Origin of the sequence: Streptomyces sp. NPDC058683 (assembly GCF_042716195.1) — a bacterium.
Lineage (GTDB): Bacteria > Actinomycetota > Actinomycetes > Streptomycetales > Streptomycetaceae > Streptomyces.
Genome location: NZ_JBHXSK010000002.1, coordinates 227,361 through 283,923 on the forward strand (window position 1 = coordinate 227,361; position 56,563 = coordinate 283,923).

Below are 56,563 nucleotides of genomic sequence, written 5' to 3' on the forward strand. Positions count from 1 at the left end.
GGGAAATCTCGCCTCGCGCTTCTGCGATGAACCACCGTTTTCCGAATACGTTCCGGACGGAGTCCCTGGGCGTCAGCGAGGCGTGCAGACCGGTGGAACAGCAGACGATGGGTCCGTTCACCTTGTTCCATTGTCCGACCTGCCAGGACATGTTTCCGTTCGCCGAGGTGAGGTCGTCCTCGACGAATCGATAGCAGAGAAGGGTCTCCATCTTCTTTTCCTTCCGTGACAGCCGCAAGCACACAGTGGCGGTGCGCAAACCCGGACGGCGCTTCGGGGCCTCGCGGAGGGCACGGTTGGGTCATGGGCAACGGTCCGAAGCAGCCGGCGAAGCTCTCGCGGCACGGACGATACACCGTATCGGCTCTCGATACGGTGTATCGCGCACACGGACCGCGTCTCGCTACACTTCGGTTCGTGCCGACACCTCCGCTGCCCTCCCCCGACGACCGCCTGCCCGAGGGCCACAGCCGGCCGTTCTGGATTCGCGAGGCCGAGCAAGAGTCGAAGCCCCAGCCGCTGACCCGCGAGCGGATCGTCCGAGCGGCGATCGCGGTTGCCGACAGCGAGGGCCTCGACGCCGTCTCCATCCGCAGGATCGCCGGCGAACTGAAGGCCCGCCCGATGAGTCTCTACTCGCATTTCGGCAGCAAGGACGACCTCCTCGACCTCATGCACGACGCGGTGGTCGAGGAGACACTCGTGGGTGATGTGCCCGGCGACTGGCGGGAGGCGCTGCGCCTGATCGCCAGATACAACCGGGCTGCAGTCCTGCGCCACCCCTGGTTGGTTGCGACGCGTGACACCGGCTGCCCGATCGGCCCCGCCTCACTCAAGCGCATGGACGAGTCCGCCGCCGCGGTTCGCGAACTCGATGCCGACAACGCCGTTCGCCGGGCGCTCATCCTCATGGTCGACACCTTCACGCTCGGCCACGTCACGGCCGAACTGTCGGGCGGGATCCGTCGCCGCGCCACAGCCGAAGCACATACCGCGCGCCGCGACGCCACCACTGAATTCGTCCAGGCACAGATCGACGCCGGCCACCTGCCTCACCTGGCCGACACGGGTTTCACCGAGTTGCTGTACAACGACGACCCGGAAGCGAGTTTCGAGCTTGGCCTCGACTGGCTACTGACCGGCGCCGCCACGTCGCTCGGGCGCCGGCAGACCCGCCCTGTGTGACCGGCACGCGCCCCCCGGCGCCCGTGCGGACCACGGTCTTCACGGCGTTCTGCCCGGTCCTGCCGCAGAGACGACTCCGTCCCGGTCCTTGCGGCCTACGGCCGGGCGTCGCACACGGAAATCCGTGCCGTCGACGATCCCGGTCCGACCGCCGGCACTCGGGCACTCGATGACCTCGGCGAGGGTGCCCAGCCGGCTTCCCGGCGCGCCAGCGCAGCCCACTCCGCCGTGCCCCGGTGAATCGGCGTCGCCGAGCCGGTCAGCGGCGTGCCCGTCCCGCCCCGCCGCATCGCGACGATCTCCGCCGCGATGGACAGTGCCGTCTCCTCGGGCGTGCGGGCGCCGAGGTCGAGGCCGATGGGCGACCGGAGACGGGCCAACTCCGCATCCTCCAGGCCGACTTCGCGCAGCCTGCGCTCCCGGTCGGCGTGCGTTCGACGGGAGCCCATCGCGCCGACGTAGGCGACCGGCATCCGCAGGGCCGCCTCCAGCAGGGGTACGTCGAACTTGGCGTCGTGGGTCAGCACGCACAGGACCGTGCGTGCGTCGGTCTCCGTACTCCGGAGGTAGCGGTCCGGCCAGTCGACCACGACCTCGTCCGCGTCGGGGAAACGGGCCCGGGTGGTGAAGACGGGGCGGGCGTCGCACACGGTCACGTGGTAGCCGAGGAGCTTTCCGGCGCGCACGAGTGCGGCGGCGAAGTCGATCGCACCGAAGACGATCATGCGGGGTGGCGGGACACGGGTCTCGATGAACAGGGTGAGGCCGCCGGGGCAGTGGGAGCCGTCCTCCGAGACTTCGAGGGTGCGGGTGCCTCCGGCGGTCAGCATGGCCAGGGCCTCGGCGGTGATGCGATCCACGGGGAAGGTCGCGGATGCGGTGCGGGTCCGTGGTGGGTTGTCACGCCCGGGCGGCGGAGCCGCACAGGTCACCGCCCCGCGCCCCTGGGTGGGCGCGTGCACAGGTGTGCCGAGAAGTCCGGCCGGTCCACGGATCACCCTGGCCAGTGCCGTCGGCTCCCCCCGAGCCGCCGACGCCAGCGCCGCCTCGTACAGCTCTCTGTCCGGTGCGTCCCCCGTCACCGCGGTGACCAGGATCTGGATCGTTCCACCGCACGTCAGACCCACCGCGAAAGCGTCCTCGTCGCTGTAGCCGAATGTCTCAAGGACCGGCTCGCCGCTGTCGAGGACCTGGACGCACAGGTCGTACACCGCCCCTTCCACGCATCCGCCGGAGACCGAGCCGATCGCCGTGCCCGCGCTGTCGACCGCGAGGGCGGCGCCGGGAGGGCGCGGCGCGCTGCCGCCGACGGACACCACCGTGGCGACGGCGAAGTCGCGGCCCTCCGCGGCCCACTCGCTCAACTCCGCGGCGAGGTCAAGCATCTCGGCCTGCCTGCAGGACGCGGTCGGGGCGGATGGGCAGGCTGCGATGGCGTACGCCGGTCGCGTGCCAGACCGCGTTGCCGACCGCCGCCGCGGCCCCCACGATGCCGATCTCGCCGATGCCCTTGATGACGAGGGGGTCGTCCTCGTCCGGGTCCTCGGGCAGCCAGTCCGCCTCGACGAGCGGGACGTCGGCGTTGGCCGCGAAGTGGTAGCCCGCGAGGTCGGCGCCGACGTGGGCACCCGAAGCCCCATCCCGGACCGCCTCCTCGTGCAGGGCCATGGAGATGCCCCAGATCATGCCGCCGACGAACTGGTTGCGGGCGGTCAGCGGGTTGATGATCCGGCCCGCCGCGAAAATGCCGAGCATCCGGCGGACCCGTACCTCGCCGGTCGTGACGTCGACGGCGACCTCGGCGAAGTGGGCGCCGTAGGAGTGCCGTTCCTTCTGCGGGAGTGCCGCGATGGCCGCCGCGGTGTTCGAGCGGACGGTGACGCCCTCCGGAGGGATGCCGCCGCCCAGGGCGAGTCGCTCGCGCAGTTCCTCCGCCGCCGCGGTGACCGCCCAGGACCAGGAGCTGGTGCCCATCGAGCCGCCCGCGATCATGGCCGGGCCGAAGTCGCTGTCCCCGATCAGCACCCGGACGCGGTCCGGCGCCACCTCCAGCGCGTCGGCGGCGATCAGGGTGAGGGCCGTACGCGCGCCGGTGCCGATGTCCGCCGCGGAGATACGGACGGTGAAGCCGCCGTCGGCCTCCGCGGTCACCGCCGCCGTGGACGGCACGGCTGCGGCGTGGAACGAGGCCGCCGCCGTTCCGGTGCCGAGCAGCCAGCGGCCGTCGCGGCGCAGGCCGGGACGCGGATCGCGGTCGGCCCAGCCGAACCGCCGGGCGCCCTCCCGGAAGCAGGCGATCAGATCGCGGCCGACGAAGGGCAGCCCGGACACCGGCCCGGTCTCGGGCTCGTTGCGGGCGCGCAGCTCGATCGGGTCGACGCCGCACTTCTCGGCCAGTTCGTCGAGCGCCGACTCCAGCGCGAACGACCCCGGCGCCTCGCCCGGCGCGCGCATCCAGGTCGGGGTCGGCACGTCGAGCCGTACGATCCGGTGGGCGGTGTGGTGGGCCGGGGCGTCGTAGAGCACCCGGGCCGGCATGGCGGCGGGCTCCAGGAACTCGTGCACCGTCGAGGAGAGGTTCAGCGACCGGTGCTCCAGCGCGCGCAGCCGCCCGTCGGGGTCGGCGCCGAGCCTGACACGCTGTGCGGTGGGGCTGCGGTAGCCGACCAGGGAGAACATCTGACGGCGGGTCAGTACGACGCGCACGGGGCGGCGCAGGAGGGTCGCGGCCATGACGGCGGCCACCTGGTGGGCGCGGACGCCCTTGGAGCCGAAGCCGCCGCCGATGTGTTCGGAGCGTACGCGCACGGAGGCCGGGTCGAGCGAGAACAGGTTCGCGAGTTCGCCCTTGACCCAGATGGCGCCCTGGTTGGAGTCGACGACCTCGAGGCGGCCGCCGTCCCAGTGGGCGGTCGCCGCGTGGGGCTCCATCGGGTTGTGGTGTTCCTCGGGCGTGGTGTACTCGGCGTCCACGACGAGCGCGGACCGGGCGAGTTCGGCCTCCAGGTCGCCCTTCGCGGTCACGGCCGCGGCGTGCGGAACGTCCGCCACGGTGTACGCGTCCGGACGCCCGTCGGCGAACGCGATGTCGTGCGGCTCCCGCTCGTAGTGCACCACGAGCGTCTCGGCGGCCTCCCTGGCCTGCTCGGAGGTCTCGGCGACGACCAGCGCCACGGGCCAGCCCGCGTGCGGCACCCGGTCGTGCTGGAAGAGCGCGATGGACGGGTCGGGCCTGTTCCCCATGAGCCCGTCGTAGTCGGTCTCCAGGTGCGGGGCGTTCCCGTGGTGCAGGACGGCGAGGACGCCGGGCATGGCCAGGACGGCGTCGGCTTCCACGGCCCGGATGCGGCCGCGGGCGATCGTGGACAACACCAGCCAGCCATGGGCGAGTTCGGCGAAGGGGATCTCTCCCGCGTACCGGGCGGCGCCGGTGACCTTGTCACGTCCCTCCACGCGGGTGTGCGCCGTGCCGACGGAGCCCTTCAGGGGGGTGACGGTGGTCATCGGGCTGCCTCCTCGGCGAGTTCGGTCAGCACGGCCACCACGAGGTTGCGCATCAGGGTCACCTTGTATCCGTTGTGCGGCAGGGGCCGGGCCGCGGCCAGTTCGGCGTCCGCGGCGGCGGCGAAGGTACGGGCATCGGCGGGGGCGCCCTTGAGCACCCGCTCGGCCTCCAGGGCTCGCCAAGGCCGCGACGCGACCGCTCCGAGCGCGAGCCGCACCTCGCGGACGGCCCCCGCCTCCACGTCGAGCGCGGCGGCGACGGACCCGATCGCGAACGCGTACGAGGCCCGCTCCCGCACCTTCCGGTAGCGCGAGGTGGCGGCGACCGGCGCGGGCGGCAGGGTGACGCCGGTGATCAGCGCACCCTGCGGCAGGGCGGTCTCCCGGTGCGGGGTGTCACCGACCGGCAGATAGAACTCGGCGAGCGGCAACTCGCCGGACCCGGCGGCCGTTTCGTACGACACGACGGCGTCGAAGGCGGTGAGCGCCACGCCCATGTCCGAGGGGTGTACGGCCACACAGTGGTCGGAGGCGCCGAGGATCGCGGCGTTGTGGTGCTCGCCCGCGACGGCGGGGCAACCGCTGCCGGGGGTGCGCTTGTTGCACGGCTGGGCCACGTCGGCGAAGTAGCCGCAGCGGGTGCGCTGGAGCAGGTTCCCGCCGACCGTGGCCATGTTGCGCAGCTGCCCGGAGGCGCCGGCCAGCACCGCCTGCGTCAACGCCGGGTAGCGGCGCCGCACTTCGGGGTGGGCGGCGAGGTCGCTGTTGGTGACGGTGGCGCCGATCCGCAGGCCGCCGTCGGGCGTCGACTCGATGCGGTCCAGCGGGAGTTCACGTACGTCGACGAGCCGGCCGGGCCGCTCGACGCCCGTCTTCATGAGGTCGACGAGGTTGGTGCCGCCGCCGAGGAACCTCGCGTCCGGATCGGCGTCGAGCAGCGCGACCGCGCCGGAGACGTCGAATGCACGCTGATAGCCGAACTCCCTCATGCCGCCGCCTCCGTGGTCTCCGTCTGGGCCGCTGCCGCCTGGGCGACCGCCTGAACGATCGACACGTACGCGCCGCAGCGGCACAGGTTGCCGCTCATCCGCTCGCGGATCTCCTCGGCGGTCAGCGGCGGCGGTCCCGCCTCGGGCCGTACGTCGCCGGTGACGGCGCTCGGCCAGCCGGCCGCGTGCTCCTCGATCACCGCGACGGCCGAACAGATCTGGCCAGGTGTGCAGTAACCGCACTGGTAGCCGTCGAGGTCGAGGAAGGCCTGCTGCACCGGGTGCAGTCGTTCGCCGTCGGCCAGGCCTTCGACGGTGGTGATCTCCCGCCCCTCGGCGGCCACCGCCAGTTGCAGACAGGCCACGGTCCGGCGGCCGTCGACCAGAACCGTGCAGGCCCCGCACTGCCCCTGGTCGCAGCCCTTCTTGGTACCGGTGAGCGCGAGCCGCTCGCGCAGGGCGTCCAGGAGGGTGGTGCGGTGATCGACGGACAGGGAGTGTTTCTCGCCGTTGATGTTCAGGGTGATGGCGCTGTGCGTCGACGGACCGGCCAAAACCATGATCAGCCTTCTTTCGCAGGTCCGGAACGCGCCGAGAAGGCGGTCCGGCACGCAGGCGTATTGGAAAATCGGGTGCACCAGGAGACAAAGAGGCAGCTCAGTACGTGGCTGGATCAGCTCGGCCAGGGCTATGATGCAACCAACCGGACAACTGTCCGCTACCAGGGAACGTACCGGACAGCTGTCCGCTTAGCAAGGCCGGGCCCCTCCGCGAGCCCGCGAGGAGGGCACGAGTGCCGGAGAAGAAGGACGCACCGTTGCGCTCCGACGCGCAGCGCAACCGCGAACGCATCCTGGAAGTGGCCCTGGCCGAACTGACCCGCTCCGCCGACACCCCGCTGAGCGCGATCGCCAAGAAGGCGGGCGTCGGCCAGGGCACGTTCTACCGCAACTTCCCCAACCGCGAGGCGCTCGTCCTGGAGATCTACCGCCACGAGATGCAGCAGGTCGCCGACTACGCGACCCACCTTCTCGAGACCCGGGAACCCGACCGGGCGCTGCGCGAGTGGATGGACCGACTCGCCCGGTTCGCCATGGCCAAGGCCGGTCTGGCCGACGCGATCCGACAGGCCACGGGCACGGCGGCGAAGCCCGAGTACACCCCGGTGACCGCCGCGTCCGAACTCCTGCTCCGCGCCGCCGAGAAGGCCGGCACCATCCGCCCCGGCGTCACCGCGGACGACTTCTTCCTCGCCATCGTCGGCCTGTTCACGATCGATCCGCAGGGCGACTGGGAAGCACGAGCCGCCCGCCTCTTCGACCTGGTCATGGACGGACTGCGGATGGGAGCACCCGGGACAAAGGCCGACTGAACAGGACGCCCGGGCCGCCGCGGCGACGTTCGATCACGGGCATCAGGCAGGCGCGCCGGTCGCGCCTGGTCACGACCTCAGTCGAGGTGCTCGCCCATCGCTTCGAACTGCCTCGCCATGGCCGACAGCGACCGACGGTCGAGATGGTCCATGACCCGCTTCCGGGCGCTCGCCAGGTGTATCGGGTATGCCGCCTGAAGCCGCTTCAGCCCTTCCGGGGTGAGGGTCGCGACATTTCCCCGGGCGTCACCTTCGTAGCGCCGTTTGACGACCTGGCCGCGGCTCTGCAGAGCATCCACGACACGGGTGATACGGCTCGCGGACAGCGCGGTCGCCGAGGCGATATCCGTCATGCGGAGTTCCTGCTTCTCGGCCTCGGAGAGGTTCATGAGCACGAGGTACTCGGTGAGCGTCAGCCCCGCGGAGCGCAGCAGATCGTCGTCGAGCGAGCGCGGCAGCGCGACGACGACGCGCATCAGGGCGCGCCAGAAGTGTTCTTCCTGAGCACCCAGGGGACCTTCGACGGTCATCTGTACATATTAGCGTGCTCAAGCAAAGAACATCAACCTGCACCGCCTCACCCGCCGCGAGGCCCGCTCGACGATCTCGGCGATGATGCCGAACGGACACCTCCTGAACAGCCAGCCATCTCCGCACTGCCGGACCGTTCCCGTCAGCTGGGGCCCCGAGTTGACAGCCCAGATCCCATGACTGAAAGTTCATTCACCTGGTGCCGACTGCGGCTGGGCGATACATCCTCTTTGCTTCCGTGGAGTTCAAATGCGGTTCACCGCACCGAAGTTCGACTACGTGATCGTGGGGGCCGGCAGCGCGGGATGCGTACTCGCGGCAAGGCTGTCGGAGGAGGAAGGCGCACGAGTCCTCCTCCTGGAAGCGGGGGCGGAACCGCCGCCCGAGTCTGCGATTCCCGCCGCATGGCCCATGCTGCTCGCCGGCGGGACGAGCTGGCCCGACGCGACCGTGGTGCAGCAGGCGCTCGGTGTGTCGCTGCCCTGGCCGCACGGCCGGGCCGTCGGAGGGTCGTCGGCGATCAACGCGATGCTGCACCTTCGGGGACACCGCTCGGGGTACGACGCCTGGTCGGCGGCCGGTGCCAAGGGGTGGGGGTTCGACGAGCTGCTGCCCTACTTCCGCCGCACGGAGTCGGCACCTCACCGGGACGCCGTGCTCCGCGGCACGTCCGGCCCGCTGGAGGTCTCCCCCGCGGCCACGCCGAGCCCGCTCGCGGTCTCCGTACTCGAAGCGGCCCAGCAGGCCGGATACGCACGGGCGGACGACGTCAGCGGCGGGCTGGAGGAGGGGTTCGGTTTTCCCGACCTCGCCATCGTGGACGGACGTCGTCTGAGTGCGGCCGACGCCTATCTCACCCCTGCGCGGCAGCGACCGAACCTGCGGGTGGTGACGGGGGCCCTCGTCCACCGGGTGCTGGTGCGCGGTGACCGTTGCGTCGGCGTCGAGTACTCCGTCGGCTCGGAGCTCGTCACGGTGTCGTGCGAACGGGAGGTCGTGCTGTGCGCGGGTGCCGTGGGCACACCGCAGGTGCTGCTGCGGTCGGGCATCGGACCGGCGTCCCAGCTCTCCGGCCTCGGCATCGATCCCGTGGCGGACCTTCCCGGGGTCGGGGAGAACCTGCACGACCACGCCACCGCCGGCGTCACCTACGCGACCGCCGAGCCGCCGCCCGACAGCATCAACCACAGCGAGCTGGTCGGTCTCGTACGCAGTCACCCCGACGTGGCCGTACCGGATCTCCAGGTCTTCCTGATCAGCGTGCCGCTCAACGCTCCGACGCTCCCGCTCCCCGAACGGGGCTACTCCATCGGGGCCGCCCTGATGACGCCCCACAGCCGTGGCACGCTGCGCCTGAGCAGCGCCGATCCGAGCAGCCCGGCGCTGATCGACCCGGGCTATCTCCGCGACCCACGCGACCGGGACGTGCTCGAAGCGGGCCTGCGCATCGTCCGGAGCATCGGCCGTGCGCCCGCGATGGCCCGCTGGCAGGGGGAAGAGGTCCTGCCGGGTCCGGGCGTCCCCGACGCGTCCCTCGCCGACCATCTGCGGGTGGGCGTGGCGACGTACTTCCACTACGCCGGCACCTGCCGCCTGGGCACGGACGAACTCGCCGTGGTCGACACGGAGTTGCGGGTCCACGGGATCACCGGCCTCCGCGCGGCGGACGCCTCTGTCATTCCGGCCGTACCCACGGCCAACACCCAGGCCACCGTCCTCGCCATCGCGGAACGCGCGGCAGCACTTGTCCGGGAGCAGCGCGCCTGACGGTGTGACCGATCATCCGCTGCACCCACCGCTCCCCCAGGAAGAGACCGAACTCCCCATGCCCCAACGTCTGCTGACGCATCTGCGCCATGTCGACCTCGCCGTACCCGACTTCGCCAGGCAACTCGACTTCTACGCCGGTGTGTGGGGGCTGACCGAGGTCGACGAGGACGACGGCGTCTCCTTCCTGGCCGCCGAGGGATCTCCCGAGCGGTACGTGGTCCGCCTGCGCAGGGCCGCGGAGAAGCGCCTCGACCTCGTCTCCTACGGTGCGGCGACGCCCGCGGACGTGGACACGCTGGCCGAGCGCCTCATCGCCGGCGGGGTCCAACTGGTTGGCGAACCGGGCACGTTGCAGACACCGGGCGGCGGATACGGCTTCCGGTTCTTCGACGTCGACGGCCGCACCATCGAGGTGTCGGCGGACGTCGCGGTGCGCGTCCACCGGCGCATCGAGGAGAAGGAGTCCATCCCGGTCCGGCTCTCGCACGTCGTGATCAACTCGCCCGATGTCGCCACCACCCGCCAGTGGTACGAGCGGCACCTCGGCTTCGCGCTGTCGGACGCGATCGTCCACCCGCAGGCCGGGGACCTCCTCAACTTCATGCGGATCAGCCCGCAGCACCACAGTCTGGGCATCGCCGCCGGGCCGCACGCCTCGGTCCACCACGTCTCCTTCGAGCTGCGCGGACTCGACGAGTTCATGCGCGGAACCGGACGGCTGCTCCGCTCCGGGACCCGCCTGGCATGGGGCCCCGGTCGTCATCTGGCCGGTGACAACCCGTTCTCCTACTTCGTCGACCCGCACGGCAACACGGTCGAATACACCACGGAGATGGAGGAGTTGGACGAGGACGCCTGGCACCCGCACCACTACTCGGTCCAGGACGAGGAGGTGACCGACCAGTGGGGAACCGCCAATCCCCTGACCGAACCGATCCTCAAGGAATTGCAGAACGACGTGGACCACGGCCTGTTCACGGCACCGCCCATATGACCGTTGTCCGTTTCGTACAGAGCACGGGGTGAGCGACGGCACCATCGCGCCCGGCCACTACGGACCGGTGGTGCAGGGCCCTACCGGTTGGCGTAGGGCCCCGAGCCCCCTTCTCCCGGCCGCACGCGGTGCTGCGACCCCGTAGCCGGGAGGTTGCGGGCCGCCCTCTGTGTCCGCCGTGGTCACGGACAACCCGAACACCCGCTGAGGCAATGTGCGTTCAGTCCTGGCGGCGGACCTCTACGAGGAGTGCCTGCGCAGGGTTGAGGGTGGGCATCGGCAGGCCGGCGGTGGCCAGGACGGCGCCGGGCAGGGTGAGCCAGTCCTCCAGGGCTGCCGTCAGCCACTGGGGTGGTGCCACCTGGTGGAACGAGGGCAGGCCGAGCTCGGTGCGTACGCGGAGCTGGTAGCGGGCGCCGGGGTCCAGGCCGGGGAAGGTAGTGCGGCCGGACTGGCCTTCGGGGGAAGTGGCGACGCGCGCCCAGGAGTACAGGGCCCTCGATCCGTCCTGGGCCACCACTCCGTGCAGTAGGCGGGACTCGTCCTCCAGGTCGGCGCGGACCGTGCGACCGGTGTGCAGCAGGGGGCGCAGCTCCCGGTACAGCGCGCTCCAGGCGGTCAGCCTGGTCAGCTCCTGTGCCGAGCACTCGTTCAGGTCCTGCTCGATGCCCGCGTGCCCGAACAACGCGGTGACCAGCCGGAACGTGTCGGAGGTGATGCGGTCCGTCGTGTGGCTGCGCGCGGCTCCGACGTGGGAGCCGACCAGTTCGGGCGGGAGGAGTTGGCCGGTCCAGTTCTGGATCGCCTGGCGTTCCACGGGGTCGTTGCAGTCCGAGGGCCACACCCGGTCGGTGCGGGCGAGTACGCCCAGGTCGACCCGGCCGCCGCCACTGGCGCAGCTCTCGATCTCCAGGCCGGGATGCTGCTGCTTGACCGCGTCCAGCAGCCGGTACAGCGCCTCGACCTGGGCGTGGGCCGCGGGCCGGTCGCCGGGGGCGTGGACGGCTTCGTGGAGTTCCCGGTTGTGGTCCCACTTCAGGTAGGCGATGCCGTAGCTCCCGACCAGTGTGTCCAGCGACTTCAGCAGATAGTCGAAGACCTCGGGGCGGGAGAGGTCCAGGACGTACTGATGGCGTGCGGACGGGCCGAGGCCGGCGGCGGGGCCCAGGATCCAGTCGGGGTGGGTGCGGGCCAGATGGGAGTCGAGGTTCACCATCTCCGGCTCGACCCAGAGTCCGAAGTCCATGCCCAGCGCCCGGACATGGTCGGCGAGGGGGTTGAGCCCCTCGGGCCAGACGGTCGGGTCGGCGAGCCAGTCGCCGAGGCCCGCGGTGTCGGCGCGGCGGCCGCTGAACCAGCCGTCGTCGAGCACGAAGCGCTCGACCCCGACCGCGGCGGCACGCTCGGCCAGGGCCTTGAGCCGGCCGAGGTCGTGGTCGAAGTAGACCCCTTCCCAGCTGTTGAGGACGAGGGGCCGGGGGCCGCGCGGGTGCTGGGGGCGTGCTCGCAGGTGGCGGTGGAAGCGGTCGGCGATGCCGTCCAGACCGTCCGCCGACCATACGAAGTGGCAGCGGGGGGTGCGGTACGAGTCGCCGGGCGCCAGGCGGATCTCGCCCGCCCGCAGGAGCTCGCCACCACCGAGCGCCGAGGCGTGTACGCCTGCTCCTTCGGGGAGTTGCTCGACCAGGTAGCGCTGGTCGCCGCTCCAGGCCACGTGCACGGCCCACACTTCGCCGGTGCCGAATCCGAAGCCGGGTACGCCCACCGTCAGGAGATAGGGAGAGTCGACGCCGGGTTTGCCGCGTCGCACGTCACGGACATGGGACCCCTGGTGCAGCGGGCGCCGCTGAGGGGAGCGCTCCCGGCTCCACTTGCCGGTGAAGTCCAGGATCTCGGTGGCCCGGCGCGGCAGGGGCAGCAGGGTCAGTGCGCCGGACAGGTCGTACGGCGCCGGATCGGCGCCGTCGGCGCTCTCGGCGCGGGAGAGGACGGCGTCGGCGGTGAGGATCCCGTGGGCGTCCAGGGTGTAGGTGAGCGTGATGTCCAGGCCGGACGCCGCCTCGCTCAGCTGCAGTCGGAGTTCGCCGCCGCCGTCGGGGTCCACGTGGTGGGTGGCTCCGGTCAGGGTCGGACGGGGAGCGCCGGCGGCGCCGGACAGGTGGCCGTGGTGGGCCGGGGTGCCGGACCAGCCGTCCGCCTCGGTGGGCCAGACGGTGAAGCGGCGCGGGGTGTCCAGTGCGTTGTTGAGCAGCGCGGGTTCCGCGGTCAGGCTCAGGGCCGTCAGGTCCTCGGTGGTCAGTTCACCCAGGTCGGCTCCCCAGTGCAGGACTCTGGGCACCGGTTCGGTCAGTTCGACGGCGAAGCAGGTGCCGGCCGCGCGCAGGCTGACGATTCGCGCGGGGGTGGTGGGCATACGGTCTCTTTTCAGGGAGGGCGGCAGGACGCGCCGTACGGGCCGCGTCCCGGTCGCGATGCGCCGAAGAGGCGGCGGTCACTTCTTGGTCAGGATGTCCTTCGTCTTGGCCTGCATGTCGGCGAAGACGCTGTCGTCCTTCTGCCCGCCGAAGTATGCCTCGATCAGGGGCTCGATCGCGTCCTGCAGCTCCGCGCCGTTGTTGAAGTCCGGGGAGGGGTAGAGCTCCTTGTTCTTGAGCATGTCGGTGAAGACCGTGAGGTCGACGCCCTGCGCCTTGAGCGCCTTGGCGGAGGCGTCCATCGAGGCGGGGATGGACGGGAAGAAGGTGCCGGTCGCCGACGCCTTGGTCTGGCAGGCCTCGGAGCCCATGTAGGAGACCCACTTCCAGGTCAGGTCCGGGTTCTTCGTGCCGGCCCAGATGGTGTTCCCGTTGGAGTTGCTGAAGACCGCACGGGTCTTGCCGTCGGGGCCGAGGACCGTGGGACCGATGCCGACCTTGATGTTGGGGATCTTGGCGAAGGTGGACGCCGACCACGATCCGCCGGTCTCCATCGCGACCTTGCCCGAGGAGAGCAGGTCGACGTCGGAGACGGTGTTGGTGAACGTACCGATCTTGGGTGCGTAGCCCTTCGCGACCAGGGTGCGGATCCAGTTCATGGTCTTCACCAGGCGCGGGTCGTTGTAGTTCAGCTCGGTCGGCCAGTTGGCCTTGTTGCCGAGCCGCCAGCCCGTCGTGGAGACGAAGGAGCTCCAGGTGGACTGGCCCAGGAAGTCCTTGGCTGCCAGCTGGCCGAAGCCGTAGGTCTTGATGTGTGCCTTGTCGAAGCCCGGCTGGTCACCGCGCCGGCCCTTGGTGTCGAGGGTCAGATGGGCGATCATCTTGCCGATCGTGCCGCCGTCGTCGGGGTTCCAGTTCAGCTTCTGGACGTCGTCGGCGGAGTAGCCGGCCTTGGTGAGCATGTCGGAGTTGTAGTAGAGGCCGGTGGCCGCCCAGTCCAGGGGCAGGCCGTACTGCTTGCCGTCGGTGTACTTCCAGGAGTCGACGCCGACGGAGAAGCGCGACAGGTCGAAGCTGTCCTTCTTGATGTAGTCGTCCAGCGGGAGCAGCTGGTGCTGGTCGGCGTACTGCGGGAAGAACTGGACGCTGTTCTGGAACGCGTCGGGGGCCTTGTTGGCCACGAAGCCGGCGGTGAGCTTGGTGAAGTAGTCCGCGACGTTGTACTGCGTGATCTTCACCTTGACGCCGGGATTGGCCTTCTCGAAATCCGTGGCGCAGACCTTGTAGGCGGCCGCCTGCTTGTCGTCCCAGGTCCACCAGTTCAGGGTTCCGGAACTGGAGCCGCTGTCGGAGTTGGAGGAGCAGGCGGAGAGGAGGGCCGCCAGGGTGAGCGAGGCTCCCAGGGCCACAGCCTTGCGAACTCTCATGTTTCCTTCTTTCATCTGTCACTGGTCACTTGAGGCCGGAGAAGCCGATGGAGTTGACGATGCGTTTGCCGAAGGCGACGAAGAGCAGCAGCATCGGCAGCGCCGCGATGAGAGCGGCGGCCATCAGGCCCGCCCAGTCGGGGGCGGCCTGGGGCGAGGACTGCTTGAAGACGCCGAGTGCGAGAGTGAGCGGTTGGACGTTCTGGTCGTTGGCGATCAGCAGCGGCCAGAAGTAGTCGTTCCAGGCGTTGACGTACATCAGCAGTGACACGGTGGCGATCGGCGCGATCGACATCGGCAGGATGATCCGGAAGAAGATCCGCAGCGGGCCGGCGCCGTCGATGATGGCGGCCTCCTCGACCTCGCTGCTCAGGCCGAGCATGAACTGCCGCAGGAAGAACAGCGTGAAGGCCTGGAAGAGGCCGCCGGGCAGGATGAGTCCGGCGAAGGTGTCGGTGAGACCCAGGTCCTTCACGAGGACGAAGTTGGGCAGCAGCGTGAACACGCTGGGCACCATCAGGGCGCTGATCAGGATGTTGAACACCAGGTCGCGGCCACGCCAGTGCAGCCGGGAGAACGCGTAGGCGGCGGCCGCGGAGATCAGCACGATCATCGCGGTCTGCACCGATGCGTAGATCACCGAGTTGCGCAGATAGAGCGCGATGTCGAGGGTGGCGCCGGAGCCGCCCTGGTCCTGGGCCTCCGCGGTGGAGGCGAGGCCCAGGACCCGCTCGAAGGCGCCCCAGGTGAAGCCCACCGGCAGCGGCGAGGACGGATTCGTCGCCAGCTTGTAGTTGTTCGACAGCGCGGTGCGCAGGATCCAGTAGAACGGGAAGAGCGTGACGAGGATGATGACACCGAGGTAGATCCAGGCCACGGCCCTGCCGGGTGAGAACCTGCGGGTGCTGGTGCGGGGCGAGCGCTTGGGGAGGGTCGCCCGGCCGGGTGCGATGGTGACAGCCATGGCGGTCTCCTTCAGTTCAGGTCGGATTCGTTGGCGCGGGCGAGTCGCAGCTGGGTGAAGGTGACCGCGATGAGCAGGGCGAACAGGGCCAGCGACATGGTGGCGGCGTAACCGAAGTCGAACTGCCGGAAGGCCTTGTCGAAGATGTACATCTGCAGCACGTTCGAGGCGTTGGCCGGGCCGCCCCTCGTGGTGACCTGCACGATGTCGAACACCTGGAAGGAGTTGATCACCGTCAGGACGACCACCATGACGAGGATCGGCCGCAGCAGGGGCACGGTCAGCCGACGGAACATCTGTATCTCGCTCGCGCCGTCGACGCGGCCGGCCTCGTAGATGGTCGGCGGGATGGTCTGCAGTCCGGCGAAGATCAGCAGGGCGTAGTAGCCCATCCACTTCCACACGCTGATCGCGGCGAGCGAGGGGATCGCCCATCCCCCGCTGCCGAAGAACAGGATGGAGTGGCCGGTCAGGTTCTTGAGCGCGATGTTGACGATGCCGAGGGTCGGATCGAGCATCCACTGCCACACCAGGGCGGCGATGACGTTGGAGATCAGGAACGGCAGCAGGATCACTCCGCGCAGGACCGACGACCGGGTCACCCGGTCCAGCACCACCGCCGTCACCAGCGAGATCAGGGTGCCGAAGCCGACGGACAGCAGGACGAAGTAGACGGTGACGAGCAGCGAGTGCCAGAAGACGTCGTCCCCGATCAGCTCCCGGAAGTTGGCCAGTCCCACCCACTGCGGCGGGCTCAGGACGTGGAATTCGGTGAAGCTGAGGTAGATGCCGCGCAGGGTCGGATAGGCGTAGAAGGCCGCGAAGCCGACCACGGCGGGCAGGATGAGCAGCAGGGCGACCGGCAGATCCCGGCGGCGAACCGCCGCCGACCTGGTGGCGCTGGGCCGCCGCCCCTTCCTCGGTGTGGTCATCTTCTTGACCACCGAGGTGGCCGTGGTGGCCACCGCGCCCGGTTCACCGGACCGCGGTTTCACCGGCGTTGCGTGGTTGCCCTGTGATGTGACCACCACAGCACCCTCCTTAGTGCGATACGAGCGTGCGGTACGAGCGGTACGAGCGGTGCGAGCTGGTGGACTGGTGGATCAGACGGTGATCTTGTCGATGTCGGGTGCGTAGTCGGTGGCGTTGCCGAAGCTGAGCGTGTTGTCTCCGGCCTTCAGCGGCACGGGGACGGTGAGCGACTGCGGGGCACCCCAGCTGTTGTCGTTGGTGCCCGGCACCGGGACGTGGAGGGTGGTGGCGCCGACGGTGAGGTCGATGACGCGACTCGAGTCGCCGTCCACGTAGTCGAGCTTCAGCAGGTACGTGCCGTCCTTCGGGGCGCTGACGTGGGTGATGGCCACCTCGCCGCCGCCGAGGTTGCCGATCTTCTGCCCGCCGGAACAGCCGTCGCAGCCGGCGACGACGGCATTGCCGGTGAGGGGATTGCCGGACGCTTCGGCCTCGTAGGCGGTGGGCCCGGTGGAGGCGGGCGTGGTGACCGAAAGGGCCTTGCTCGGAGCCGAGTTGCGCCCCTTGGCATCGCGGGCGACGACGGTGAAGGTGTGGGCGTCGGCGGCGCTCAGTCCGTCGACCGTGGCCGTGGTGCCGGTGGTGGTGGTCGCCGGCCGGCCGTCGGCGTAGACGGTGTAGCGGGTGACGGGTGAGGCACCGGTGTTCACCTTGTCCCAGGCCAGCGAGACGCTCGTCGAGGTGGCGGCGGTGCCGTGCACGCCGAGCGGGGTGCCGGGCTGGTTGCCGTGCCGGGTCGGGGTGAAGGTGAAGAGCCGCGAGCCGTGCGCCGGCAGATTCTGCGTCAGGTGCCCGGAGACACGGCCGAGGTTCTTGTGCTGCCACAGGTCGCGGACCGCTGCCGTGCCGTCGATGCCCAGGTCGGCGAAGTCGGCGGTGACGTCGGCGTTGCCGGAGCCCAGGTTGAACAGCGCGACGGTGTAACTCCCGTCGGGATTACGGGCGTACCAGGTCTGCTGGTCGGTGGTCTGGCTGACCGGCCGCGCCGGACGGCCGGCCTGGTCGACGGCGATCACCTCGTCGTTGGTGAGCAGCTTCAGCCCGTAGGAGTCGAGCTTGGTGAGGTCGTCGCCCGAGTACAGGGGCGCCGACTCGATGGCCCACAGGGTCATGTAGCTCTGCCGCTCGGCCTCGGTGAGGCCGTCCATGGCGCCGACTCCGACGTTCAGCGAGTCGAGGTTGTTCCAGTGGCCGGGACCGGCGTCGTCGATCCACTGCACGACGTCGTTCCAGCGGCCCTTCACGGAGTTGTTCCAGGTCACCAGCGTGCTGCAGTAGCACTCGACGTCCGTGTCGATCCGCCAGCCGTTGGAGTTGGCCTTCCAGGTCTCGGCCTTCGTGTGGCTGAGCGACCAGGACAGCGTCAACTGGATCGGGCGGCCGGTCTGCTGGAGCGCGGTGTGCCAGGCCTGCACGTCCGAGGTGTTGTCGTGGTCCGCGTCGCCCTGCCAGGAACCCGGCCCCACCCCGTCGACCTTGAGGAAGTCCACCCCGTACCCGGCCAGTTGGTCGGCGAGGGAGTCGATGTACTTCTGCGCGCAGGGGTTGGCGAAGTCCATCTTGTAGGCGGAGTTCCACCCGTTGGTCTTGCGCAGGTCGGAGTAGACGACGTCCGAGGTGGTGCAGCCGGGCGCGTTGTGGATCGGGGTCTTCCCGTCGCCGTACGCGGCCGGGTCCAGGCCCACGGCCAGGTACAGCCCGTACTTGAGGCCCTTGTGGTGGAGGTAGTCGCCCAAAGACTTCATGCCGCGCGGGAACGTGGTGGGGTTGGCGGTCGGGCGGGCGTACTGGTCGAAGCCGTTCGCCCAGCCGGCGTCGACGTTGATGTACTCGTAGCCGTGGGACTTGAGCTTCTTGGCGACCACGTCGGCCTGCTGCTTGACGTGCGCCTCGGTGAGCCAGTTCACCCCGCCGTAGCCGGGGTAGCTGGTGGCCTCCAGGCTCCAACTGCTCCAGCCCATGTACGGCTTGGCGGCCAGGAGGGCCTGCTGGTGGCCGGCACCCGACGGCGAGGCGCTCGACAGCGAGGCAGCCGACGCCGACGAGGAGGCGTCGGCCGTCGACGGGGAGGCGTCGGCCGCCGTCGCGGCGGTCGGTGCGGCGAGGGACACCACCAGGGCGGTGGCGGCCAGGACGGGCAGGCGACGCAGGTGCGCACCGCCCGTGCGGAGTCTGTGGCGTACGGATGCCGCGGATCCTGCTGGACGAGCCATGTGATTACTCCATCTCGGCGCGAAAGGCACGGCGAGGCCCTCGGAAGGCCCGGAAGTGCCCCTGCACGGTCAGCCGCATGGGGAATTGGTCGAGTGGGCGTTCGGGCGCCCAAGTGGCCGTAAGGCGACGCCCGTTCGGGAGCGCAGCCCGCGATGACTTACGCGGCCGGTCGAGGAGGAAACCGGCCGCCACCTGCGTCGGTGGACGTCCCATCCACCTGTCGCGAGGTGCCGCGAATGTAGCCACGCTTTTCTTCCAGCGTCAACATATTACGCAGCCCGAATCATCGACATTCGCGGAAAGAATGGATCGGGATTCGGGCGATGAGTGGGGAAGACGGGCGCTGACCGGCGGTGTACTTCTCCTTTCTTCTTTTCCAATGGAAATGTATGGTCGCCGCATGACGCTCGCCGATCAGCCACCCGCGGCCGCTCTGCTCTTCCAGACCCTGCTCGCGCACGGCCCGCTCACCCGCGCCGAGATCGGCCGCCGCACCGGTCTGTCACCCGGCGCGATCACCAAGGTCGCCACTCCCCTGCTGACCGACGGCTGGATCACCGAGCTGGGCCGCTCGGCCGAGCGCACCGCCGGCCGGCCGGCCACGCTGATCGCGGTACGGGCCGACCGCGCAAGGTTCGTGGGCGTGAAGGTCACCGGTGACGAACTCATCGGTGCGCTGGCCGACCTCACCGCACAGACCCTGGCCACCGCCCGCGCCACCCTCGCCTCCCGTGACGTGGGGACGGTCGTGCTGGCCATCGCCCGGCTCGTCGACCGGCTGACCGCGCAGGCACCGCCCCGTGCGGTCGGCGCCCTGCACGGCATCGGCGTCACGATCTCCGGGGACGTCGACGGCCACACCGGCACCGTCCAGTACTCCCCCTTCCTGAACTGGCGCCGCGTTCCCCTCGCCCAACTCGTCCAGACGGCCACGGGCATACCGACCGTGATCGAGAACGACGTACGCGCTCTGACCGTCGCGGAACAGTGGTTCGGCGTCGGGGTCGGGCTGTCGTCCTTCGCCCTGGTCACCGTCGGCGCGGGCATCGGCTGCGGCATCTCCCTCGGCGGCCGGGTCGTCTCCGGAGCCCACGGCGTCTCGGGGGAGGTGGGGCACCTTCCCGTGGGCGGTACCGACCGGGTGTGCACCTGCGGCAACACCGGCTGCGTCGAGGCCGTCGCCTCCACCCAGGCCATCACGGAGCAGGCCCGCCAGGCGACGGGCGATCCGGTGCTGACGATGGACCAGGCGGTCCGCCTCGCCCATGCCGGCAACGCCGACGTCCGCGCCGTCTTCGCCCGGGCCGGCCATGCCCTGGGCCTGGCGCTGGCTTCCGTGGCCAACCTCATCGGGCCCGAACGCATCATCATCTCGGGCGAGGGCGTGGCCACCTACGACCTCTACGAGGAGCAGATCCGTACCACCTTCGCGGCCCGTGCCTTCGGTGCCGCGGCCGACTGCGACCTCGTCGTCCGACCCCTGCCGTTCGAGGAATGGGCCCGCGGGGGCGCCGCCGTCGCCGCGCAGCGCATCTTCGCCCCTGCCAAGTAGCCCGCGAGCACCCGCGAGCACCTCTTCGGCCCGCCCGGTCACCCCCCGAGCCTCTCTCCGCCGCGCCCCGCGCCGCGCCCGCCCCGCGTGAGCCGTCCTCCGTCAGTCACCCGTCTCGCAGTCACCCCGTCTCGCAGTCACCCGTCTCGAAAGAGCACGCCATGCTGAAAGCTTTCTCCGCCCAGGACTTCCGCGCTGTCCGCCACCTACCCGGAACGCTCCGGTACGACCGTCCCGCCACCCGCTGGCTCGAAGCGCTGCCCCTCGGCAACGGCCGCCTGGGCGGCATGGTCCACGGCGGCACCGACCGCGAGCGGATCCAGCTCTCCGAGTCCACCGCGTGGTCGGGCGGTCCCTCGGCAACGGACCTGAGTCCGACCGCCCGGACGCAGGTGCCGCGCATCCGCGAACTCCTCTTCGCGGGAGAACACGCCGAAGCACAGCGGCTCGCGGCGGAGCATCTGCTGGGCAGGCCAAGGTCGTTCGGGACCAACCTCCCCCTCCCCGAGGTCCAGCTCGCCTTCCCCGACGGGCCTCCGGCAAAGGACTACCACCGGGCCCTCGACCTGGACACGGGCCTCGCCTCGGTCGCCTACGAGCAGGACGGCGTCCGCGTCACCCGCGAGGTGTTCGCCACTAACCCGCACGGCCTGATCGCGATCCGCCTCACCACGGACCGCCCCGGATCGCTCGGCTTCACCCTGTCCGTCCAGGACGGCCTGCTCCCCGGTGACACGACCACCACGGACTCCTCCGTCGTCTTCAGCGGCCACGCCTACGAGAGCCTGCACAGCGACGGGCATCAGGGCGTCGCCCTGGAGATCCACGCCCACCTCGAAGCCGACGGCGGCACCGTGCACCGCGCGGGCGACGCGCTCCGCCTGGAAGGCGCCGACAGCGCGGTCGTCTACGTCGTCGTCGGCACCGACTGGGCAGGCGCGGACCCGCGTGCGCGGGCAAAATCGCTTCTGTCCGCCGGGCTGGAAGCCGGATACGAAGCCGTCCGGGCGGCACACGTCGCGGACCACCAGGCGCTGATGCGGCGGGTCTCCCTGGATCTCGGATCGGCACCGTCCGACATCGCGGCCCTGCCCACCGACACCCGCCGCGACCGGCTGGCCTCCGGCAAGGCCGACGACGCTCTCATAGCGCTGTACTTCCAGTACGGCCGCTACCTGACCGTGGCCGGCTCCCGCCGCGACTCCCCCCTGCCGCTTGCCCTGCAGGGGCTGTGGAACGACGGCCTGGCCAGCAGTGCGGCCTGGACGAACGACTTCCACCTGGACATGAACACCCAGCAGAACTACTGGGCCGCCGAGCCGACCAACCTGGCCGAGTGCCAGGAGCCGCTGTTCGGCCTCCTGGAGCTCCTGGCGGATCATGGCCGGGCGACCGCCGAGCAGATGTACGGCGCACCGGGCTGGGTCGCCCACACGGTGACCAACGCGTGGGGGTACACGGCACCCGGTTCCGGCATCGGCTGGGGCATGAACGTGACCGGCGGAGCCTGGCTCGCCCTCCAGTTGTGGGAGCACTTCGAGTACGGCCGTGACGAGACGTTCCTCCGGGAGCGCGCGTACCCGGTTCTGCGCGGGGCCGCCGAGTTCCTCCTCGCCTACGCGGTCGAGGAGCCGGAGCACGGCCTGCTCGTCACCGGGCCGTCGGAATCACCCGAGAACTGGTATCTCGCGCCCGACGGCAGCCGGTGTTCGGTGTCCATGGGGGCCACCGCGGACCGGGTGTTCATGGAGGCCGCCCTGCGCATCTGCGCGGAGAGTGCCGAGTTGCTCGGTGTGGACGCCGACCTGCGGACCAGGATCGCCGCCGCGCGCCGCCGGCTGCCGCCGTTCCGGGTCGGGCGGCACGGGCAGCTGCAGGAGTGGCTGCACGACTACGAGGAGGCGGAGCCGAGCCACCGGCACACCTCACATCTCAGCGCCCTGTTCCCGGAGCGCCAGATCACCCCGCGCGGCACCCCGGAGCTCGCCCGCGCCGCCGAGGTCACCGTCGAGCGCAGGCAGCAGGCCCCGGGCTGGGAGCAGACCGAGTGGGTCGAGGCCAACTTCACGGTCTACTTCGCCCGTCTCCTCGACGGCGACTCGGCCCTCAAGCACCTCACCAGCCTGATCGCGGACGCCAGCGAGGCGAACCTGATGACGTTCTCCGCCGGCGGGGTGGCGGGCGCGGCGCAGAACATCTACTCCTTCGACGGCAACGCGGGCGGCACGGCGGGAGTCGCCGAAATGCTCCTGCAGTCCGACGGCCGCGAGGTCGAACTGCTGCCCGCGCTGCCGTCCGGCTGGCCCGACGGGAGCGTGTCCGGACTGCGCGCCCGTGGCGGTCTCACCGTGGACGTCCGGTGGCAGGACGGGCGGTTGGCAGCCGCGCGGATCCGGGCGTCCCTGGCCACGGACGTCCGGGTGCGGTACGGCGCCGACCTCCTCGACGTACGGCTCGCCGAGGGAGAGACGCTTGCCCTCGGCCTCGGCTGAGGGCAAGCGCCGGTGACACCGTCACTGGGCGATCTGGCCGCCGTCGACGAGCAGGGTCTGCCCGGTCATCGCGGTGGCGTCGAGCGCCACGAACGCCACGGCCGTCGCGATCTCCTCGGCCTCCAGCAGCCGGCCCATCGGGATCTGGCCGATCCACTGCGTCATCCGCAGCGGATCGTCCATCCCGACGGTGTCGAGGATGGGGGTGCGGGTCCGGCCCGGCGCGACCGCGTTGACCCGCACCCCGTGCGGCGCCCACTCGACCGCGAGGGAGCGCGCCAGCTGGGCCACTCCGGCCTTCGCCACGTCGTAGGCGACGTGGTACTCGGGATTGGAGCCGATGAAGGCGGCGATGGAGGAGATGTTCACGATCGACCCGGAGCGTCGGCCCACGAAGTGCCGGCCGAACTCGCGGCAGGCCACGAAGGTGCCGGTCAGGTCGACGGCGAGGATGCGGTTCCAGACATCGTCCGACACGTCGAGGGCCGCGTCCTCGTGGGCGATACCGGCGTTGTTGACCAGGACGTCGACGCGGTCGAAGCGCCGTACGACCTCGTCGGCCGTCTCCGCGACGGCCCGGGGGTCGGAGACGTCCAGGGGCAGGAAGTCGCCGCCCACCTCCTTGGCCACGGCGGTACCGGTCTCCGTGTTGCGGTCGGTGACGACGACCCGTACGCCACGGGCCGCGAGCGCCACGGCGATGGCGCGCCCGATTCCCTGGCCCGCGCCGGTGACGACGGCCACTCGCTCGTCGGTGTGCCTCAGGGGCGACTCGGACATCTCGTTCCTTCCGTCGGTGGATGCGTGGGGCGGCTTCACAGGGTCTTGGCCGACCCCGCGCCGGGGATCTGCCAGCGGACGCGTGCGGCCGGATCGATCGCGGTCGAGGCGCCCGGACCCTGCGGACGCTCCATGAGCCCTTCGCGTACGACGCTGCGCTCGACGAAGGCCTCCTGCGTCCAGGGAATGAACTCCACCAGCGGCGGCACCTCGGACAGGACCGTCCCCACCAGGTGCTGGTGCACCTGCATCATGTCGCCGGCGTGCGGCGCGAACCGCAGTCCCCGCGCGGCCGCGTGCGAGGCGATCTGCAGGAACTCGGTCACCCCGCCGACCCGGGTGACGTCGGCCTGGACGACCCGGATGGCGTCGGCCGCCATGAAGGAGGCGAACTGGTGGTAGGAGTAGATGCTCTCCCCGGCCGCCACGTCCAGCCGCGTCGACGCCTGGAGGCGGGCGTGGGCCTGGAGGTCGTCGGCGTGGAAGGGTTCCTCGACCCAGTCCATCGCCGCCTCCTCCAGGACGGGCATGATCTGGTTCGCCGTCGACAGGTCCCAGCGCTGGTTGGCGTCGCACATGAGGGTCACGTCGTCGCCGAGCGCCCGGCGGACCGCGCGCACGCGGCGGGCGTCCTCCCGCCAGTCGGACCGGCCCACCTTGATCTTCACCCGGGACCAGCCGTGGTCGACCAGCGCGGTGAGGTCCCGGACGAGTTCGCTGTCGGAGAGGTTGAGCCAGCCTCCGTCGGTGTTGTAGGCCTCGACGCTCTCCTGCGTGCCGCCGAGGAGCCGCCACAGGGGCATGCCGGCCCGCTGCGCGGCGAGGTCCCACAGGGCGATGTCGACCATGGCCAGCGCCATGTGGACCACGCCCGCCCGGCCCATCCAGTGCGTGGGCAGCCAGTACAGACGCTTCCAGGTGCCCAGGATGTCCTCCGAGGAGGTGTCCAGAAGGGCATCGGCATAGTAGGAAAGGATCACGTCGGAGAGGAGTTCGGGAGCGCAGTGCACGCCGGAGATACCCGTGCCGATACGGCCGTCGGCGGTGCGGATCTCGACCACGGGCACCGTCCAGTGCGCCATGGCGGCGGTGGAGTCGGCGATGGGCCGTTTCAGGGGCACGGCGAGGGCGTAGGTCTCCACGGAGGTGATCACCGCACCGTCGTCGCCGCGCAGGAGGTCCGCGCCGTGCGCGGACAACAGGCCGCGGGCGGTGCCGAAGGAAGTCTGATCGGTCATTGTTCCAGTCGGCCATGGCCGCCGGAACTCGTCAACGGCGAAATCAGAATACACATGATCTGCCGCGCAGATGTCCTGCCACCGGAAGGAATTCCGCACCGGCGGCAGCCCGACTGCGAGGCGAGGAGGTTCGGTCAATGACTCTCGAACTGGCCTGGTTGCGAACCTGGGTCGAGGTCGTGGATACCGGCGGCTTTACCAGAGCGGCCGAAAAGTTGCATTTGTCGCAACCACGCGTCTCGGCGCACATCGCGAATCTGGAACGCGAACTCGGCTGTCTGCTTATCGAGCGCCGTATCCGACCGCTCACCCTCACCGACGACGGGCGCGCTCTGCTGGCCCGGGCGCGGGCGGTGCTCGCGGCGGCGGACGAATTGGTCACCGCCCGCCAGACCGACCGGGGCGACATCACGGGAACCGTCACCGTCGCCAGCTTCGCCAGCGGGAGTTCGGAGTTCCTCCCGGGGGTCATCACGGCGCTGCAGGAGGAGCACCCGGGGATCCGGGTGGCGGTCCTGGACGGTGACGTGGACTTCATCGAGGCCGCACTGTCCGAGCGCCGGGTCTCGGTGGCCCTGCGCACGGTCCGGCCGGAGCCGCACGACCACGCCTTCACCATGCGTCCGTTGTGGCGGGAACCCTTCGTCATGCTCGCCGCGACCGGCCATCCCCTGCTGGAGAAGAGCGAGGTCGATCTCGCGGACTTCACGGGCCAGCGGGTCATCACGATCGGCGATCCACTCGCCAACACGGTGGTCGGTTACGAGGCCGAGGTCGAGTTGAGCATCAAGGACCTGGTCGCGCCGACCGGAATCGTGTCCCATCAGCCGACCACGCTCGGCGCCATGGTGCGGGCCGGGCACGGAATCGGCATCATCAACTACCTGGGCGGGGTGATGGTCCTGCGCGAGGGAATGGAAATGCGCCCCATTCGCCATCTCAACCGGTATCGGGACGTGGGAATCTGGTGGCACTCGGAGCGACCGCTCGGCGCGGCCGCACAGGCGTTCATCCGAGCGGTGATAAAGGCCCCGCGGCCCGAAGGGACGACCGCCATTCCACCGCTTTGACAAGGCGGGGATTCATTCGCGGGACGAATGCCCGCCATCCGTGAATCACCGTTGACGATCTCGGGGTGACCGGGGTGAGGTTGGTCGAAAAGCCGCAAGGATCGGAGTCGCGATGGCCACTGTCCGTACGTACTCGAATCTCGATGTGGCGGTACGCAGCGATACGTCGGACGTGGGTGAGGGGCCGGTGTTCGACCCGCGTACCGGGCATCTCCTCTGGGTCGACATCTACGGCTGCAAGGTGTACGACGACGACCTGTCCACCGGGAGGCAGACCGTCACGGAGGTCGGCACGATGGTCGGCGCGGTCGCGCCCCGCGCCGCACAGGAGGGCTTCGCCGCCGCGGTGGCGGACGGGTTCGGTTTCGTCACCGAGGGCGGGCTGACGCTGGTCGACCCGGTGCTGCCCGAGCCGAACCTGCGCATGAACGACGGCAAGGTGGACTCCCACGGCCGGTTCTGGGCCGGCAGCAACGACATGGAGTTCGCGCCGGGCCAGGGCCGGCTGCACCGGTGGGACGGCGACGGGCCGAGCGTCGTCGTCGCGGACGGTCTCGTGCTGCCGAACGGCCTGGGCTGGAACGCCGAGGACACCGTCCTGTACCTCGCCGACAGCTACGCCAACCTCCTGTACCGGGCCGACTTCCACGCCGGGCCGGGCGAGATCGGCCGCCTGGACGTGCTGGCCAAGACCGAGGGGGCCGGCGTTCCCGACGGCCTCGCCGTAGACGTGGAGGGGTGTTTCTGGGTGGCCATGCACGGCGGCCGCGAGGTCCGGCGGTACGACCCGGCCGGGCGGGTCGTCGGGGTCGTTCCGGTGCCCGTCCTCCAGCCGACCAGCTGCGCCTTCGGTCCGGACGGCCGCCTCTACATCACCTCGGCCCGCAACGGCCTGTCCGCCGAGGAGTTGGACAGGTCCCCCCTGTCCGGTTCCGTCTTCGTCATCGAGACCGGCACGCAGGGCGTCCCCGTCCGGCCGTTCCGGGCCTGACGGAACCGCCCACGGAGCACCGCGCATTCGCATTCCGGATGAATGACCATCGATAACCGTCTTTCCCTTGTGCGGTATTGGGGCCATACGGTCGATGGCATGGACAGTGAACGTCGTGACACAGAGGCAGCGGGCCCGGTGGCAGCCGTCAGGCCGCTGGTGCCCCGCCCGGGTCGGGACGACATCGGGCTGCTCCTCGGGGATGTAGCACGGGGGACGCCCGTCGAACTCGCCGACGGCACGGCACCGGTCGTCGAGGACATCGCCGCCGGGCACAAGGTCGCGTTGCGCGACATTCCGAAGGGCGCGCCGGTCCGCAAGTACGGCGAGGTGATCGGCGTGGCCCTGGCCGACATCCCGGCGGGCGGCCACGTGCATGTGCACAACCTGGGCATCGGCGGGTGGGAGGAGCCGGCGGCGCGTCAGTCGCCGGCCCGCACGCGGCCCGCCTCCACCGCCCTCACCCGCGACCACTTCCTCGGTTACCGCAGGGCGGACGGGCGGGCGGCCACCCGGAACTACATCGTCGTGGTGCCGACCGTGAACTGCTCCGCCACGGTGGCCCGGATGATCGCCCAGCGGGCCGACGACCGGCACAAGGGGACTCCCGGCCTCGACGGCGTCATCGCGCTCCCGCACGACCTCGGCTGCGGAATGGCCGAGGGCACCCCCGGGGACGCCATCCTGCGGCGCACCCTGCGCGGCTACCTCGGCCACGCCAACGTGGTGGCGGCCCTCCTGATCAGCCTCGGCTGCGAGGTCAACCAGCCGGAGAACCTCCTCGGCGACGACGCCGGAACCGAGACCCTCACCATCCAGGACCTCGGCGGCACCGCGGCGACGGTGAACGCGGCCCTCGACCGCATCGAGCACCTGGTCTCCGGGATCGCGACGTCTCACCGCACACCGATCCCCCTCTCGGAACTGACGCTGGGCCTCCAGTGCGGCGGCAGCGACGCCTACTCCGGCCTGACCGCCAACCCCACCCTCGGCGTCGCGGCCGACCTGCTCGTCGCGGCCGGCGGCAAGGTCGTCCTCGGCGAGACCCCCGAGATCTACGGCGCCCACCACCTGCTGCGGGACCGGGCGTCGAACCCCGGGGCGGCGGCCCGTATCGACGAACTCATCGACTGGTGGCAGCAGTACACGGCCGCGGGCGGCGCCACGCTCGACAACAATCCCTCGCGGGGAAACCGGGCCGGCGGGATCACCACCATCTGGGAGAAGTCCCTGGGCGCCGTGCTCAAGTCCGGGACCAGCCCGCTGAACGACGTCGTCGGATACGGCGAGCCGGTCACCGCGCCGGGCCTCACCTTCATGGACACGCCCGGCTACGACCCGGTGTCGGCCACCGGCATGGTCGCCGGCGGCGCCAACCTCCTCGCCTTCACCACCGGACGCGGCTCGCTGTTCGGCTCCCGTCCGGTTCCCTGCCTGAAGATCAGCACCACCAGCGGGCTGTACGAGCGGATGCGCGGCGACATCGACTTCGACGCCGGTCCGGCCATGAGCCACGCCGACCAGGTCACCTACGGCACCGCCTTGTTCGAGGCCCTCGTGGACATGGCGTCGGGTGCCGAGAGCAAGTCCGAGGCACTCGGCTTCGGGACGGAGGAGATCGTCCCCTGGCGCATGGGCGCGGTCCTGTGACGCGAACAGAACCTCTTCGACGTACGGCGCATCGACGCGGGACGTCCGCACACTACGAAAGGTCGCGGCATGACGCTTCAGCACAGGACCGCCCTCGTCACCGGAGCCGCCTCGGGAATCGGCCGGGCGACCGCCCTGCGGCTGGCCGGTGACGGTTTCACGGTGGCCCTGCTGGACCTCGACCGGGCCGGCCTGTCCCGGACCCGGATCCTGATCGAGAAGGAGGGCGGCACGGCGCACGAGACTCCCCTGGACCTGCGCCGGGCCGAGGAGGTCGCCGCGGCGGTGGACTCCACCGTCAGCCTGCTGGGATCCCCGGCCGTCCTGGTGAACGTGGCGGGAGTCGGGGTGGCGGCGAACGTACTGGAGACCAGCGACAGCGACTGGGACCTGGTGCTGGGCGTGAATCTCACCGGACCCTTCTTCATGACCCGGGCCGTCCTGCCCCACATGATCTCGGACGGTGCGGGCGTGATCGTGAACATCGCTTCCGTGGGCGGCCAGGTGGGCCTCGCACGACGGGCCGCGTACTGCGCGTCGAAGGCAGGGCTGGTCGGGCTGACGCGTGCCGTCGCGGTGGATCACGCCAAAGAAGGCGTGCGCTGTGTGGCGATCTGCCCGGGGACGGTCGAGACGGAGTGGATCGACAAGATCCTCTCCGACGCCCCCGATCCCGGCGCGGCCCGTGCGGCGATGGCGGCCCGGCAACTCGACGGCCGGCTCGGCACCCCCGAGGACATCGCCGCCCTCGTCGCCTTCGTGGCAGGAGACCAGGGCCGGTTCATCAACGGCGCCGCCCTGACGATCGACGGCGGGATGACGGCAGCCTGACGGCTCTCGGCGCACACCCCTGCCGGCAGTTCCTGAGCGGGACGGCTCCGGGGGCCTCGGCGTCCACACACGGTCTGCCTGGACGTCCTTGATGCACGAGTCGCCGACGGCGAAGGCCAGTTCGGGCCATAGACGGGGGAAGGCGGCTGGCAGCCCGGGGGGCAAGGAGCCGGCCGGCACGCGAGGCACGGCAGTGCGCGGCAGTGCACGGCGCCACGGAAACGCGTAGGCGGGATCCAGCCAGAAGCGGCCGCGCGGAATGCTTGAGCACGCAAGGAAGTTGGGCGTGTGTGGGGCGCCAGTCGGAGTGCTCCGGATCTCGCAACACCTTCCCGAGGAGTTGTACCGATGTTCCGTCATCTTGTGTCACGTCACCGCCGCACCACGTTGCTGAGCGCCCTGGTCCTGGTGGGGCTCGCCACCGCCCAGAGCACCGCGGCCCTCGCCGCGGAGCCGCCCGTGAGCGGGGCCCGCGTGCTCGCGCACTTCGACATCGCCGCACAGCAGCAGCCGGAGAACATCACCGCCGAGCCCGACGGCTCCGCCGACCTGACCTGGCTCGGCGCCCGGCAGGTCGTCCGGGTCACCCCGCAGGGCAAGGTCACCGTGCTGGCCACACTGCCGGCCGTCACCTCCGGCATCGCCTGGGTCGAGGGCATCGTGCGGGCACCCGACGGCACCCTGTACGTCAACTACAACGCGGGCCCCGCGTCCGGGATCTACCGGATCGGCCACCACGGCGGTACCCCCGTCAAGGTCGTGGACCTGCCCGGGGTCGCCTTCCCCAACGGCCTCGCGCTCGACCCGCACAGCGGCACGCTGTTCCTCACCGACTCCGCCACCGGCACGGTGTGGCGGGCCTGGCCGCGCACCGGCAAGGCGCGGCTGTGGGCGACCGACCCGCTGCTGCTGCCCGGCACCGGCCCGGACGCGCAGGGATACGGCGCCAACGGCGTCAAGGTCCACAACGGGGCGGTCTGGATCGGCAACTCCGACCGGGGCACCCTGCTGCGCATCCCGGTGGGCCCGCACGGCGAAGCGGGGAAGGTCACCGTGGCCGCGCAGGTCACGAGCATCGACGACTTCGCGTTCACCGGCCACGGCGACACCGTGCTGGCCGCGCAGAGCAACCTCGACCGCGTCGCCCTGGTCACTCCCGGAAAGACCGTCCAGACCGTACTCACCGCGGCGGACGGACTGTCCACCCCGACGTCGGTGGCGGTGAGCGGACGGCTGGTGTACGTGGCGAGCGCCGCATACAGCAGCGGGGTCGACCCCAACGTGGTGCTCGGCCACCTGGGCCACTGAGCCCCCGACCCGCTGATCCCGGCGGCCTCGCCACCCGGCCCCTGATACGGCGGCGCTCCGCAGCTTCTTCTGCGAGCCTTGAGTGGATCAACGGGATCAAGCTCACGGCGCACGACCAGGTACGGCCGGCTGTTCCGACTCCGTCACCGAACTCGGCTTGCCCGTCCGGTCCGTGGGCCCGCGGTGAGTCCGCTGGACCGTAACATCCCCGAACCCCAGAAACGGCTCAGGGTGTGTGCCAGATTCCTCTGACACACACCCTGACCTGCGACTTCGAAAAGTCGGGACGACAGGATTTGAACCTGCGACCCCTTGACCCCCAGTCAAGTGCGCTACCAAGCTGCGCCACGTCCCGCTGCGGAGTCACGCGGTGTGTACCGCGTGATCACGCAGGTCAACACTACCGCACGCGTGCCGGTGCTGCTGCCGCCCGCTCCGTGACCGGTGCGGTGACGCGCTGTCCGCGGCGGACCGGCACCAGGAGCGCGGCCCCGGCGGCGGCCAGGCAGAACAGGGTGAGCAGGGCCCAGGCGTGGGTGTAGCCGGAGGCGTACGGCAGTCCGGAGGGCTGGAGCCGGCCGGTGACCAGGACACTGGTGAGCGCGGCGCCGATGGAGCCGCCGATGGTGCGGATGTTGGCGTTCATGCCGGTCGCGGCGCCGGTCTGCTCGGGCGGCACGCTGCCGACGACGAGGTTGGCCATCGAGGCGAAGGCCAGGCCGATACCGAGGCCGAACAGGCCGGAGACGACGGCGATCTGCCACTGGGCGGTGTGCCACAGGGTGAGCAGGCCGAGGGCGAGGGCGCCGAAGGCCGCACCGGCGGTGAGGAGCGCCTTCGCGCCCACCCTGGGCTCCAGCCGGCCGCTGAGGATGCCGGAGAGGAACATCGCGAGCAGCATCGGAAGCATCAGCAGCCCGGAGGCGGTGACGCTGGAGCCGAAGCCGTATCCGGCGCTGGACGGCGTCTGGACGAAGCCGGGCAGGAAGGACCAGAGCGCGTACATGCCCGCACCGAAGAGCAGGGCGGCGGCGTTGGTGGTCCAGACGACGGGCAGCCGCATGACGCGCAGGTCGATCAGCGGGGTGCGGGAGCGGGCCTCGACGAGCAGCCACACCGCGAACAGCACGACGGCCGTACCGAACAGACCGAGCACCTTGGCCGAGCCCCAGCCCCACTGCCCGGCCTGGCTCAGCGGCAGCAGCAGCGCCACCAGCCAGGCGGAGAGCAGCCCGGCACCGAGCCAACTGACGCTGCCCTCGGCCCTCTTGGGCGACTCGGGGACATAGCGGGCGGCGATGAGGACGGTCACGGCGACCACGCCGACCGGGATCCAGAACAGCCAGCGGTAGTCCAGCGCCGAGACGATGGGCCCGGCGGCCACGATGCCGACGCCGCCGCCGGCCGCGATCACCGCGGACAGGTTGCTGATGCTGCCGCTGACCTCGCCCGGGGCGAACTCGTCCCGGATGATGCCGAAGGAGAGCGGGAACAGGGCGCCGCCGACGCCCTGGACGACCCGGGCGATGATCAGGACACCGATGTTCGGCGCGAGGGCGGCGAGCAGACAGCCCGCCAGGACGGCCAGCAGGACGGCGACGAGGGTGCGCTTCTTGCCGGTCAGGTCGCCGACCCGGCCGAGTATCGGGGTGAAGACCGAGGCGGACAGCAGATAGGCCGTCATCACCCAGGTCGCGTTGGACTGCGAGGTGTGCAGGGCGTGCTGGACGGTCGGCAGGGCCGGCGCGACCAGCGACTGGAGCATGGAGAACACGCCGGCACCGGTCGCGAGGACCGCGAAGGTGAGGCGGGTGGACTTCCGGGGCATGAAAGAGCCTCTCCGAACATCGGATACGGAGGGAAAGAGATGTCTGGGTAGGTGCGGAAGGGCTCGGGCACAGGGCCGCGTCCGGCCCATGGCAGTCCCTCTTCGCACTGCTAAAGTGGAGGTACCCCTCCACTGTACTGGAGGCAACCCTCCGCTTCAACCGAAGTCGAGGAATCCCTCCGGTTCACCTTCGTCCCCCCGGGAGGCAGCAGTGACCGTCGGCCCCTTCCCCGTCAGTGAGATCGTCGCGTCCCGCAGACCGCACCGCAAAGACGCGGCCCGCAACTACGACGCGCTGATCGCGGCCGCCCGCGAGGCGTTCGCCGAGAACGGCGCGGAGACCTCCCTGGAGGACGTCGCCCGCCGCGCCGGGGTCGGCATCGGCACGCTGTACCGCAACTTCCCCACCCGCCGCGACCTCTTCGAGAGCGTCTACGCCGACGAGGTCAACACCCTGTGCCGGGCGGCCGTGGAGCTGGCCGAGCTGGAACCGTGGCAGGCCCTGGCCTCCTGGCTGGACGGCTTCACCGACTACATGGTCACCAAGCGGGCGGTCCGCGACGCCCTCAACGACGAGTCGGAGATCTTCCAGGCCTGCCGCGACTCGATGTACAACGCCGGCGGCCCGCTGCTGGAGCGGGCCCAGAAGGCGGGCGTGGTGCGGACGGACATGGAGATCGGCGATCTGCTCCGGATGGTCTCCGGCATCACGGGCACGGCCTTCGACGACGAAGCCCAGCGCGACCGGGTGATGGGCATCGCTCTGGACGGGGTGCGGACGGTGCGGTAGACGCCCCGTCACCACTCACCGCTCAGCCCCTCCCCTGAACGGCTCTGCCTTCATACGCCGCCCGGAGCACCCCCAACGCATCGTCTGGCGTCACCGGGCGCGGATTGGCATACGCCTGCCCCGCCACCTGCCCGGCGGCCACCGCCAAGTCGCCTTCTTTCAAACCGAGTTCGGCGAGGGAACGCGGGGCGCCAAGACGCCCGGCCAGCTCCTGCAACGCCGCCGGGGCATCCTCCGCCCCCAGCGCCCGGCCCACCGCCGCGGCAGCCTCCGGCACGGCCGGCGCGTTGAAGGCGAGGGCGTACGGCAGGACGACGGTGTGGGTCTCCGCGTGCGGGAGCCCGAAGGTGCCGCCCAGGACATGGCACAGCTTGTGGTGCAGGCCCATGGTGGTGGCGCCCAGGCAGGCCCCGCACAGCCAGGCGCCGTACAGGGCGCGGGACCGGGCCGGTACGGAGTCCGGGGCGGCGGCGATCTCGGGCAGCGCGCCCGCCAGCGCCCGGACGCCCTCCTCGGCCATCAGGGCCACCAGCGGTGACCCGTCGGGGGCGTACAGCGCCTCCACGGCGTGGGCGAGGGCGTTGATCCCGCTGGTCACCGAGAGCGGCACGGGCAGGGAGAGGGTCAGCTCGGGGTCGTAGACGACACTGCGCGGCAGGACGACGGGGTCGCGGCCGGTGCGTTTGGCGCCGTGCTCGGTGAGGCCCCAGACCGGGGTCATCTCGGAGCCCGCGTAGGTCGAGGGCACGGCGATCAGCGGGAGGCCGGTGCGCAGGGCGATGGCCTTGCCGAGGCCGATGGCCGAGCCGCCGCCGACGGCCACGCAGCCGTCGGCGCCCGCGGCCCGGGCCGCCTCGACGCCCCGGTCGGCGACCTCCACGGGCACGTGCATCCGGGCCCCGGTGTGCAGGCCGGCGCAGGCGGACCCGAGCGAGTCGGCGACGGCCCGTGCGGTCCCCGCACCCCGCTCCCCGCTGAGCACCAGCAGGCGCCGCAACCCGAGGTGCCGGGCCTCCTCGGCGGGTGCGGTGAGGGCGGCGCCGGGCCGGAAGACCACGCGGGCGGGCCGGGTCTCGTACACGAAGTCCAGATTCACGAACGCTCCAGTACGAGGTCGAAGCGGGCGTGCCGGAACGGGTTCGGCATGCCGAACTCCCCCGCCAGCGCCGGGTCGTCGGTCGGCGTGAAGTCCTTGACCAGGCTCTCCTTGACCGCGAACACCGCGTCGGAGTCCAGGTAGTCACCGCCGGCGACGAAGATGTGCGTGGTGACCGGCGCGTGTCCCTCGGCCGAGACGATGAAGTGGATGTGGGCGGGACGGTAGGGGTGCCGTCCGGTGGCCTTCAGCAGGGCGCCCACCGGACCGTCGGTCGGGATCGGGTACGCGCTGGGCACACAGGTCCGGAACCAGAAGCGGCCCTCGCCGTCGGCCGTGAACAGGCCCCGGCCGTTGCCGGCCGGCTGGACGTCGGGCTGCTGCACGTCGTAGAAGCCGTGCGGGTCGGCCTGCCAGACGTCCAGGACGGCGCCGGGCAGCGGGGTGCCGTCGGCGGACCGGACCACACCGCTGACCACGCAGGGTTCGCCGGTGCCGACCAGGTCGATGTCGGCCCCCAGCTCCCGGACCGGGGACTCGGTCATGTGGAAGGGGCCGAGGACGGTCGACTCGGTGCTGCCGGGGTCGCTGTGCCCGTTGACCGTCTCGACCAGCATCGACAGGCCCAGCACGTCGGAGAGCAGGATGAACTCCTGCCGGGTGTCCGTGCAGGTCTGACCGGTCGCGGTGAGGAACGCGACCGCCGTCTCCCACTCGCCCTGGGTCAGCCGGGTCTCGCGCGCGAAGGCGTGCAGATGGCGGATCAGTGCCGCGAGCACGTCGTGCAGCCGCGGGTCGTCGGTGGCCCGCAGGCTCTCGACGGCCTCCGTGGTGACCGCGTCTTCGGTTGTCATGACGGCTCCTCGCCCGGCGGAACAGTGACCACGAGTGAGCGTAGACCCGTTGACCGTTCAATGAACGGATCTACTTGATCAGCGCGTTGGCCACCACCACGATCACCCCGAGCAACGCGTCGAGGATGCCGATGAGCACGGCCGCGGGCCAACTCCGCGCCGACCAGCGGGCCGTGACGAGTCCCAGGCCGAACAGGATCACGATGTTCAGGATGAACGCCGGGTACTCGACGCCCTTGGGCGGCCACCAGCCCCAACCGGCGCCCGCGAGCAGGAAGACTGTGGGGAGCACGGCCGTGACCAGCGGCCACTCGTCGGCCAGGGAGCGCAGCCCGTCCCAGCGCCGGTGCGGGGCACGCTCGGCGATGTAGTGGGCGTAGCCGTGGGCCAGGGCGGAGGCACAGGCGGTCACCAGCAGCCAGAGGGCGTCGTAGCGGCGGCTCGCGGCGGAGGTGTGACCGTACTGGGTGAGCGCCGCGACCATGGAGGAGGCCAGCACGGCGCCGTAGACCCCGCCGAACAGGACGGCCTCGCGAGTGTCGTGCGGGTGCGGTTCCGCCACCGCCGCCGTGGAGTCGGCCATGCTCTCCACGATCACCCCGGCGGGTCGCCCCCGCCAGTCCGGACGGCCCGACGAAGTGTCCTCCCACCAGGCCCGACGTCCGGCACCCTGTCCACGCACAGGGTGCCTGCGGGCTCGCTAGGGTCGCCGTATGACGACGCACAGCTTCGCCCTGCACATCCCCGACGCCGAGCTCGAACCCGACCCGCTGGACCCGGACCAGATCGTCTCCGGCACGCCCGAGGTCACCGGGAAGGTGGTCTGGGAGTCGGCCGACGGCCGGCAGATCCGGGGGATCTGGCAGATCACCCCGGGGGTGGTCACCGACACCGAGGCGGACGAGCTGTTCGTCGTGGTCAGCGGCTCGGCGACGATCGAGGTCGAGGGCGGGCCGGCGTTCACCGTGGGCCCCGGGGACATGGCCGTGCTGCGCGCGGGCGACCGTACGACGTGGACGGTGCACGAGACGCTGCGCAAGGCGTACGCGATCAATCTCTGAGCGGGGCCGGCCGGTCTCTCGGCGGCGCCCGGCTCAGTGTCCCGTCGGGGCCGGCAGGTTGTACGGCGTGACCACCTGGATCGGCGACGGCAGCGTCGGGCCCGCCGGGGGCAGGGCGCCCTGGGCGCGCATCACCAGGTGGCAGGCCTCACGCATGTCCTGCCGCAGGTCGTGGTGGAGGACGGCGGACAGGCGGTGCTCGCGCAGCAGGCGGGTGTTGTCGTGGTCGAGGTCGTGGGCGATGAACACGTCGCACTCCCGGCCCAGCTCGGCGAAGGCGCGCAGGGTCGCGTTGTTGCCGCCGCCGATCGAGTAGACCGCGCGGATCTCCGGGTCGCGTTCGAGGGCGGCGCGGACCAGGTCGTACTGGGTGGCGTCCAGCCCCTGCCCCTCCGCGATCTCCACCACCGCCCGTTCGGGATGGGTGGCCCGCATGACGCTGCGGAAGCCCATCTCGCGCTCCTCCTCGTTGCGGAAGAAACCGCTGCTGATGCTGGTGAGGACATTGCCGGGCCGGCTGCCGAGCCACTGGCCCGTCAGATACGCGGCGGTGGCACCGGCCGCCCGGTTGTCGCTGCCGACGTAGGCGAGCCGGCCGCTGGCGGGCAGGTCGGTGACCAGGGTGACCACCGGGATCTCCGCCGACCTGAGACGCCCCACGGCGGCGGTGACCTCGGGGACGTCCGGCGCCTTGAGGATCACGCCCTGCGAGCCCCGGCGGGCTATCCGGTCGAGCGTCCCCACCAGCTCCGCCACCGGCCCGGTCTCCCGGAAGTGGAACCGGGAGCGCACCACCGCCGGGTGCAGCGAGGGCAGCTCGGCCTCCAGCGCCCCGCGCACCGCCGTGGTGAACCGCTCGGGTGCCTGCATCACGATGTCGACCATGAAGGTGCGGCCCACCAGCCGGACCTGGGTGCGCTGCCGGTCCAGATCGGCGATCGCCTGCCGCACCTCCCGCTCGGTGCTCTCCCGCACCCCTCCCCTGCCGTTCAGCACCCGGTCCACGGTGGCCTCGCTGAGCCCTGCCTGACGTGCGATTTCACGGATCGGGAAGGGATGGCCCACGGCCTGGCTCCTTGAGGGGTTTTTGATGGGTCGCTGCTGGTTGTTCGAGGGGTTTGTACTGACAAGAATGACAGAGCTTCTCCGCTCCCATGGCCCTCACCGCGGCCGTGACCGTGGCCGTGACCCTGGCCATGACCGAAAGAAGGACACCGATGTCCCTCGCCGCCGAACAGGATCGCGCCTGGCTCTCCCAGCAGGACTGCGACCTCGACACCTTCCGCGCGCTGGTCGAGCGGACCACCGACCCGGCCGCCTACCCGAACGCCTCGGGCGTCGAGCGCAACGTCCTCGTCTACGACAGCGAGCGGCTGCGCACCACCGACACGCCCCACGCGGTGCGGACCGAACTCGTGCGCGCCCTCACCGACGGCCCGGGCGTCGTCCTCTTCAAGGGCGCGTTCCCCGATCCGCAGGTCGTCGACCGGGCCACGGCGGTCTTCGACGCGCTGATCTCGGAGCAGAACGAGTCGGGTGCCGGCGCGGGCGACCACTTCGCGAAGCCGGGCGCCAACGAACGGGTGTGGAACGCGCTGGAGAAGGCGGCGCTCTACGACCCGGAGGGGTTCGCCGACTACTACGCCAACGACATCCTGGCCCTGGTCTCCCGGGCCTGGCTGGGCCCCGGCTACCAGGTCACCTCGCAGATCAACGTGGTCAACCCGGGCGGCGTGGCACAGACCGCGCACCGCGACTACCACCTCGGTTTCCTCTCCGACGAGCAGGCCGAGGCCTACCCGGCCCATGTGCACCGCCTCTCCCCGGTGCTCACCCTCCAGGGCGCGGTCGCGCACTGCGACATGCCGGTGGAGTCCGGGCCGACGCTGTACCTCCCCTACTCCCAGACCTATGAGCCGGGTTATCTGGCCTGGCGGCGGCCGGAGTTCCAGGGCTACTTCAAGGCCCACCACGTGCAGCTGCCCCTGGCGAAGGGCGACGCGGCGTTCTTCAACCCGGCGGTGTTCCACGCGGCCGGCACCAACCGGAGCGTCGACGTACGGCGGATGGCCAACCTGCTCCAGGTGTCCTCGGCCTTCGGGCGGGCCATGGAGACGGTGGACCGGGAGGCGGTGGCCAACGCGGTCTACCCGGTGCTGCGCCGGCGCCGGGCGGAGGGGGCCGCCGAGGCCTGGCTGGAGCACGTCATCGCGGCGAGCGCCGAGGGCTACCCGTTCCCGACCAACCTCGACAGCGATCCGCCGGTCGAGGGTATGGCCCCGCCCTCGCAGGCGGACCTGGTGCGGCGGGCGCTGCGCGAGGGATGGGCCACGCGGGTGCTGCGGGACGAGCTGCGGGCCGCCGCGGCCCGGCACGAGAGCTGAAAGGTCAAGGATTCCATGGGACTTCTCCACGACAAGGTCGTCCTCGTCAACGGCGGCAGCCAGGGCGTCGGCGCGGCCATCGCGCGGGCCGCGGTCCGGGAGGGCGCCACGGTCGCCGTCACCGGCCGCCGCCCCGAGCCCGGCGAGGCCCTGGTGGCCGAGCTCTCCGCCGCCGGCGGCAAGGCGCTGTACGTGCGGGCCGACCTCTCGGACGCCGAACAGGCCAAGGCCTCGGTGGCCGCGGTGGTCGACGCGTACGGCCGGATCGACTGCCTGGTCAACTCGGCGGGGCTCACCTCCCGGGGCACCCTGCTGGACACCACGCCCGAGCTGTTCGACCAGCACATCGCGATCAACCTCAAGGGGCCGTTCTTCGCGATGCAGGCGGCGGTCGCCGACATGGTCGCGCGCAAGGCGCCCGGCACGGTGGTCAACATCATCACGTCGTCCGCGCACGGTGGGCAGCCGTTTCTCGCGCCGTACGTCGCCGCGAAGGCCGGTCTGATCGGCCTGACCCGCAACGCGGCGCACGCGCACCGCTGGGACCGGGTGCGGATCAACGGCCTGAACATCGGCTGGACGGCGACGGAGGGCGAGGACGCGACGCAGCGGGCCTTCCATGGGGCGGACGACGGCTGGCGGGACGAGGCCGCGGCCAGGCTGCCGATGGGAAAGCTCGGCCAACCGGACGAGATCGCGGACTTCGTGGTGTTCCTGCTGTCCGAGCGGTCGGGGGTGGTGACCGGGTCGGTGATCGACTGGGACCAGAACGTGCTGGGCGGGCTCGACTAGGGATGTGCCGCGCCGGGTCGTGAGTCGTCTGCGGCGCCGTTGTGGCTGGTCGCGCCCACGCGGCGGAGCCGCATATCGACACAGCCCCGCGCCCCTGACGGGGTGCCGTACCACCCTACGTATCAAGATCAAGGAGCAATAGTCCATGCGTATCGGAATCCTCGGCCTCGGCCGCATCGGCGCGTTCCACGCCGAGACCCTCTCGGGGCTCGACGCGGTCGAGTCGCTCGTTCTCACCGACCCGTTCGCGGACGCCGCCAAGACCGCCGCCGAGAAGTTCGGCGGCGAGGTCGTGGACTCGCCCGAGGCGCTGCTGGCCGCCGGCGTGGACGGCATCGTGGTGGCCGCCGCCACTGACGCCCACCCCGCCCTGATCCTGGCCGGTGTCGAGGCGGGCATCCCCGTCTTCTGCGAGAAGCCCGTCGCCAAGCACATGAGTGACGGTGTCGCGGTCCTCAAGGCCGTGCAGGGCAAGGGCGTGCCGATCCAGATCGGCTACAACCGCCGTTTCGACGCCGGGTTCGTCGCCGCGCGTGCCGCCGTCCAGGCGGGCGAGCTGGGCAAGCTGCACACCGTCCGCTCGACCACGCTGGACCCGGCCCCGCCGCCCGCCGCCTATGTCGCCGTGTCCGGCGGCATCTTCCGGGACTGTTCCGTGCACGACTTCGACATCATCCGCTGGGTGACCGGCCGTGAGGTCACCGAGGTGTACGCGGTCGGCGGCAACCGGGGCGCCGACTACATCAAGGAGGCGGGCGACGCCGACACCACCGGCGCGATCCTCACGCTGGACGACGGCACCATCGCGGTGATCTCCAACTCCCGACACAATGCCCGGGGGTACGACGTCCGCATGGAGCTGCACGGGTTCCAGGACTCGATCGCCGTCGGCCTGGAGGACAAGCTCCCGCTGCGTTCGGTCGAGCCCGGGGTGACCTTCCCGGCGGGCACCCCGCACGACTTCTTCATGGACCGCTTCGCCGCGGCCTACCGCGCCGAACTCACCGCGTTCACGGAGGTCGTGGCCGGCAGCCGCCCCTCCCCCTGCACGGTCGAGGACGCCCTGGAGGCCGGCTGGATCGCGGAGGCCTGCACGCTGTCCCTGCACGAGCACCGTCCGGTGACGATCGCGGAGGTACGCGGAGCCTGACACCGGGCACGGCGGCGGGGCGGGCGGAAGGACCGGAGCACGGTCCTTCCGCCCGCCCCTTCGCCGTTCCCCGCCAGGCCCCCCGCTAGGCCCGCAGCCCGTCCACGATCAGCCGCAGGATCCGCGCCGCCCGCGCCTCCGCGTCGCCGCGCCCCGGGTCGATCCGCCACAGGACGCTGAGCTGGAGGAGTACGTCCTCCGGGTCGACGTCCGGCTTGAGCGTGCCGTCCGCGGCGCCGGCGTCGAGCAGGGTTCCGATGGCGTGCACGAACGGCCCGTACATCGGGTCGGTGCCGCCGCCGGTCGCCGCGTGCACGACCTCGGAGACGCCGAACTTGAGCCGGCCGTAGTGGGCGACCTCGTCGAACCAGCGGCGCAGGGCCTCCAGCGGGGGATGCGTCTGAAGCAGGCCAGGCGCGAGGTCGATCAGGTGCTGGAGGTCGTGCCGGTACAGCTCCATGATCAGCGCCTCCCGGGTCGGGAAGTGCCGGTAGAGCGTGCCGATGCCGACGCCGGCCTTGCGGGCGATGGCGGAGAGCGAGGCCGAGGTGGAGGCGGCCAGCTCCGCGCGGGCGGCGGCGAGGATCCGGTCCCGGTTGTCGCGGGCGTCCTTCCGGGTCGGCTTCGAGGGCTGCGGGTTCACGGGTGTCAGTCGTCCGTCCGAAGTGGATTGCTATCCGGAGACCCCTCCGGTACGTTGGGAGACGTAGCGGAGGGGTCTCCGTTTCCTTGCCGATTGTGGCACATCCCACCGCGTCCGTGGAGGTCAGTCATGCCCGAACTCGTCCTGGTGACCGGTGGCACCGGGTACATCGCCGGCTGGTGCGTCGCCGAGCTGCTGCGGCGCGGTTACGACGTGCGGACGACCGTGCGCTCACCGGGCCGGGAGCAGGCGGTGGCCGATGCCGTCTCGACGGTCGCCGACCCGGCCGGGCGGCTGGGTTTCGCCGTCGCCGACCTCACCGCCGACGCCGGCTGGGAGGCCGCGATGAAGGGCGTCGACCGGGTGCTCCATGTGGCCTCGCCGCTGGGCGTCAGCGCCCAGTCGCCGGACCTGATCGGCCCCGCCAGGGAGGGCACCCTGCGGGTGCTGCGGGCGGCCACCGCGGCGGGCGTACGGCGGGTGGTGATGACGTCGGCCGCGAACACCGCGAGCCCGTCGTCGTACGCCTCGGAGGGTGTCACCGACGAGACGCTGTGGACCGATCCGGAGGATCCGGCGCTGATCCCCTACCGGCGTTCGAAGACCCTCGCCGAGCTGGCGGCCTGGGAGTTCATGCGGGGGCACGACGGGCCGACCGAGCTGGCCACCGTGCTGCCCGGCGCCGTGTTCGGGCCGGTGCTGACGGCGGACGTCGCCGGTTCCGTCGGCATCATCGCCCGGATGCTCTCCGGGGCGATGCCCGGCGTGCCCCGGATCGGGCTGGAGGTGGTGGACGTCCGGGACCTGGTCGACGTCCACCTCAGCGCGATGACCTCACCGGCCGCCGCCGGCGAACGGTTCCTGGCCACCGGTGAGTTCGTGTGGATGGCGGACCTGGCGCGGTTCCTGCGGGAGGGCCTCGGCGAGCGCGGGCGGCAGGTGCCGACGCGTCGGCTGCCGGACTTCGCGGTGCGGCTCGCGGCCCGCTTCCGGGACCCCGCGCTGCGCGAGATCACCCCGGCGCTGGGCCGGCGCAACCGGCACAGCACCGAGAAGGCGGCGCGGCTGCTGGGCTGGCAGCCGCGCCCGGCCCGGGAGACGGTGCTGGACTGCGCCGAGAGCCTGCTCGCCCACGGCGCGGTCCCGGTCCCGGCGGCTCAGAGGCCGTAGCGCACCGCGAACTCGTCCGGGTCGTAGGCGTCCCGGTCCGGGTCGTGCCCGATCGCCGGCCTGGTCTCGACCATGTCCTCCGGGCGGATCCGCTCCGGCAGCGCGCCGAAACGCTGGTGCCGCAGCACCTCGTCGGCAGCGTCGGCGTCCGGCTCCGCGTGCTCTTCGTGTGTCATCCTCGCCCCCATGGCCCGTGTCCTCCGCCACGGCGGCGGCTTGGTGGCCGCCGCGGCGGAGTCCGGTTTCGTCCCGTCGTCCGGAAGAACGTCCGGGTCCAGGCGTGTGTTCCCGGGCTCAGGCGCCGCAGGACCGCAGGAACTGCCGGGTGCGCACCGCGATGGGCAGCGGCTTGTCCGGCTCGCAGGGGTACATGTCCTGCTCGACGATGGCGAACAGGTCGACGCCCAGCCGCTGCGCCGCCTCCATCACCGGGCCCAGCTCCGGTACCCCGGTGGGCGGTTCGCACATCACGCCCTGGGCCACGGCCGGCCCGAACGGGGTGCCCTTGGCCTGCACGTCGGCCAGGATCGCCGGGTCCACCTGCTTGAGGTGGAGGTAGCCGATCCGCTCGCCGTAGGTCTCGATCAGCTTGACGCTGTCGCCGCCGCAGTAGGCGTAGTGGCCGGTGTCCAGGCAGAGGTTGACCAGGTCCGTGTCGGTCGAGTCGAGGAAGCGCTCCACGTGGTCCTCGGTGTCGATGTGGGTGTCGGCGTGCGGATGGACGACGATGTCCAGCCCGTACGTCTCCTTCACCTCGTGGCCGAGCCGTTCCATGCCCTTGGTGAGGTGGGCCCACTGCTCGCCGGTGAGCTCGTGCGGCTCCAGGATCTCGGCGGTCTTGTCGTCCCGCCAGAAGGACGGGATGACCACCAGGTGCTTCGCGTCCATCGCCTGGGTGAGCGCGGCGACCTGGCTGACGTGCTCCCAGGTGGAGTCCCAGACGGCGGGGCCGCGGTGCAGGCCGGTGAAGACGGTACCGGCCGAGACCTTCAGGTTCCGCCGGGCGATCTCGTCGGTGAGGCGGGCCGGGTCGGTGGGGAGGTAGCCGTACGGACCGAGTTCGATCCAGGAGTACCCGGCCTCGGAGACCTCGTCGAGGAAGCGTTCCCAGGGGACCTGCTGGGGGTCGTCCGGGAACCAGACGCCCCAGGAGTCGGGGGCCGAGCCGACGCGGATGCGGTCGAGGGCGTTCGCCATGGGTCAGGACTTTCCTTCCGGACCGGTCACCGCGGGGGCGGTGAGGTCCTCCTCTTCCGGGAGTTCCTCGGTGTCGACTCCGCGGACCTGGGACAGTTCGTGCTTGAGGGCGGCGAGTTCGGTGCCGCCCGCCATGTGGTTGGTGAGCTCTTCGAGGGTGATCTCGCTGCGCTCGGCGGAGAGTTCGAGGGTGCCCAGACGCAGCACGCTGAAGTGGTCGCCGACCATGTACGCGTGGTGCGGGTTGTGGGTGATGAAGATGACGCCGAGGCCGCGTTCGCGGGCGGCCGCGATGTACTTCAGGACCACACCGGACTGCTTGACGCCGAGAGCGGCGGTGGGCTCGTCCAGGATCAGCACCCGGGCACCGAAGTAGACAGCACGGGCGATGGCCACGCACTGCCGCTGCCCGCCGGAGAGCGTCCCGATGGGCTGGTCCAGGTCGTCCAGGACGATGCCCATGTTGCGCAGTTCCCGGTCGGCGGTCTCCTTCATCCGGGCGATGTCCAGACGCCGTACCGGCCAGGGGCCCCGGGTCATCTCGGAGCCCAGGAAGAAGTTCCGCCACACCGGCATCAGGGGAACGGTGGCGAGGTCCTGGTAGACGGTGGCGATGCCCTTGTCCAGGGCCTCACGCGGGGTGGTGAAGCGCACCGGCTCCCCGTCGACCAGGAAATCGCCCTCCGTGTGCTGATGCAGCCCCGAAATAATCTTGATGAGGGTCGACTTGCCGGCCCCGTTGTCACCCAGGACACAGGTGACCCGGCCGGGAAAGACCCTCAGGTCCACACCGTGCAGGGCACGGATGTTGCCGTAGGACTTGCCCGCGCCGCGCAGTTCGACGATCGGGGCGCCCTCGGCGGGTGCCGTGTCCCGGAGGACGGCACCGTGGGTTCCGGTGGTGTTGTCTGTCATCGGGTCACCTCCTGGTCGCGGTGCGCTGGACCCACAGATTGATCATGACGGCGCCGAGCAGCATCACGCCGAGGAAGGCCTTGAACCAGTCCGGGTTCCAGCCCGCGTAGACGATGCCCTGCTGCACCATCCCGAACATGAAGGCGCCGAAGACCGGGCCGATCGCCGAACCCGCACCGCCCGTCAGCAGACAGCCGCCGATGACGGCCGCGGAGATGTAGATCAGCTCCTGGCCCACGCCCTCGCCGGACTGCACCGTGTTGAAGGAGAACAACTGGTGCATGCCGACGAACCAGGCACCGAAACCGACCAGCATGAACAGCGAGATCTTGGTGAAGGTCACCGGCACACCGACCGCCCGGGCGGACTCCTTGTTGCCGCCGACCGCGAAGACCCAGTTGCCGTACTTGGTACGCAGCAGCACCCAGGTGGCGATCGCCGCGAAGACCAGCCACCACACGATGGTGATCTTCACTTCGACGTCGCCGATGTGGAAGGAGGAGGCGAAGACGCTCCTGGCCTGGTCGAAGCCATCCATGTTGCTGATGTCGTCGGTGGCGACATTGCCGGTGACCAGCTTGGTGACCGCGAGGTTGACGCCCTGGAGGATCAGGAAGCTTCCCAGGGTGATCAGGAAGCTGGGCAGACCCGTTTTGACGACGAGCCAGCCGTTCAGGAAGCCGATGGCCAGCGACACCAGCAGGGCCGCGATCACGCCCACCCAGACGTTCATGGACAGCTGGTAGGCGAGCATGGCGGCGGTGAGCGCCGAGGTGATGACGGCGACGCCCGCCGACAGGTCGAACTCGCCGCCGATCATCAGCAGGGCGACCGGCAGCGCCATGATGCCGATGGTCGACGACTGGTAGAGGATGTTCGCCATCGAACTGGCCTCGCGCACCGGCGGCGCGGCGACCAGGAAGAAGACGTAGACCGCGACGGCGCCGAGGAAGACGCCCACGTCCGGACGGGCCAGCACCCGGAGCGCCAGTGGGCGTTGTGCGGTGCGGCCGTCCTTCTCCTTGGGGCCGGGGGCCGGCGGTGTGGACACCGCCGGCTGTGCCTGCTGGCTCATACGATCACCGAGTGCCCTTCGCGGCGAACTCGGCGACCTTGTCGACGTTGGTCTTGTCGACGAAGGCCGGCCCGGTCAGCACCGGCTGCTCACCGCCGCCCATGTAGTTCCCGTTGTTCTTGTAGAGCCACAGCGAGTCGACCGCCAGGTAGCCCTGCAGGTAGGGCTGCTGGTCCACGGCGAACTCGATGGTCCCCTTGCTGATGGCGCCGGTCAGGTCCTTGTTGAGGTCGAAGGTGGCGATCTTCGCCTTGCTGCCCGCGTCGGACACCGACTGCACGGCGATCAGCGCGATGGGGGCGCCGAGCGTGATCACGTGGTCGATGGCGCTGTCCGTCTTGAGCTTGGCGGTGATCGTGGACTTGACCGAGGTCGGCGAGGTGCCGTCGACGTACAGGGTCTCCGTCGTCCCCGAGAACGTCTTCTTCACGCCGTCGCACCGCTGGGTGAGGCCGACGTTGCCCTGCTCCTGGATGACACAGACGACCTTCTTGGCGCCCTCCGTGTTCAGCCGGTTGCCGAGCGCCTCGCCCGCGACCGTCTCGTCCTGGCCGAAGAACTCCAGCAGGCCGAGCTTCTTCCAGTCGCTCACACCGGAGTTGAGCCCGACGACCGGGATGTTCGCCGCGGTCGCCTTGCCGATGACGGCCTTGAGGGCGTCCGGCTTGGCGAGGGTGACGGCGATCCCGTCGACCTTCTGGTCGATCGCGTTCTGCACCAGGTTGGCCTGGTTGCCGGCGTTCGGGTCGGCGGAGTAGACGAGCTTGACGTTGTCCTTGTCGGCGGCCGCCTGGGCACCCTTGCGGACGATGTCCCAGAAGGTGTCGCCGGGCGCCTGGTGGGTGACCAGTGCGACCGTCATGCGGGGGGTGCTCGCCTTGCCGGCGGAGGCGGACGTACCGCCCTCCTCCGACTTCTTTCCTCCGGAGCTGCTGGAGCAGCCGGCGAGGGTCAGGGTGGCCGCCACGGCCACGGCCACGAAGGGGGCCAGTCTCCGCGGACGGATACGGGATGAGCGGTCCATCTTGCCTGCACCTCACTGTGCGACGGGAAAGAAAGGGGATCCGCGAGGATCCTGGACCCGGTCCGGAACGCGCCGGTCCGGGTCGGTGCTGTGCGTTGGGACGGGATACAAGTCCCTGCGCGGCCCGCTGTCAATACTTTGTTAAGACATCATTTCACACTCAGGTCCGAATGTAAGTACAAACCATTGACAGCTCGGCCTGCCCCGATCTACACCTGAGAGGCATCCCGCCCCACCCGGGGAGCCTCGCGATCCCTACCCGCTCCCGCCCGGCGTACCCCTGCACACCACCCCGCCCGAATGAGGTCCCCATGAGCCAGCCGACCACCCGCCTGACCGTCGCCCAGGCACTGGTGCGGTTCCTGTCCGCCCAGTACACCGAGCGCGACGGCGTCCGGCACCGGCTGATCGCCGGCACCTGGGGCATCTTCGGCCACGGCAATGTGGCGGGTATCGGCCAGGCGCTCCTGGAGTACGCCGACGTCATGCCGTACCACCAGGGCCGCAACGAGCAGGCGATGGTGCACGCGGCCGTCGGCCACGCCCGCCAGCTGGACCGGCTCTCCGCGCAGGCGGTGACCACCTCCATCGGCCCGGGCGCCACCAACCTGGTGACCGGCGCCGCCCTCGCCACCATCAACCGGCTGCCGGTGCTGCTGCTCCCCGGCGACTACTTCGCGAGCCACGCGCCCGACCCGCTGCTGCAACAGCTGGAGCACCCGGTCGAGTTCGACGTCTCCGTCAACGACACGCTGCGCCCGGTCTCCCGCTACTTCGACCGGATCACCCGCCCCGAGGCGCTGATCCCGTCCGCCCTGAACGCCATGCGGGTGCTCGCCGACCCGGCCGAGACCGGCGCGGTCACCCTCGCCCTCCCCCAGGACGTCCAGGCGGAGGCGTACGACTGGCCCGAGGAGTTCTTCGCCGAGCGCGTCTGGCGGGTCCGCAGGCCCGCCCCCGACCCGGTCGAGCTGGCGGACGCCGTGAGCGCCGTACGGGCCGCTCGGCGGCCTCTGATCGTGGCGGGCGGCGGAGTCCACCACAGCCGCGCCGAGGACGCCCTGAGGGCCCTTGTGGAGGCCACCGGCATCCCCGTGGCCTCGACCCAGGCGGGCAAGGGCTCGCTGCGCCACGACCACCCGGCCGACCTGGGCGGTATCGGCCACACCGGGACCGCCGTCGCCGACGACCTGGCCCGCACCGCCGACCTGGTCATCGGGGTCGGTACCCGGTACTCGGACTTCACCACGGCCTCCGGCACCCTCTTCCAGAACCCGGACGTCCGCTTCCTCAACCTGAACATCACCGGCTTCGACGCCCACAAGCTGGCCGCCCGCACCCTCGTCTGCGACGCGCTGGCGGGGCTGGACGCCCTCACCGAGGCCCTCGCCGGGCACCGGGTGGCCGCGGACTACGAGGCCGAGTACCGGGCCGGCAAGGAGCGTTGGGACGCCGTCGTCGAGGCCGCCTACCGCGCGGACGACGAGGACGCCGTGCCGACCCAGACGCAGGTGCTCGGCGTCCTGGACGCGGTGGTGGGCGATGACGACGTTGTCATCAACGCGGCCGGCTCGCTCCCGGGCGACCTCCACAAGCTCTGGCGGGCCCGCTCGCCGCGCCAGTACCACCTGGAGTACGGCTACTCCTGCATGGGCTACGAGATCCCGGCCGGCATCGGCGTCCAGCAGGCGGCCCCGGACACCGTGGTCTGGTCGCTGGTCGGCGACGGCACGTATCTGATGAATCCGACCGAGATCGTCACCGCCGTCCAGGAGGGCCTGCCCGTCAACCTGGTGCTGATCCAGAACCACGGGTACGCCTCCATCGGCGGCCTCTCCGAGTCGGTGGGCGGCGAGCGGTTCGGCACCGCCTACCGCTACCGCGTGGCCGACGGCACCTTCGGCGGCGCCCCGCTGCCGGTCGACCTCGCCGCCAACGCGGCCAGCCTCGGCATGGAGGTGCTGCGCGCCAAGACCGTGCGCGAGCTGCGCGAGGCCCTCGCGGCGGCCCGGGCGAGCGACCGGCCGACCTGCGTGTACGTCGAGACGGACCCGGCGCCCACCGCGCCCGCGGCCGAGGCCTGGTGGGACGTGCCGGTCGCCGAGACCGCCGCCCGCGAGGCCGCCGTCCGGGCCCGCGAGGACTACGACCGGCAGCGCGCCGAGCGCCGTCGGCACCTGTGAACCCACGAATCCCGGAAGGAGGTGTCCCGGTGGCCCGAACCGGTGGTTCCGCCCGCACCGCGACCGTCTCGGCGCTCGACTCGCTCGACTTCGCCCTGGACCGCGGCAGTCCCGTACCGCTCTACTACCAGCTCGCCCAGCAGCTGGAGGAGGCCATAGAGCACGGCGTCCTCGCCCCGGGGAACCTCCTGGGCAACGAGATCGACCTGTCGGTACGGCTCGGCCTGTCCCGGCCCACGGTCCGCCAGGCCATCCAGTCCCTCGTCGACAAGGGCCTCCTCGTGCGCCGGCGGGGCGTGGGCACCCAGGTGGTGCACAGCCAGGTCAAGCGGCCGCTGGAGCTGAGCAGCCTCTACGACGACCTGGAGTCGGCCGGGCAGGGCCCGACCACCCGGGTGCTGCGCAACGAGCGGATCCCGGCGACCGGCGAGGTGGCCGCCGCGCTCGGCATCGCGGAGGGCGCCGAGGTGGTCGTGCTGGAGCGGCTGCGCTGCACGCACGGCCAGCCGGTGGCGTTCCTCTGCAACTACCTGCCCGCCGTCCTGCTCGAACTCGACACGGAACGCCTGGAGTCGACCGGTCTGTACCGGATGATGCGCACGGCGGGCATCACCCTGCACAGCGCCCGGCAGACCGTGGGCGCCCGCAGCGCCACCGCCGAGGAGGCCGCCCGCCTCGACGAACAGGAGGGCGCCGCCCTGCTCACCATGCGACGCACGGCCTACGACGACACCGGGCGCCCGGTGGAGTACGGCAGCCATGTCTACCGGGCGTCCCGGTACGCCTTCGACTTCCAGCTGCTCGTACGGCCGTAGGACGGGCGCGGAACGCTGCGTGGAACGGTGTGTGGCGGTACGGCCGCCGCGGGTTTAACCGCTGGTCCCGCCACGGGAAACCAACATGCCCGCACACGAGCCCCCAGGGAGTTCGCCCCCTGGGGGCCCGATCGTCCCGCTCTGTTCAACAAACCGGCAGGCAACCATGTCGATTACGTTTCGGGCAAGAGACGGGTGAGAGGGACGCAGGCTATTGACGCATGAGCGGACAAGCGGCTGTTATTGCGCCCACGATGTTCGGCCGAGTTGGTTTCTGATCGGTTTCGGGACCTTTCGGAGATCAACTCTCCCCTTGCCGAACCCTGTTACTCAGGAGCCGCCATGCGCATCTCCCCGTCCGGTCTTCACCTGCCGGGTCCGAGCCGCCGTAACGTTCTGCGTGGGGCCGGTTCGGCCGCCCTTCTCGCCGGCGGCATACCCCTGCTCTCCGCGTGCGGCGGCAGCGGATCCTCCTCCGACCCGAAGACGGTCTCTCTCGGCTCCAACGGCTCGGACGCCGTGCCGAAGAAGGCCTACGCGGAGATGTACGCGACCTTCAAGAAGCAGTCGGGCATCACGGTCGACGTCAACACGAAGGACCACAACACCTTCCAGGAGCAGATCAACTCCTACCTTCAGGGCACGCCGGACGACGTGTTCAACTGGTTCGCCGGGTACCGGATGCAGTTCTTCGCGAAGAAGGGCCTCGCCACCCCGATCGACGAGGTCTGGGACAAGATCGGCGACGGCTTCCCCGACGCGATGAAGAAGCTCAGCAAGGGCGAGGACGGCAAGTACTACTTCGTGCCGCTGGACACCTACCCCTGGGCGATCTTCTACCGCAAGAGCGTCTTCCAGGAGAAGGGCTACACCGTTCCCACCACCTGGGACGCCTTCGTGGCCCTGTGCAAGCAGATGAAGCAGGACGGCCTGGTCCCGATCGCCTTCGGCGACAAGGACGCGTGGCCGGCGATGGGCACCTTCGACCAGCTCAACTTCCGCATCAACGGGTACGACTTCCACGTCGACCTGATGGGCGGCAAGGCCGAGTGGACCGACCCGAAGGTCAAGGCCGTCTTCGACCACTGGGCCGAGATCCTCCCCTACCACCAGGACGGCTTCATGGGCCGCACCTGGCAGGACGCCGCGCAGACCCTGGTCTCCAAGAAGGCCGGCATGTACCTCCTCGGCTCCTTCGTGGCCCAGCAGTTCACCAACAAGGCCGACCTGGACGACCTCGACTTCTTCGCCTTCCCGGAGATCAACTCCGCGTACGGCCAGGACACCGTCGAGGCGCCCACCGACGGCTACATGGTCAGCAAGTCCCCGAAGAACAAGAGCGGCGCCTTCAAGCTGATGGAGTACCTCGGCACCCCCGCGGCCGAGCAGATCTACCTCAAGGCCGACTCCAGCGTGGTCGCCGCCTCCTCCAAGGCGGACACTTCGTCGTACTCCGCCCTGCAGAAGAAGGCGTACGACATGATCAGCAACGCCAAGAGCCTGACCCAGTTCATGGACCGCGACTCCCGCCCGGACTTCACCTCGACGGTGATGCAGCCCGGCCTGCAGAAGTTCCTGCAGAACCCGAAGGGCGTCGACAGTCTGCTCTCGTCGATCGAGCGCCAGAAGAAGACCATCTTCGCGTCCGAGTGAGCCGACTGAATGACGACTGAAACCACCACGAAGTCCCAGGAGGCGGCCGCCGTGCCGCCTCCTGGGCGCGCGTCCGAGAAGAAGCGGGTCCGGCAGGGGCACAAGCGCCTGCTGACCCGCCGCGACCGCATCACGCTGGCCTTCATGGCCGGCGTGCCGACGGTCCTCCATGTCCTGCTCGTCTGGGTGACCGCACTCGCCTCGATCCTGCTGGCCTTCACCACCTGGGACGGCATCGGCTTCGACTCCATCAAGTGGGTCGGGCTCGACAACTTCCAGCAACTCTTCAGCGACAACCCGCAGTTCTGGCCCGCGGTCCAGCACAACGTCATCTGGTTCGTCGTCCTCATCCTGATCCCGACGCCGTTCGGCCTGTTCCTGGCCGTGCAGTTGGACAAGAGGATCCGGTTCACCCGGGTCTACCAGACGGCGTTCTTCCTGCCGGTCGTCATCTCCATGGCGTGCATCGGGTTCGTCTGGCAGCTGATCTACAACCCGGACACGGGCCTGATCAACAGCATCATCGGCGCCAACAAGCCGGGCCACTACATCGACTGGATCGGTGACCCGAAGCTCAACCTGTGGGCGGTCCTGATCGCCGCGTCCTGGCGGCACGCCGGCTACATGATGATCCTCTACCTGGCCGGCCTGAAGAGCGTCGACCCGTCGCTGCGCGAGGCCTCGGCCCTCGACGGCGCCAACGAGTGGCAGACGTTCAAGAACGTCATCTTCCCGACCCTGCGGCCGACCAACACGGTCGTCCTGGTCGTCACCATCATCGAGGCGCTGCGCGCCTTCGACCTGGTCTTCGTCTTCAACAAGGGCGCCCAGGGCACCGAGTTGCTCTCCATCCTGGTGACCAACAACATCATCGGCGAGTCCAGCCGCATCGGTTACGGCTCGGCGATCGCGGTGGTGCTGCTGTTCATCTCCCTGATCGTGATCATCCCGTATCTGATCGCGACCTTCCGGAAGGAGCGGCGCGCATGAGCACCGTGAGCGCGCTGGCCAAACAGCGCACCCCGATCCGTCCGGCCCGCGTCCTGCTGCATGTCTTCCTCGCCGTCACGGCGCTGGCATGGCTCGCCCCGCTGCTGTGGGCGATCTTCTCGGCGCTGCGCCCGTACAGCGAGACCAGCGACCGCGGTTACGTGTCCTGGCCGCACACGCTGAACTTCGACAACTTCAAGAACGCGTTCACGCAGTCGGACATGACCCACTACTTCATGAACACGTTGATCATCGCGGTCCCGGCCGTGCTGCTCACGCTGTTCCTGTCGTCGATGGTCGCGTTCTACGTCAGCCGCTTCGACTTCCGGCTCAACCTGGCGCTGCTGCTGGTGTTCACGGCGGGCAACCTGCTGCCGCAGCAGGTCATCATCACCCCGCTGTACCGGCTGTACCTGCTGACGAACCTGCCGGGCATCACGGAGAGCGGCAAGCTGTACGACTCGGCGCTCGGCCTGGTGCTGATCCATGTGGCGTTCCAGTCCGGGTTCTGCGCGTTCGTGCTCAGCAACTACATGCGGTCGCTGCCGCACGAGCTGACCGAGGCCGCGCTGGTGGACGGCGCGTCGGTGTGGCGGCTGTACTGGCAGATCACGCTGCCGCTGTGCCGGCCGGCGATGGCGGCCCTGGCGACCCTGTTGTCGATCTGGATCTACAACGACTTCTTCTGGGCCCTGGTGCTGATCTCGACCGGAGAGAACATGCCGATCACCTCGGCGCTGAACAACCTCTCGGGCCAGTACTTCACCGACCCGAACCTGGTCGCCGCAGGCTCCCTGCTCACCGCGATCCCGACGCTGGTCGTGTACTTCGCGCTCCAGAAGCAGTTCGTCAGCGGTCTGACCCTGGGCTCCGCCAAGGGCTGACCCGCCCCCTCCGAAAGAGAACCCCGTGCACAACCCGTTCACCCCGGTCGCCGCCCTGCCCGTGGACACGCGCACCGCCCGTGTCCACGAGGAGGGCTGGCAGTCCTGGTCGCCGAGCGGCTCCTACGCCCTCGGCGCCGCCCCGCACCGCCCGACGAACGACAACTGGGCGACCGTGTGCTACCGCCCCGGCCGCGGAGTGCCCGCCGGGGCCTTCCAGGGCGAGGGCCTGCTGGCGCTCGACCCGGGGGACGGTTCCCCGGTCCGGCTCTGGGCGGCGACGGACCCGCTGCACGAGGTGCCGTCGGTCCGGCTGACCGTCGCCGGCGGTGTCGCCGAGGTCGAGGCCGACGGCCCGGTCAAGGAGTGGACCGGCGCGGACATCCAGTCCGCGCTGGCCGACTGGGCCGACTCCCTGGCCCTGCCGGCGCCCCGCCCGGCACCCACCGTCTGGTGCTCCTGGTACGAGTACTTCACGGCCGTCACCGAGGACGACATCCACGAGAACCTGCGCGCGATGGACACCCTCGACCTGCCGATCGACGTGGTGCAGATCGACGACGGCTACCAGAGCGCCCTGGGCGACTGGCTGAACCTCTCCGGCCGCTTCCGCTCCCGGCGGGGCATCGCGGACGCCATCCGCGCCCGCGGCCGCCGGGCGGGCATCTGGACGGCGCCCTTCCTGGTCGACCCGGCGAGCGCGCTCGCCGAGACGTACCCGGACTGGCTGGTCCGCGACCCCGACGGCAACCCGCTGCACGCGGGCCGCAACTGGGGCCACGACCTGTACGTCCTGGACACCACCCACCCGGCCGCCGCGGCCTACCTCACCGACGTCTTCGCCACGCTCCGCGCCGAGGGCTACGACTACTTCAAGGTCGACTTCCTCTACGCGGGTGCGCTGGACGGCGTACGGCACTCGGGCGCGGACCCGCTCACCGCGTACCGGCTCGGGATCGCGCTGATCCGGGAGGCCATCGGCGCCGACGCCTACCTCCTCGGCTGCGGTGCGCCGATCCTGCCCTCCATCGGCCTGTTCGACGCGATGCGGGTCAGCCCGGACACGGCCCCGCACCGCCGCCCCCAGGCCGGTGACTACAGCCAACCGGGCCAGGACCCGGCCGAGTTCACCGGTGTCGGCCGCCAGTGGCAGCACGGCCGGCTCTGGATCAACGACCCCGACTGCCTGATGGCCCGCCCCGCCGTGGAGACCCGCGCCCGCTGGGCGGCCCATGTGGAGGCCGTCGGCGGCCTGGTCGCCTCCAGCGACCGGCTGCTCTCCCTCGACCCGTGGGGCGTGGACACGACCCGCCGCCTTCTCACCGGAGCAACCGGAGTCAGCCGATGAGCGACCGCACCCTCTCCGTCCCGGGCATCGTCTACGGCGGCGACTACAACCCCGAGCAGTGGCCCGAGGAGGTGTGGGCCGAGGACGTCCGTCTGATGCGCGAGGCGGGCGTCACCATGGTGAGCGTCGGCATCTTCTCGTGGGCGCTGATGGAGCCCTCCGAGGGCGTCCACGACTTCTCGCGGATGGACAAGGTCCTCGACCTCCTCCACGAGAACGGCATCGCCGCCGACCTCGCCACCCCGACGGCCGCCCCGCCGGCCTGGTTCTTCCGCGCCCACCCCGAGGCGCTCCCGGTGGACCACGACGGCCGCACCCTGTCGTACGGCAGCCGGCAGACGTTCTGCCCGAGCAGCCCCGCCTACCGCGAGGCCGCGCTCAGGATCGCGGGCGCCCTCGCCGAGCGGTACGCGAGCCACCCGGCCGTGAAGATGTGGCACGTCCACAACGAGTACGGCTGCCACAACGCGGCCTGCTACTGCGACACCAGCGCGGAGTCCTTCCGCCGCTGGCTGCGGGCCCGGTACGGCGACGACCTGGCCGCCCTCAACCACGCCTGGGGCACCACCTTCTGGAGCCAGTGGTACTACGACTGGGACGAGATCCTGCCGCCCCGCGCGACCGGTGCCGTACCCAACCCGACGCACCAGCTGGACTGGCGGCGCTTCTGCTCGGACGAGCTGCTGTCGCTGTACACGGCGGAGCGGGACGTCCTCCGGGAGGCGGCGCCCGCGATCCCCGCCACCACCAACTTCATGGTGATGCACAACTTCGACGCCCTCGACTACTGGCGCTGGGCACCGGAGCTGGACGTGGTGGCCAACGACCACTATCTGATGTCCGCCGACCCCGAGTCGGAGATCGACGTCGCGCTGAGCGGCGATCTGATGCGGTCGCTGGCGGGCGGGCCGTGGCTGCTGATGGAGCACTCGACGGGCGCGGTCAACTGGCAGCCCGTCAACCGGGCCAAGAACCCCGGTGAGTTGCGCCGCAACGCGCTCGCCCATGTGGCGCACGGTGCGGACGGCATCTGCTACTTCCAGTGGCGGGCGGCGAAGGCCGGCGCCGAGCAGTGGCACTCGGCGATGCTGCCGCACGCCGGGACCGACAGCCAGATCTGGCGGGACGTGGTCCGGCTGGGCGCGGATCTGGGGGCGTTGGCGGAGGTGCGGGGCAGCACCGGCACCGCCGAGGTGGCCGTCGTCTGGGACTGGGACGCCCGCTGGGCGCTGGAGTTCCCCTCCCAGCCGAGCGGCGAGCTGCGCTACCTGGACCTGGCCCGCGCCTGGTACGAGCCGCTGTGGCGGGCGGGCGTGGCCGTGGACTTCGTCCGGCCGGACGCGGACCTGTCGGCGTACAAGGTGGTCCTGGCCCCGAACCTGTACCTGGTGGACGACGCCGGCGCGGCCAACCTGACGTCCTTCGCCGAGGCCGGCGGCACCCTCGCCGTCGGCTTCCACAGCGGCATGGTGGACGAGAACAGCCATGTGCGGCTGGGCGGTTACCCGGGTGCGTTCCGGGAGGTCCTGGGCGTCCGCACGGACGAGCTGTTCCCGCTGCTGCCGGGTGAGCGGGTGGCGCTGAGCGAGGGCGGCACGGGCTCGCTGTGGTCGGAGCGGGTGCGGCCGGAGGGCGCCGAGGTGGTCACGTCCTACGCCGACGGCCCTGTGACCGGTGTCCCGGCGGTGACGCGGCACGCGTACGGCACCGGCAGCGCCTGGTACCTGGCGACCCTGCCGGACGCGGAGACCCTGGCGGGCCTGCTCGACCGGATCCGCACGGAGGCGGGTGTGGCCGCGGGCCGTACCGCGCCGGCGGGCGTGGAGGTCGTCCTGCGGCGCGGGGCGGACGCGGACTATGTGTTCGTCATCGACCATGCCGGGGAGGGGGCCGAGGTCGCGGTGGCGGCCGGAGCGGTGGAGCTGCTCTCCGGGAAGCCGGTCGACGGGACGGTTGTCGTGGCGCCGGGCGACATCGCCGTCGTGCGGGAGCGCCGGGCGTTCGCCTAGCGCCGAGCCGACAAGGCCGTTCGGCGACTGCGAGTCCGTCGTGGCTGGTCGCGCAGTTCCCCGCGCCCCTTCGGGGGCGCGGGGGCTGGTCTCACTTGGATGCGAACGGGCCTTCCAGTGCTGCCCATTGGAGCAGCATGATGGTCTTCGCGTCGGCGATCTCGCCCGTCCGGATCATCTCCAGGGCCCGGCGGAAGGGGAGTTCGAGGATCTCGATGTCCTCGCCCTCCTCGTCCAGGCCGCCGCCCTCGTGGGTGCGGGTGGAAGGGCCGTAGGCGGCCGCGTAGAAGGAGATCCGTTCGGTGACCGAGCCGGGGCTCATGTAGACGTCGAAGACGTGCTGGACGGCGCCGACCGTGTGGCCGGTCTCCTCGACGACCTCCCGGCGGACCGC

Annotated in this window: 49 protein-coding genes and 1 tRNA gene (2 of these 50 only partly in view); 24 read left to right on the forward strand and 26 right to left on the reverse strand. The window is 70.7% G+C overall.

Features of this window, described 5'->3' with window-relative positions:
- Positions 1-211 carry the 5' portion of a hypothetical protein gene (locus tag ACFWXC_RS03090; RefSeq protein WP_384472088.1) on the reverse strand. It extends 680 nt beyond the left edge of the window, so the window shows 211 of its 891 coding nt (coding positions 1-211); the start codon lies at positions 209-211; its stop codon lies off the left edge, out of view.
- Positions 212-417: 206 nt separating this feature from the next.
- On the opposite strand from ACFWXC_RS03090, the gene ACFWXC_RS03095 reads away from it, so the two are divergent.
- Complete coding sequence (locus ACFWXC_RS03095) at positions 418-1,185, forward strand: TetR/AcrR family transcriptional regulator (protein WP_384472091.1); 768 nt, start codon at positions 418-420, stop codon at positions 1,183-1,185.
- A 95-nt stretch (positions 1,186-1,280) separates the two neighbouring features.
- Here the strand turns inward: ACFWXC_RS03095 and ACFWXC_RS03100 are convergent, their stop codons facing one another.
- Genes ACFWXC_RS03100 through ACFWXC_RS03115 form a run of 4 tightly spaced genes read right to left on the reverse strand, consistent with a single transcriptional unit; the run spans position 1,281 to position 6,238 of the window.
- Complete coding sequence (locus tag ACFWXC_RS03100; protein ID WP_384472094.1) at positions 1,281-2,570, reverse strand: XdhC family protein; 1,290 nt, start codon at positions 2,568-2,570, stop codon at positions 1,281-1,283.
- Complete coding sequence (locus tag ACFWXC_RS03105; RefSeq protein ID WP_384472097.1) at positions 2,563-4,689, reverse strand: xanthine dehydrogenase family protein molybdopterin-binding subunit; 2,127 nt, start codon at positions 4,687-4,689, stop codon at positions 2,563-2,565. The genes ACFWXC_RS03100 and ACFWXC_RS03105 overlap by 8 nt, the downstream gene beginning before the upstream one ends.
- Positions 4,686-5,678 (reverse strand): FAD binding domain-containing protein, encoded by a 993-nt coding sequence (locus ACFWXC_RS03110; RefSeq protein WP_384472100.1) that lies wholly within the window; start codon positions 5,676-5,678, stop codon positions 4,686-4,688. The genes ACFWXC_RS03105 and ACFWXC_RS03110 overlap by 4 nt, the downstream gene beginning before the upstream one ends.
- Positions 5,675-6,238, reverse strand: coding sequence for a (2Fe-2S)-binding protein (locus ACFWXC_RS03115; protein ID WP_384472103.1), 564 nt, complete (start codon positions 6,236-6,238; stop codon positions 5,675-5,677). The genes ACFWXC_RS03110 and ACFWXC_RS03115 overlap by 4 nt, the downstream gene beginning before the upstream one ends.
- 233 nt (positions 6,239-6,471) lie before the next feature.
- Here ACFWXC_RS03115 and ACFWXC_RS03120 point away from each other — a divergent pair, with 233 nt between their 5' ends.
- A complete protein-coding gene (locus tag ACFWXC_RS03120; RefSeq protein ID WP_384472106.1) occupies positions 6,472-7,050 on the forward strand; it encodes a TetR/AcrR family transcriptional regulator in 579 nt (192 codons plus the stop codon).
- A 77-nt stretch (positions 7,051-7,127) separates the two neighbouring features.
- Here the strand turns inward: ACFWXC_RS03120 and ACFWXC_RS03125 are convergent, their stop codons facing one another.
- Positions 7,128-7,580, reverse strand: a complete 453-nt coding sequence (locus ACFWXC_RS03125; RefSeq protein WP_384472109.1) for a MarR family winged helix-turn-helix transcriptional regulator — start codon at positions 7,578-7,580, stop codon at positions 7,128-7,130.
- 250 nt (positions 7,581-7,830) lie between these two features.
- Between ACFWXC_RS03125 and ACFWXC_RS03130 the strand changes: the two genes are divergently transcribed.
- Together ACFWXC_RS03130 and ACFWXC_RS03135 are read left to right on the forward strand one after the other, a co-directional pair.
- The gene (locus ACFWXC_RS03130; protein WP_384472112.1) at positions 7,831-9,348 is read left to right on the forward strand and encodes a GMC family oxidoreductase; all 1,518 of its coding nucleotides are present in this window, start codon (positions 7,831-7,833) and stop codon (positions 9,346-9,348) included.
- Positions 9,349-9,406: 58 nt separating this feature from the next.
- Positions 9,407-10,345: a VOC family protein gene (locus ACFWXC_RS03135; protein ID WP_384472115.1), complete on the forward strand. Its 939-nt coding sequence runs from the start codon at positions 9,407-9,409 to the stop codon at positions 10,343-10,345.
- Positions 10,346-10,565: 220 nt separating this feature from the next.
- On the opposite strand, the gene ACFWXC_RS03140 is transcribed toward ACFWXC_RS03135, so the two are convergent.
- From ACFWXC_RS03140 to ACFWXC_RS03160, 5 genes are all read right to left on the reverse strand, one after another.
- Positions 10,566-12,758 (reverse strand): alpha-galactosidase, encoded by a 2,193-nt coding sequence (locus tag ACFWXC_RS03140; RefSeq protein ID WP_384472118.1) that lies wholly within the window; start codon positions 12,756-12,758, stop codon positions 10,566-10,568.
- 78 nt (positions 12,759-12,836) lie between these two features.
- A complete protein-coding gene (locus ACFWXC_RS03145; RefSeq protein WP_384472121.1) occupies positions 12,837-14,186 on the reverse strand; it encodes an ABC transporter substrate-binding protein in 1,350 nt (449 codons plus the stop codon).
- Positions 14,187-14,211: 25 nt separating this feature from the next.
- On the reverse strand, positions 14,212-15,150 hold the full coding sequence (locus ACFWXC_RS03150; protein WP_384472124.1) for a carbohydrate ABC transporter permease: 939 nt from the start codon (positions 15,148-15,150) through the stop codon (positions 14,212-14,214).
- Between the two features lie 11 nt (positions 15,151-15,161).
- Positions 15,162-16,181 carry a carbohydrate ABC transporter permease gene (locus tag ACFWXC_RS03155; protein WP_384472127.1) on the reverse strand — a complete coding sequence of 340 codons (1,020 nt, stop codon included), beginning with the start codon at positions 16,179-16,181 and terminating at the stop codon, positions 15,162-15,164.
- A 72-nt stretch (positions 16,182-16,253) separates the two neighbouring features.
- Positions 16,254-18,395, reverse strand: coding sequence for a fibronectin type III domain-containing protein (locus ACFWXC_RS03160; RefSeq protein WP_384472129.1), 2,142 nt, complete (start codon positions 18,393-18,395; stop codon positions 16,254-16,256).
- Between the two features lie 401 nt (positions 18,396-18,796).
- Between ACFWXC_RS03160 and ACFWXC_RS03165 the strand changes: the two genes are divergently transcribed.
- Together ACFWXC_RS03165 and ACFWXC_RS03170 are read left to right on the forward strand one after the other, a co-directional pair.
- Positions 18,797-19,948 (forward strand): ROK family protein, encoded by a 1,152-nt coding sequence (locus ACFWXC_RS03165; protein ID WP_384472132.1) that lies wholly within the window; start codon positions 18,797-18,799, stop codon positions 19,946-19,948.
- Between the two features lie 161 nt (positions 19,949-20,109).
- A complete protein-coding gene (locus ACFWXC_RS03170; RefSeq protein ID WP_384472135.1) occupies positions 20,110-22,440 on the forward strand; it encodes a glycoside hydrolase N-terminal domain-containing protein in 2,331 nt (776 codons plus the stop codon).
- A 21-nt stretch (positions 22,441-22,461) separates the two neighbouring features.
- Here ACFWXC_RS03170 and ACFWXC_RS03175 read toward each other — a convergent pair whose 3' ends face one another.
- Both ACFWXC_RS03175 and ACFWXC_RS03180 read right to left on the reverse strand, forming a co-directional pair.
- Positions 22,462-23,220: an SDR family NAD(P)-dependent oxidoreductase gene (locus ACFWXC_RS03175; protein ID WP_384472138.1), complete on the reverse strand. Its 759-nt coding sequence runs from the start codon at positions 23,218-23,220 to the stop codon at positions 22,462-22,464.
- A gap of 35 nt (positions 23,221-23,255) precedes the next feature.
- On the reverse strand, positions 23,256-24,458 hold the full coding sequence (locus ACFWXC_RS03180; protein WP_384472141.1) for a mandelate racemase/muconate lactonizing enzyme family protein: 1,203 nt from the start codon (positions 24,456-24,458) through the stop codon (positions 23,256-23,258).
- Between ACFWXC_RS03180 and ACFWXC_RS03185 the strand changes: the two genes are divergently transcribed.
- From ACFWXC_RS03185 to ACFWXC_RS03205, 5 genes are all read left to right on the forward strand, one after another.
- Complete coding sequence (locus tag ACFWXC_RS03185; protein ID WP_384472144.1) at positions 24,458-25,528, forward strand: LysR family transcriptional regulator; 1,071 nt, start codon at positions 24,458-24,460, stop codon at positions 25,526-25,528. The genes ACFWXC_RS03180 and ACFWXC_RS03185 overlap by 1 nt on opposite strands.
- 112 nt (positions 25,529-25,640) lie before the next feature.
- A complete protein-coding gene (locus ACFWXC_RS03190; protein ID WP_384472146.1) occupies positions 25,641-26,519 on the forward strand; it encodes an SMP-30/gluconolactonase/LRE family protein in 879 nt (292 codons plus the stop codon).
- Between the two features lie 99 nt (positions 26,520-26,618).
- Positions 26,619-28,169, forward strand: a complete 1,551-nt coding sequence (locus tag ACFWXC_RS03195; protein ID WP_384472149.1) for a UxaA family hydrolase — start codon at positions 26,619-26,621, stop codon at positions 28,167-28,169.
- A 69-nt stretch (positions 28,170-28,238) separates the two neighbouring features.
- Positions 28,239-29,000 carry an SDR family NAD(P)-dependent oxidoreductase gene (locus ACFWXC_RS03200; protein WP_384472152.1) on the forward strand — a complete coding sequence of 254 codons (762 nt, stop codon included), beginning with the start codon at positions 28,239-28,241 and terminating at the stop codon, positions 28,998-29,000.
- Positions 29,001-29,348: 348 nt separating this feature from the next.
- Positions 29,349-30,308: an SMP-30/gluconolactonase/LRE family protein gene (locus tag ACFWXC_RS03205; protein ID WP_384472156.1), complete on the forward strand. Its 960-nt coding sequence runs from the start codon at positions 29,349-29,351 to the stop codon at positions 30,306-30,308.
- A gap of 281 nt (positions 30,309-30,589) precedes the next feature.
- On the opposite strand, the gene ACFWXC_RS03210 is transcribed toward ACFWXC_RS03205, so the two are convergent.
- Together ACFWXC_RS03210 and ACFWXC_RS03215 are read right to left on the reverse strand one after the other, a co-directional pair.
- Positions 30,590-30,663 (reverse strand) — tRNA-Pro (locus ACFWXC_RS03210).
- A gap of 45 nt (positions 30,664-30,708) precedes the next feature.
- Complete coding sequence (locus ACFWXC_RS03215) at positions 30,709-32,136, reverse strand: MFS transporter (RefSeq protein WP_384472159.1); 1,428 nt, start codon at positions 32,134-32,136, stop codon at positions 30,709-30,711.
- A 211-nt stretch (positions 32,137-32,347) separates the two neighbouring features.
- Between ACFWXC_RS03215 and ACFWXC_RS03220 the strand changes: the two genes are divergently transcribed.
- Complete coding sequence (locus ACFWXC_RS03220) at positions 32,348-32,926, forward strand: TetR/AcrR family transcriptional regulator (RefSeq protein ID WP_384472162.1); 579 nt, start codon at positions 32,348-32,350, stop codon at positions 32,924-32,926.
- Positions 32,927-32,948: 22 nt separating this feature from the next.
- On the opposite strand, the gene ACFWXC_RS03225 is transcribed toward ACFWXC_RS03220, so the two are convergent.
- From ACFWXC_RS03225 to ACFWXC_RS03235, 3 genes are all read right to left on the reverse strand, one after another.
- Positions 32,949-34,016 (reverse strand): maleylacetate reductase, encoded by a 1,068-nt coding sequence (locus ACFWXC_RS03225; protein ID WP_384472531.1) that lies wholly within the window; start codon positions 34,014-34,016, stop codon positions 32,949-32,951.
- A 2-nt stretch (positions 34,017-34,018) separates the two neighbouring features.
- Positions 34,019-34,876: an intradiol ring-cleavage dioxygenase gene (locus ACFWXC_RS03230; RefSeq protein ID WP_384472165.1), complete on the reverse strand. Its 858-nt coding sequence runs from the start codon at positions 34,874-34,876 to the stop codon at positions 34,019-34,021.
- A 70-nt stretch (positions 34,877-34,946) separates the two neighbouring features.
- Positions 34,947-35,459 (reverse strand): hypothetical protein, encoded by a 513-nt coding sequence (locus tag ACFWXC_RS03235; protein WP_382538932.1) that lies wholly within the window; start codon positions 35,457-35,459, stop codon positions 34,947-34,949.
- 130 nt (positions 35,460-35,589) lie between these two features.
- On the opposite strand from ACFWXC_RS03235, the gene ACFWXC_RS03240 reads away from it, so the two are divergent.
- The gene (locus ACFWXC_RS03240) at positions 35,590-35,937 is read left to right on the forward strand and encodes a cupin domain-containing protein (RefSeq protein ID WP_384472168.1); all 348 of its coding nucleotides are present in this window, start codon (positions 35,590-35,592) and stop codon (positions 35,935-35,937) included.
- A 33-nt stretch (positions 35,938-35,970) separates the two neighbouring features.
- Here the strand turns inward: ACFWXC_RS03240 and ACFWXC_RS03245 are convergent, their stop codons facing one another.
- Positions 35,971-37,002, reverse strand: coding sequence for a LacI family DNA-binding transcriptional regulator (locus ACFWXC_RS03245; protein WP_384472171.1), 1,032 nt, complete (start codon positions 37,000-37,002; stop codon positions 35,971-35,973).
- A gap of 152 nt (positions 37,003-37,154) precedes the next feature.
- Between ACFWXC_RS03245 and ACFWXC_RS03250 the strand changes: the two genes are divergently transcribed.
- The 3 genes from ACFWXC_RS03250 to ACFWXC_RS03260 all read left to right on the forward strand — a co-directional run bounded on the left by ACFWXC_RS03250 (position 37,155) and on the right by ACFWXC_RS03260 (position 40,263).
- Positions 37,155-38,321 (forward strand): phytanoyl-CoA dioxygenase family protein, encoded by a 1,167-nt coding sequence (locus ACFWXC_RS03250; protein ID WP_384472534.1) that lies wholly within the window; start codon positions 37,155-37,157, stop codon positions 38,319-38,321.
- A 15-nt stretch (positions 38,322-38,336) separates the two neighbouring features.
- The gene (locus ACFWXC_RS03255; protein ID WP_384472174.1) at positions 38,337-39,113 is read left to right on the forward strand and encodes an SDR family oxidoreductase; all 777 of its coding nucleotides are present in this window, start codon (positions 38,337-38,339) and stop codon (positions 39,111-39,113) included.
- 145 nt (positions 39,114-39,258) lie between these two features.
- Positions 39,259-40,263, forward strand: a complete 1,005-nt coding sequence (locus ACFWXC_RS03260; RefSeq protein ID WP_384472177.1) for a Gfo/Idh/MocA family oxidoreductase — start codon at positions 39,259-39,261, stop codon at positions 40,261-40,263.
- 85 nt (positions 40,264-40,348) lie between these two features.
- Here ACFWXC_RS03260 and ACFWXC_RS03265 read toward each other — a convergent pair whose 3' ends face one another.
- Entirely contained in the window at positions 40,349-40,906 is a 558-nt protein-coding gene (locus ACFWXC_RS03265; protein ID WP_384472181.1) for a TetR/AcrR family transcriptional regulator, read from the reverse strand.
- A 129-nt stretch (positions 40,907-41,035) separates the two neighbouring features.
- Between ACFWXC_RS03265 and ACFWXC_RS03270 the strand changes: the two genes are divergently transcribed.
- Positions 41,036-42,076 carry an NAD-dependent epimerase/dehydratase family protein gene (locus ACFWXC_RS03270; RefSeq protein WP_384472184.1) on the forward strand — a complete coding sequence of 347 codons (1,041 nt, stop codon included), beginning with the start codon at positions 41,036-41,038 and terminating at the stop codon, positions 42,074-42,076.
- Here ACFWXC_RS03270 and ACFWXC_RS03275 read toward each other — a convergent pair.
- The 5 genes from ACFWXC_RS03275 to ACFWXC_RS03295 form a co-directional block, all read right to left on the reverse strand.
- Positions 42,064-42,252, reverse strand: coding sequence for a hypothetical protein (locus ACFWXC_RS03275; RefSeq protein WP_384472187.1), 189 nt, complete (start codon positions 42,250-42,252; stop codon positions 42,064-42,066). The two genes, ACFWXC_RS03270 and ACFWXC_RS03275, sit on opposite strands and share 13 nt — an antisense overlap.
- A 118-nt stretch (positions 42,253-42,370) precedes the next feature.
- A complete protein-coding gene (locus ACFWXC_RS03280) occupies positions 42,371-43,273 on the reverse strand; it encodes a sugar phosphate isomerase/epimerase family protein (RefSeq protein ID WP_384472190.1) in 903 nt (300 codons plus the stop codon).
- A 3-nt stretch (positions 43,274-43,276) separates the two neighbouring features.
- On the reverse strand, positions 43,277-44,188 hold the full coding sequence (locus ACFWXC_RS03285; protein WP_384472194.1) for an ATP-binding cassette domain-containing protein: 912 nt from the start codon (positions 44,186-44,188) through the stop codon (positions 43,277-43,279).
- A 4-nt stretch (positions 44,189-44,192) separates the two neighbouring features.
- Entirely contained in the window at positions 44,193-45,263 is a 1,071-nt protein-coding gene (locus ACFWXC_RS03290) for an ABC transporter permease (RefSeq protein WP_384472197.1), read from the reverse strand.
- Between the two features lie 4 nt (positions 45,264-45,267).
- A complete protein-coding gene (locus tag ACFWXC_RS03295) occupies positions 45,268-46,287 on the reverse strand; it encodes a sugar ABC transporter substrate-binding protein (RefSeq protein WP_384472200.1) in 1,020 nt (339 codons plus the stop codon).
- Between the two features lie 311 nt (positions 46,288-46,598).
- Between ACFWXC_RS03295 and iolD the strand changes: the two genes are divergently transcribed.
- The 7 genes from iolD to ACFWXC_RS03330 all read left to right on the forward strand — a co-directional run bounded on the left by iolD (position 46,599) and on the right by ACFWXC_RS03330 (position 56,169).
- A complete protein-coding gene (gene iolD / locus ACFWXC_RS03300) occupies positions 46,599-48,470 on the forward strand; it encodes a 3D-(3,5/4)-trihydroxycyclohexane-1,2-dione acylhydrolase (decyclizing) (RefSeq protein ID WP_384472203.1) in 1,872 nt (623 codons plus the stop codon).
- 29 nt (positions 48,471-48,499) lie between these two features.
- On the forward strand, positions 48,500-49,285 hold the full coding sequence (locus ACFWXC_RS03305) for a GntR family transcriptional regulator (RefSeq protein ID WP_384472206.1): 786 nt from the start codon (positions 48,500-48,502) through the stop codon (positions 49,283-49,285).
- A 342-nt stretch (positions 49,286-49,627) separates the two neighbouring features.
- Positions 49,628-50,938, forward strand: a complete 1,311-nt coding sequence (locus tag ACFWXC_RS03310; protein WP_384472209.1) for an ABC transporter substrate-binding protein — start codon at positions 49,628-49,630, stop codon at positions 50,936-50,938.
- 9 nt (positions 50,939-50,947) lie between these two features.
- The gene (locus ACFWXC_RS03315) at positions 50,948-51,928 is read left to right on the forward strand and encodes a carbohydrate ABC transporter permease (protein WP_384472212.1); all 981 of its coding nucleotides are present in this window, start codon (positions 50,948-50,950) and stop codon (positions 51,926-51,928) included.
- Positions 51,925-52,812, forward strand: coding sequence for a carbohydrate ABC transporter permease (locus ACFWXC_RS03320; RefSeq protein ID WP_351748913.1), 888 nt, complete (start codon positions 51,925-51,927; stop codon positions 52,810-52,812). The genes ACFWXC_RS03315 and ACFWXC_RS03320 overlap by 4 nt, the downstream gene beginning before the upstream one ends.
- Positions 52,813-52,837: 25 nt before the next feature.
- Positions 52,838-54,160: a glycoside hydrolase family 36 protein gene (locus ACFWXC_RS03325; protein ID WP_384472216.1), complete on the forward strand. Its 1,323-nt coding sequence runs from the start codon at positions 52,838-52,840 to the stop codon at positions 54,158-54,160.
- Positions 54,157-56,169: a beta-galactosidase gene (locus ACFWXC_RS03330; RefSeq protein ID WP_384472219.1), complete on the forward strand. Its 2,013-nt coding sequence runs from the start codon at positions 54,157-54,159 to the stop codon at positions 56,167-56,169. The genes ACFWXC_RS03325 and ACFWXC_RS03330 overlap by 4 nt, the downstream gene beginning before the upstream one ends.
- Positions 56,170-56,260: 91 nt before the next feature.
- Here ACFWXC_RS03330 and ACFWXC_RS03335 read toward each other — a convergent pair whose 3' ends face one another.
- Positions 56,261-56,563, reverse strand: partial view of an NUDIX domain-containing protein gene (locus ACFWXC_RS03335; RefSeq protein WP_384472222.1) — the end only. It continues 363 nt past the right edge of the window; only the last 303 of its 666 coding nucleotides appear in the window; its start codon lies off the right edge, out of view; it ends in the stop codon at positions 56,261-56,263.

Bases quoted from the DNA above. Each gene is read 5' to 3' on its own strand.
- ACFWXC_RS03100 (WP_384472094.1), bottom strand. From the start codon at position 2,570: ATGCTTGACCTCGCCGCGGAGTTGAGCGAGTGGGCCGCGGAGGGCCGC.
- ACFWXC_RS03105 (WP_384472097.1), bottom strand. From the start codon at position 4,689: ATGACCACCGTCACCCCCCTGAAGGGCTCCGTCGGCACGGCGCACACC.
- ACFWXC_RS03110 (WP_384472100.1), bottom strand. From the start codon at position 5,678: ATGAGGGAGTTCGGCTATCAGCGTGCATTCGACGTCTCCGGCGCGGTC.
- ACFWXC_RS03115 (WP_384472103.1), bottom strand. From the start codon at position 6,238: ATGGTTTTGGCCGGTCCGTCGACGCACAGCGCCATCACCCTGAACATC.
- ACFWXC_RS03125 (WP_384472109.1), bottom strand. From the start codon at position 7,580: ATGACCGTCGAAGGTCCCCTGGGTGCTCAGGAAGAACACTTCTGGCGC.
- ACFWXC_RS03130 (WP_384472112.1), top strand. From the start codon at position 7,831: ATGCGGTTCACCGCACCGAAGTTCGACTACGTGATCGTGGGGGCCGGC.
- ACFWXC_RS03135 (WP_384472115.1), top strand. From the start codon at position 9,407: ATGCCCCAACGTCTGCTGACGCATCTGCGCCATGTCGACCTCGCCGTA.
- ACFWXC_RS03140 (WP_384472118.1), bottom strand. From the start codon at position 12,758: ATGCCCACCACCCCCGCGCGAATCGTCAGCCTGCGCGCGGCCGGCACC.
- ACFWXC_RS03145 (WP_384472121.1), bottom strand. From the start codon at position 14,186: ATGAGAGTTCGCAAGGCTGTGGCCCTGGGAGCCTCGCTCACCCTGGCG.
- ACFWXC_RS03150 (WP_384472124.1), bottom strand. From the start codon at position 15,150: ATGGCTGTCACCATCGCACCCGGCCGGGCGACCCTCCCCAAGCGCTCG.
- ACFWXC_RS03160 (WP_384472129.1), bottom strand. From the start codon at position 18,395: ATGGCTCGTCCAGCAGGATCCGCGGCATCCGTACGCCACAGACTCCGC.
- ACFWXC_RS03165 (WP_384472132.1), top strand. From the start codon at position 18,797: ATGACGCTCGCCGATCAGCCACCCGCGGCCGCTCTGCTCTTCCAGACC.
- ACFWXC_RS03170 (WP_384472135.1), top strand. From the start codon at position 20,110: ATGCTGAAAGCTTTCTCCGCCCAGGACTTCCGCGCTGTCCGCCACCTA.
- ACFWXC_RS03175 (WP_384472138.1), bottom strand. From the start codon at position 23,220: ATGTCCGAGTCGCCCCTGAGGCACACCGACGAGCGAGTGGCCGTCGTC.
- ACFWXC_RS03180 (WP_384472141.1), bottom strand. From the start codon at position 24,458: ATGACCGATCAGACTTCCTTCGGCACCGCCCGCGGCCTGTTGTCCGCG.
- ACFWXC_RS03190 (WP_384472146.1), top strand. From the start codon at position 25,641: ATGGCCACTGTCCGTACGTACTCGAATCTCGATGTGGCGGTACGCAGC.
- ACFWXC_RS03195 (WP_384472149.1), top strand. From the start codon at position 26,619: ATGGACAGTGAACGTCGTGACACAGAGGCAGCGGGCCCGGTGGCAGCC.
- ACFWXC_RS03200 (WP_384472152.1), top strand. From the start codon at position 28,239: ATGACGCTTCAGCACAGGACCGCCCTCGTCACCGGAGCCGCCTCGGGA.
- ACFWXC_RS03205 (WP_384472156.1), top strand. From the start codon at position 29,349: ATGTTCCGTCATCTTGTGTCACGTCACCGCCGCACCACGTTGCTGAGC.
- ACFWXC_RS03215 (WP_384472159.1), bottom strand. From the start codon at position 32,136: ATGCCCCGGAAGTCCACCCGCCTCACCTTCGCGGTCCTCGCGACCGGT.
- ACFWXC_RS03230 (WP_384472165.1), bottom strand. From the start codon at position 34,876: ATGACAACCGAAGACGCGGTCACCACGGAGGCCGTCGAGAGCCTGCGG.
- ACFWXC_RS03235 (WP_382538932.1), bottom strand. From the start codon at position 35,459: ATGGCCGACTCCACGGCGGCGGTGGCGGAACCGCACCCGCACGACACT.
- ACFWXC_RS03240 (WP_384472168.1), top strand. From the start codon at position 35,590: ATGACGACGCACAGCTTCGCCCTGCACATCCCCGACGCCGAGCTCGAA.
- ACFWXC_RS03250 (WP_384472534.1), top strand. From the start codon at position 37,155: ATGTCCCTCGCCGCCGAACAGGATCGCGCCTGGCTCTCCCAGCAGGAC.
- ACFWXC_RS03255 (WP_384472174.1), top strand. From the start codon at position 38,337: ATGGGACTTCTCCACGACAAGGTCGTCCTCGTCAACGGCGGCAGCCAG.
- ACFWXC_RS03260 (WP_384472177.1), top strand. From the start codon at position 39,259: ATGCGTATCGGAATCCTCGGCCTCGGCCGCATCGGCGCGTTCCACGCC.
- ACFWXC_RS03270 (WP_384472184.1), top strand. From the start codon at position 41,036: ATGCCCGAACTCGTCCTGGTGACCGGTGGCACCGGGTACATCGCCGGC.
- ACFWXC_RS03275 (WP_384472187.1), bottom strand. From the start codon at position 42,252: ATGACACACGAAGAGCACGCGGAGCCGGACGCCGACGCTGCCGACGAG.
- ACFWXC_RS03280 (WP_384472190.1), bottom strand. From the start codon at position 43,273: ATGGCGAACGCCCTCGACCGCATCCGCGTCGGCTCGGCCCCCGACTCC.
- ACFWXC_RS03285 (WP_384472194.1), bottom strand. From the start codon at position 44,188: ATGACAGACAACACCACCGGAACCCACGGTGCCGTCCTCCGGGACACG.
- ACFWXC_RS03290 (WP_384472197.1), bottom strand. From the start codon at position 45,263: ATGAGCCAGCAGGCACAGCCGGCGGTGTCCACACCGCCGGCCCCCGGC.
- ACFWXC_RS03295 (WP_384472200.1), bottom strand. From the start codon at position 46,287: ATGGACCGCTCATCCCGTATCCGTCCGCGGAGACTGGCCCCCTTCGTG.
- iolD (WP_384472203.1), top strand. From the start codon at position 46,599: ATGAGCCAGCCGACCACCCGCCTGACCGTCGCCCAGGCACTGGTGCGG.
- ACFWXC_RS03310 (WP_384472209.1), top strand. From the start codon at position 49,628: ATGCGCATCTCCCCGTCCGGTCTTCACCTGCCGGGTCCGAGCCGCCGT.
- ACFWXC_RS03315 (WP_384472212.1), top strand. From the start codon at position 50,948: ATGACGACTGAAACCACCACGAAGTCCCAGGAGGCGGCCGCCGTGCCG.
- ACFWXC_RS03320 (WP_351748913.1), top strand. From the start codon at position 51,925: ATGAGCACCGTGAGCGCGCTGGCCAAACAGCGCACCCCGATCCGTCCG.
- ACFWXC_RS03330 (WP_384472219.1), top strand. From the start codon at position 54,157: ATGAGCGACCGCACCCTCTCCGTCCCGGGCATCGTCTACGGCGGCGAC.